The organism is Mycobacterium sp., assembly GCF_052143115.1.
GTDB lineage: Bacteria > Actinomycetota > Actinomycetes > Mycobacteriales > Mycobacteriaceae > Mycobacterium.
In genome coordinates this window covers 1-54,718 of record NZ_JBKQTQ010000066.1, presented here as the reverse complement: position 1 = coordinate 54,718, position 54,718 = coordinate 1, and the positions used below count along the sequence as shown (strand labels likewise).

Genomic DNA, 54,718 nt, shown 5'->3' with positions numbered 1-54,718 from the left:
CGGCAGCGGCAGGTTCGGCGGCAAGACCGCAGACAGGCCGAACGGGAACCCGAAGCTCAGCGGCAGGATATTTACCTGGGCTTTGGTCAGCCCCAGTCGGCGGGCCAGCCAGTTGCCACGGGTAAGGAACAGTTGGGTTTCCTGTCCGCCGATCGACACGATCGGCACAATCGGCACGCCGGCTTCGATGGCGGTCCTGACGTAGCCGGTGCGCCCGTCGAAGTCGACGGTGTTCGCGCCCGACGTGGGCCGGTAGGAGTCGTAGTCACCGCCGGGAAACACCAGTACTACCGCGTCCGAATGCAGTGCGGCGGCGGCGTTTTCGCGGCTTGCCTTGATAACCCCGAGGCGACGCAGCCAGCCGTCCATTGGGCCCAGGAACAGGCCGTAGTGGGCCAGCGTGTATAGGGGGCGGTCGTAACCGAAGGTGTCATAGAAGGCCGGGGAGAAGATCAACACGTCCGGCGTGAACATGCCGCCGGAGTGGTTGGACACCACCAGCGCTCCACCGGCCGGCGGGATGTTCTCCACGTTTCGCACTTCGGCGCGATACCACCGCTTGATCACCGGTCCGACCGCGTTCGCGATCTGTTTGGTGAACGCCGGATCCCATTTGGCGATCTCGTGATTGTCGCCCGTCATGGTTCCCCGCTCGTTGTTTGTGAGTTTGCTGCACCAGCGCGATGTCCGGACTCCCCATCCTGGACACCGCGCCGATATGACATACGCTACTCTCAATTTATGAGAATGTCATATCCGCAGCAGCGAGCAGCGCAGCCGGTCGCGGGGATGAACCGCGCACAGGGGGAAGATGGCCGAGAAGGTTCTTGTCACAGGCGGTTTCGGGCTGGTCGGATCGCAGACCGTGCGCCGCCTGGTCGACGACGGCCACCGCGTGGTGGCCACCGATCTCGGCACTGACGCTCAGCGCAAGGCGGCCGCATTGCTGCCTGCCGGAGCCGAGGCGAGATGGGCGGACCTGACCGACCCGCGTGAGGTGCAGCGGCTGGTCGTCGAGGTGTCACCGACGGTGATCATCCACCTGGCTGCGCTGATCATCCCGGCGATCTATCGCCACCCCGAATTGGGACGGCGCGTCAACGTCGATGCGACGGTGGCACTGCTGCGCGCCGCGGAGTCAAATACCCACCCTCCCCGCTTCGTCCAGGCCTCCAGCAACGCCGTGTATGGCGCTCGCAATCCGCATCGGCACCACGAGCGGGTGCGCGTGGATTCCCCGCTGAAAGCGTCGGACCTCTACGGCGCGCATAAGGTCGAGGCCGAGGCCCATGTCCGCGCTTCCAGTTTGGACTGGGTGATCCTGCGCCTCGGCGGAGTGATCAGCGTCGAGCCGGGTGCCATGCCCTTCACGGTGGACGCGCTGTTCTTCGAAAACGCGCTGCCGACCAATGGGCGCCTGCACACCGTCGACGTCCGCGACGCCGCCGCCGCCTTTGCCGCCGCGGCCACAGCAGACGTGGTGGGTGAAACCCTGCTGATCGCCGGTGACGACTCACACCTGCGACGCCAGATCGACATCGGCCCGGCGCTGGCCGCGGCAAGGGGACTGCCGAACGTCTTACCCGCCGGCCGGCCCGGCGACCCCGACAGCGACGAAAACTGGTTCGTGACCGACTGGATGGACACCGCCCGCGCCCAGCAGATGCTGTCCTTCCAGCACCACTCCTGGCCGGACATGCTCGCCGAGATGCGCGTCGCCGCCGGCTGGCGGCGCTACCCGATGCGGCTGCTGGCCCCGGTCGTCCGGCAGCTGCTCAGACGTCAGTCCGCGTATCGGCACGCACCGGGCCGTTACGCCGACCCGTGGGGTGCCATTCGGGCCGAGCTTGGCGACCCCCGGCCGGACACCAACGGTCACGAATCCCGGTAGGCCTCAAAAAGTCTCAGCCATACTTCGCTGATCGTGGGGAAGCACGGCACGGCGTGCCACAACCGGTCGATGGGCACCCGACCGGCGACGGCGACGGTGGCCGAGTGCAGCAGCTCGGAGACGCCCGGGCCGACGAACGTCACACCGAGCAGATAGCCGTGGTCGACGTCGACCACCATGCGCGCCCGACCGGTGTAGCCGTCCGCGTAAAGCTTGGCTCCCATCACGACGTCGCCGATTTCGACTTCTACCGCGCGCACGCGGTGACCGGCCTGCTCGGCCTGCTCGGCCGACAGTCCGACCGCGGCGGCTTCGGGTTCGGTGAAGAAAACCTGCGGCACCGCATAATGGTCGGCGGTGGCCGCATGCGCGCCCCACGGCGCGGCATCCAACGGATGCCCTGCCGCCCGGGCCGCGATCGCCGCCCCGGCGATCCGGGCCTGGTACTTGCCCTCATGAGTCAGCAGCGCCCGATGATTGGCGTCACCGGCCGCATAGAGCCAGCCGTCATCGACGGCCCGCACACGACAGGTGTCATCGACGTCGAGCCAGCCGCCGGGGGTGAGTCCCACTGTGTGTAAACCGATGTCGTCGGTCAGCGGTGCTCGGCCGGTCGCGAACAGCACCTCGTCGACCACCAGTTCGCTCCCGTCGCTCAATTCCAGCGTGACCGGGCCTTCGGCATCGGGTCGGCGCAGCTTGGTCACCGACACACCCACGCGGACAACAACACCCGACTCCCGAAGCCCGCGCTCGACAAGCTCGCCGACGAACGGCTCCATCCGCGGCAGCAGACCAGATCCACGTGCCAGCAGGGTCACTGCTGCGCCCAAACCACGCCAGGCGGTGGCCATTTCGACGCCGACGCCACCTGCGCCGACGACCGCGAGGCGGTTTGGCACCGAACTGCGATCGGTGGCTTCCCGGTTTGTCCAAGGTCGAGCTTCGGCAATGCCCGGCAAATCCGGAAGCGCTGCGCGGGTTCCCGTACAGATGACGACAGCGTGCCGGGCGGTGAGCGCCGACACCTCGCCGCCGGCCGCGGTGACCGTCACGCGCCGGGGCCCGTCCAATCGTCCATGGCCGCGTACCAGGGTTGCCCCGATGCCGGCTACCCAATCGGCCTGACCGGTGTCGTCCCAATTACTCACGTAGCGGTCCCGGCGACCGAAGACGCCGGCGGCGTTGATCGAACCCTTGACCGCCTCGCGCGCACCGTCGACGCGGTCGGCATCGGCTACCGCGATGACCGGGCGCAGCAGCGCCTTGCTGGGCACGCACGCCCAGTAGGAGCATTCACCGTCGACCAGCTCACGCTCGACCATCGCAACACTGAGCCCCGCCGCCCGGGCGCGTTCAGCGGCATTCTGTCCGACCGGTCCGGCGCCCAGCACGACGACATCGTAAGTATGTTCGGCTGCTGCCATTTCCCCCTTCTTTCGTTATTCCTCCGGTGACGTTAGCGCGCCGCCGCCTGGGCCGCCTCGTCGTTCGTTATCAGCCTCGGACCGCGGTTTGACAGCCTACTGGTACGCGTATTGAATGGGTCATGTAACCCAAAAAATCTCTGGGCAGGAGAGGCGCCCGACATGCCAGAATTGCAAGTGATCGCCCGCCACAGCACTGTCGACGGTATGCGCGATGCCGTACTCGCGTTATTGCCCAAGCTAATTGAGGCTTCCCGAAAGGAACCGGGCAACCTTGCCTTCGAGGCATACCTCAACCTGGATGACCCGAGAAGCTACGTGTTGCTGGAGCGGTACACGTCGCGTGCCGCGTTCGCCGAGCACCGTGAGACCCCGCATTTCAAAGAACTGATGCTGGGGCAGATCCTGCCCAAGCTGGAAAGCAGAGTGATCGAGCAGTATGACGTCGCTGAAAGCGACGAAGGCACGTTGTCATGAGTTTCCGCGACCTGCACTGCACCGACGAGCCATTGTTATTGCCCAATGCGTGGGATGTGTCGTCTGCACTCGCTTTCTATGACGCGGGGTATCGCGCGGTTGGCACCACCAGCTTCGGGGTCGCCGCCAGTGCGGGGCGTCCTGATGGGGGGCGATCGAGCAAGGAGCCGACCAGCAACTTGGTTAGTCAGCTTCGGAATGTGCCGGTCTACGTCTCCGCCGACGTCGAGGACGGTTACGACGATGATCCCGACGTGGTGGCCGGGTATGTAGCTGGCCTTGGTGCGGCGGGCATCAACATCGAGGACAGCACGGTGGAGAAATTGATCAGCCCGCAAGCCCATGCCGCCAAAGTGGTTGCGATCAAGAAGCGTTCACCCGAGGTCTTTGTCAACGCCAGAGTGGACACCTACTGGCTCGATCAGGATGCCAATGTCTCGGCCACATTGAAACGAGCCGAAGCCTACGTCGAAGCGGGCGCCGACGGGATCTTCATCCCGGGCGCGTCGGACCCGTCTGATCTGCGTCAGCTGACGGCCAACATACCGATTCCCGTCAATGTGCTCGTGGTGCCGGGGCTAAGCCTGGCCGAGTTAGCGGATTTGGGCGTGCGTCGAGTCAGCACCGGGTCGCTGCCATATCGTGCGGCCATCCATGCCGCGGTCGAGGTCGCGCGAAACGTGCGGGACGGTGTGCCTCCGCCCGCGGCCGCCGCATACCCGGCGATGCAAGGACGCCTGGTCGAATTTGACGGGCTGAACCAGGCCCGCTGACCGAGCCAGGGTTCAGCGCGCGGCCGGGTCGATCTGGACCGGGTATCCCGCGCGCAGCACCGCGACCGTGGACAGTGGGGTGAGCACCGATGCGGATCCTGCGGCCGGTCGTGGCAGTCGTCGCCGATAGGCGTTGTCGGCCTCGTCCCATACCGAGAGGTGGTCACCGACCACAATCGCCGGGCCGTCGTCCGTAGCGACGAACGCTCCGTCGGGCAGGATCCGCCACGGCAGCGAATTCTGGGACCGGTCGGTTCTCTCGCGGTGCAGTCGGCTGTCCATGTCCTTCGCGTAGGGGGTTGTGCCGCCATGGGTTTCGCACCACGCCCGTCGGTAGGCGTTGTAGGCGCTGCGGCGGCATTCGGCACACGGTCGATGACCCGCGGCAAAGGCGACCGCCTCGTCGAGAAAGAACAACTGGGTGTAATGATTCGGCGCCCACTGCGGTGCTCGACGACCCTTGAACTCCAGTACGCAGGTGATCCAGGCCTTGCTTTGATAGTTGCGCACAACGTCGCGGCTGCCCCGGCCTTCGTGCAGTCGACCGCGATTGCCCATCCACGCGCCGCGACCCGCAACGGCGACGATGTCGCCGCGCGGTGTTACGCGGTTGCGTGCGGGGGCCGATGTCACCTGACACCTTCCAGATCCAGCAGGGTGCGTTTGGCGACCGGCCCATCGCGGTAGCCGCCTAACGTGCCGTCGGCGCGGACGACCCGGTGGCACGGCACCACGACGGGGATGGGATTTGTCGCGCAGGTCGTCCCGACGGCGCGAACGGCCTTGGGAGAACCTGAAAGTCGGGCCAAGGTGCCGTAGCTGGTGGTGGTGCCGTAGTCGATGTCGATCGCCAGGTGGCTCAGCACCACACGCCGAAATCCTTTGGAGAGCTGCCAATCCAGCGGGACGTCGAAGGCGTGACGGCGTCCGGAAAAATACTCCTCCAGTTGGCGCGCGACAGCATCCAGCCGCTTCGGGGCTTGCAGCAACCGGGAGCTAATGCGGTCGGAGAGGTTCTGCAACACCACGTCATGCCCTTCGCTGCTGAAGGCCACTCGCACCAGCCCCACCGGTGTCGCGGCGATCAGCAGTGAGCCGACGGGCGAATCGACCGTCCGATAGGCGACGTCGAGAAGGTCGTCGCGCTCGGCGGTCGCCGCCAGTCGGGCGTGCAGGCGGGTGATGTCGTCGTCATCGACCGGGTAGAGCGCGGCGAGGTCAACTGTACTCATTGGGACTCCGTTTTTTGTGATTCGTCAATATGGTTGTGCGCGTACGTACGTCGTAGCGCAGCGATGCCGTCGGCGGCCGCGCGCCGGGCGGCGGCGGCACTGCTGTCGAGTAGCGTGGCGATCTCGGCGTAGGGCAGGCCGGCCAGGTAGTGGTAGGCCACCGCCTGGCGTTGTTTGGTGGGCAACGCGGCAACCGCCTCGGTCAGGTCACCGTGGCCTTCGTCGGCGTGGTCGGGCGATGGCGTATCCGGTGTGTCCGCGATCGGTATCGCCCGTCGGGCGGTGGCGCGGTGGATGTCGATCGCCTTGCGGTGGGCGATGGTGACCAGCCACGCCTCGAGGTTGGCGTCGGCCGGTAGGTCGGGGTAGGCCCTCATCGCCGCTAAGAAGGTGTCGGACCAGGCGTCGTCAGCATCAGCGTGGCCGAGGACCGCGCGGACCACGCGCAACACGGTGGCACCGTGCTGCGCGACGACCTTCTCGAATGGCGGCTTCATCCCGTTGGTTGATCGCGTGGCCGCTACCACAGCGTTTGCGGTGAGGCCGGTATCGCATTCTCCAGTTCGAGCAAGTATCGCTTGCGGTCTAGGCCGCCGGCGTATCCGGTGAGTTTCCCGGTGGATCCGACCACTCGATGACAGGGGATGAAGATGGACAACGGGTTGGCGCCGACAAAGCCGCCGATGTCGCGAGCGTCGACGCCGCCACCGACATCGTCTGCCAACGCGCCGTAGGTGGTGGTCTGGCCGTAGGGGATCTCGGTGAGTAGCTGCCAGACCTGCCGTGCCGTATCGCTGCCGCGCGGGTTGAGCGGCAGATCGAAATCCCGGCGCTCGCCGGCGAAGTATTCGCTGAGCTGGGTGATGGCCTCATCGAAGCCGTGATCGTCGCTCGCTTCGACTTGCGGCCCGAACGACTCGCGGTCCGGGCGGGTCCAGTGGCCGGGGTAATACAGGCCGGTGAGGCCACTGTCATCACCGTCGTCGCGCACCAGTGTCAACGGTCCGAGGGGTGAATCGACGATGACGTGTCGAGTCGAAATCGTGGCGGCTGCGGTGGACATGAGGGCTCCTGGAAGTCGTCGGTATCGCTATCTACTCGGTAGACGTCTGGTGCGCCGGTTTTGTGAGGTTGGCCGAAGCGTCAGGCTCACGACGCGCAGAGTTGCTGCGCGAGCTCGCGCAGATCACGCGCGACGAGCGTCGGCTGCGGCAGATCGGGGATCGGTAGCGGTGCATTGCCGGGGCGGGTGATCAGCGCGCCGTCGAATCCGACAGATTGCGCGCCGACGGTGTCCCAGACATGGGCGGCGACCATCATGCAGTCTTCCGGGGCCACCGCGAGTTCCTCGCACACGTGGCGGTACACGGTCGGGGCGGGCTTGAACGCGCGGCGCGCCTCGACGCTGAACATTTGCTCGAAAAAGTGCGCCAGCCCGGCGTGTTCCAGCGGGCTCGGCCCTTCCGGGTTGGGTGGCGAATTCGTCAGCGTCACGAGGCGAAAGCCATTGTCGCGCAGCGCTGTCAGCCCATCCTCGACATCCGGGTGCGCCGGCATCGTCAACATGCCGTGCTTCACGCTTTGCACGTCATCATCAGTGATCTGCACGCCGTGGATGTTTGCGAGCATCGGCAGCAGCCCCTGGCCCAGGGTGAAGTAGTCGACGTAGCGGCCCGCCAGCGTCGCGGTCATCGAGTAGGTGACCAGCTGAGCGAACCACTCGCGCATTACCCGCGGATCACCGAAGATTCGTTCGAAAAACGGCGCCATGGCTTCGATGTCGATGAGCGTTTCGTTCACGTCGAACACAAGAACAGCTGGAGCAGCAGTCATCGTTCGATCATCTAATACGACGCGGTTCTCGTGGCTGAGCTCATTCCATGACGACGACCATTTTGCCGCCGGCTTCACCGGCCTCCATGACGCGATGCGCTTCGCGGATCTGGTCGAAGGAGAAGACGCGTTCCGGGGCTGCTTCGAGTCGCCCGGCGGCCACCTGCGCTGCGATGTCTTGAAGGGGTACGTCGGACAGCGGGAACCCTGGGCTGCCAAACACAAAGCTGCCGAAGAAGGACCAGTTCACCCCGCTGGCCATACGCAGCAGCGGGTTGAAATCGCCGATCGGGTCCAGGCCGCCCAGCCATCCCGCCAGGCAGGCGGTGCCGTCGCGACGAAGCATGTCCAGCGAGTCCAAGATCGTACTGTTGCCGACCAAGTCGAGCACCGCATCGATCTGCTTGGCTTCCGCGATGCTGGCAGCCAGTGTTCGCGATTCCAGCTCCACCCGCGCGGCGCCGAGCGCCTCCAGCATGCCGAAACGCTCGCGCCTGCGTGCGGTGGCTATCACGCGTGCATCGGCCGCGACCGCCATCTTGACCGCGGCCTGACCGAACGATGAAGTCGCGCCGCGGATTACGACGGTTTGTCCCGTCGACAGTTTGAGGTTGCGGAACAGGCATGTCCAGGCGGTCGCGTAGGTTTCCGGCAGCGCGGCCAGCTGCGACCAGGGCAGTTCGGAGTCGATGAGGGCAACGTTGGCCGCGCGCACTCGGGTGTATTCGGCGTAGCTGCCATTGATGGTTCGGCCGAGGCCGCCCATCAGCGCGGCCACCTTTGCTCCGACCGGGAACTCTCCGCCCGGACAGGAATCGACGATCCCGACGCATTCGATGCCGCTGACTTCAGCGGCTTCTGCCCATTCGCCGCGGCGCATGTGCAGCTCGGCGTGGTTGATGCCGAAGCCGCGGACTTTGATGACGACCTCGCCGTCCTTGGGTAGCGGTTTGGGGATGTCGGTGTAGACCAGGCTGTCGAGTCCGCCGAACTTCTCTAGCACGATCGCCCGCATGGTTTCTCCGCCCGCCCGTTCGCGTACCACCGCGGGCGCGGCGGGCAGTGCGTCGCCTGACGGTGACTCTGCAACGGACACGATGTGCCTTCCTCCTCGCGCCATACTGGGCCACGCTGCCCACTATTATGGGCTACGCAACCCAAATCTGTCTATGTGGCTCAGTCCGTGGGCTTGCGTCGAGAAGACCGGGCCGGTGACCGGCGGCGCTTCGGCGCCGGTGCAAACGAACGCACGTATTCGACAGCGGAATTCAGCGCTGCGCGCAGCGGTTCCGGGTCGTCCATCGCATAAGTGAGCATGGCGCCGCCCTGATGCGCGGCGACCAGCGAGACCGCGAGATGTCGCGGGTCGGCGTCGGGACGCAGATCGCCGCGACGGCGCATCTCGGCGATTCCGTCACGAAACAGCTCGAGCCAGCGGTCGTACCCGGCGGCGAGATCGTCGTGGACTTCGGAGTCGGCTTCGGTCAACTCTCCGGCAAGCGAACCGTAGATGCAGCCACCTTGTCGGTAGACCGCGTCGACGTCGGCGAAATTGGCGTCCGCCCACGCTTGCAGCGCCTGGAGGCTGTCGAAGCCGCCGAACTTCGGCTGGGTGTGAAACTCCTGGACGTCGGTACAGCGCTCGGCGATCACCTGACGGGTCAGGTCGCGTTTGTCATGGAAATAGTGCGAGATCTGCGACCCGCTGACGTCCGCCGTGTTGCGCACCTCGTCGATGCTGGTGCCGGCAACGCCACGCTGGAACATGAGCTTTGCGGCGACGTCGACGATGCGCGCCCGAGTCGCGCGTCCTTTGCGGGTAAACCGCGATGCGGCGTCGTCGGGCACGTGGCCGCCCCCTTTCGGCTCTGTCAGGCAGGTTGGGCGGCTTTGCGCGGACCGCGGGGACGCCGCGGTCGACGGGGGACCCGTTCGGCGGGGTCGGCGGCGAACATGCGCAAGTAGTTGACCGCAAAACGCACGGCGTCGGCGTGCGGCCACTCCGCGCGATAGGTGAAGCTCAACGTGGCGCCGCCCTGGTGGGCGCTGACGATGACCAAAGCCAACTCTCGCGGGTCGGCGTGTGCGCCCAGAACGCGGTGATCTTTCATGCGTCGGATCGCCTGCTCCAGGAGTTCGATCCACTGCGAGTAGCCCGCCGCCAGCGTCTCGCGTGTTGCGGTGTCGGACTTTCCGAGTTGTCCGGCCAACGCGTGATAGGTGGGTGTGCCGGAGTAGCCGATTCGTCTCAGGTAACGCGTGTTCAGATCGATCCAGCGCTCGAAGTCGTCGAACGTGTCGAGCGCCCGAAGCTTGGGCTGGCGGTGAAAATCGAGCACCACGTTGATCTGGCGCGCGACAACCGCACGGATCAGCGCCCGCTTGTCGGTGAAATAGTGGGCGAGTTGGGAGCCGCTTACCGACGCCGCCTTGCGCAGAGCGTCCATGTTCAACGCCGAGAGGCCGTCACTGAGGATCAGCTCGGCGGCGACCTGCACGATCCGGTCGCGGGTAGCGCGACCCTTGGCGGTCAAGCGCCGGTCGTCGTGCAGATCGGCATGGACCATAGCGTCAGGTTAACGCGCATACACCGCCGATTATGGGACGTTCAACCCATATGATTGCGCCGTGTGTCCTCAGGTGGCGGGGAGCACTTTGGCGAGGAAGAAGCGGATCAGCCCGCTCACCTCGTCCAGCGCCGACTCAAGCAGAAAGTGCCCGCCCTCGAGCAGATGGATTTCGGCATCGGGCAAGTCCTCGGCGAAAGCTTGCGCACCGGCTGGACCAAATATTTCGTCGCCGCGGCCCCACGCCGCCAACAGTGGCACTTTGCTGGCGCGGAAGTAGTCCTGCACGCGTGGGTAGAGCGGCGAGTTGCTCGCGTAATCACGCAACAGTTTGAGTTGCACTTCGTCATTTCCCGGCCGGGATATCAGCGCGTAGTCGTGATACCAGGATTCCGGATTGACCAGCGTCTCGTCCGGCACCCCGGTGACGTATTGCCAGCGGGTGGCGTCCAAGGTGAGGAATTGCCTTACCGCGCCTTCGGTCTCGGCCGTCTGCTCAGTCTGATAGGCAGTGACGACCTTCCAGAAGCTTTCTACAAAGCCCGCGTCGTAAGCGTTACCGTTCTGGCTGATGATCGCCGTAATCGCGGCGGGGTCATGCAGCGCCAGCCGCCACCCGATCGGAGCTCCGTAATCCTGCACGTACATCGCGTACCGGTCGACATTAAGTGCGCGTAGCAGGCCTTGCGTCAACGCGGTGAGCGCATCGAACGTGTACTCGAACTGCTGCACCGATGGTGCGTCAGAAAGGCCGAATCCCAAATGATCCGGCGCGATCACGTGGTAGCGGTCAGCGAGTGCGGGAACCAAGTCGCGGAACATATACGAGCTCGTCGGAAAGCCGTGCAGGAGCACCAGCGCGGGCGCGTGCGGATCGCCGGCTTCCCGGAAGAACAGCTGATGACCGTCGACGGTGAGGTAGCGGTGATGAACAGTCGGCATGGGTGATTCCTCCCATTTTGGGTTATACATCCCATTATGCTCCTGACGCAACTGCGGCACAAGACGTTGACTGCTCGGCACGGTATGCATATTCTGGGTCAAATAACCCATTTCTAGGTGGGAGCGGTGGCAAACCGAGATTTCCGCCGCGTCGCCGACCCGGCAAGCAGGCCAAAGGAGTAGCTGTCGATGGGTAGCGCGTTGCGGGATCAGACAGTGCTGGTGGGTAGGCCGCGGCAGTGGAATTGCGCGTGCGGTGACGCTGCTGGCGCGATCAGAGGGTGCGCGAGTCGTTGTCGCCGGACGAGACAAAACCAAACTGGCTGATGCCTATGCCGACACCGCCGATCCCGGGATCAGCGCCGAGGTCGTGGACATTACCGACGACGCATCGATCGCCGCGCTCGCCGACCGACTGGGCCCCGTCGACCATGTGGTGTCGACCGCGTCGGCACGTGCGCGCGGGAATTTAGCAGACCTGCAGCGCGAGAATCTGCGGATGTCGTTCGACACCAAGGTTATCGGTCCCACCATGCTCGCTAAATACCTTGCGGGACATATCAACCCCGGCGGCTCGTTCGTCTTGTTCTCCGGTGTGCACGCCTTCAAGCTCAACGTCGGCTATCTCGGCGTCGGCATCACGAACGGCGCCGTGGATTTCCTCACCCGATGGCTCGCGGTCGAGCTCGCCCCGATACGGGTCAACGCCATCTCGCCGGGGGTCATCGACACCGGCGCCTGGGATTCGCTTGGCGCAGAAGGAAAGCGTGACTATTTCGAACACATCAGTTCCCGCAATCCGGCGCGGCGTATCGGAACGCCGGACGACATTGCCGGCGCCGTGCTGTTCGCGATGACCAACACTTTCCTGACCGGCGTGACCTTGAAGGTGGACGGCGGTGAACCGCTGACCTAGGTCCCTTCCCACGGCATCCAAATTCGCGGTGTGAGGACTTACCACTCCACGCCGGTGGAGACGCAGAACTCATTCTGCTCGGGGTCCGACATCCTGACCCATCGAGTTCCCCCGAAGCTCTGCACACCTTGGTCGATGCGACGAGCGCCGAGTGCCTGCAGCCGGTGGACCTCGGTCTCGATGTCGTCGACCACAATGTCGACGTGCATGCGGTTCTTGCCCGCTTTGGGTTCGGGCACTCCTTGAAGGAGAAGCGGTGAAGCGATCCCCTCCTTGGGAACGAGCACAGCCAGGTTCGCGCCCATGTAGTACTCGCGATAGTCGAGCGCGTCGCGCCAGAACTTAGCGAGCGTCTGTGGCTCTGCACAGTCGAGCACGAGTTCCACCGTTGCCTTGTATCCCATCGCGTGACTCCCAGACCGGATTCCACTCGATCAGCTACGGGCTCAGCGCGACCGACGCCTCCGCGGTGTAGCACAGGAACGTCAGGGTCTCCTGCAGGTACAACTGCACGGTGTCGGCGTCATGGCTGAGGTATCCGATCGACACGTCGGTGCCTAGCTGCAGGTCGAAGTCGCCGCCGCGGGTGGTCAGCACGAACGCACCGTCGATGGCCGGCGCCCAGATGATGTCGCCGTCAATCAGCCGACGGATATGCTCGCGGATCGGATAGCCGTGTTCGGTGGTCTCGCTGACTTTGGTGTAGGCGTCGGCGGACAGCAGCACCGAATACGGCCCGTCGACACCGGCCAGTCGCAGCCCGGACAACGCTTGCGAGATGACGTCGGGAAAGCCGCGAACGTCCTTGGGCAGTTTGAGCGCTGGGTTGGAGCTACAGCTACGGATGCCGTCGATCGACGCGGCGTCGTAGCCTTCGAAGATGGCCCGGTCTTCGACGAACGCCAGCTTCTTGGCGGCAGCCTTGACCGGATCCCAGTCGGAGTCCTGCGACCCGCGTTCGACGTCGTCGATCTCCCTGCGCGACAGGGTAAATGGAACCCGAAGCCGCACAAGTGGTTTGCTGGCACGCAGGTGCGCGACGACGCCGTCGGTGGGTGCCTTCACGTCGAGCAGACGGCCGGTGCTGATCGCCGCCGTGACCGGCCCTCCCGGCTCGCTGACGTCGACGACCCGGCGTCCGGCGATGTGCCGCTTGAACGTCCGTGTTGCTTCCAATTCGATTTCGGTCCAAGCCTCTTCGGTGATCGGCGCAAGATCGCGATAGAGGTTGTTCATTGCCGGGTTCCTTTCAAACTGCCGATCGCCAACGAGCCATCTGTGCCATCTGTGGGCACGGTAACCACCGCCGGCGCCGTGACCGATGAACTCGGCAGCGGCGGTGGATCGTCGAGGAAGTCGATGGTCGGGGAGAAGAACAATCCGCCGGTGACCGCGACCGAGAAGTCCAGGATGCGATCGGTGTTGCCCGGGGGATCGCCAAGGAACATGTTGCGCAGCATCCGTTCGGTGACCTCGGGCGCGCGCGAATACCCGATGAAATACGTACCGAATTCGCCTTTTCCGAGTTCGCCGAACGGCATGTTGTGCCGCACGATCTTCAGCTCGGTGCCGTCGTCGTCGGCAATGACGTTGAGTGCGATGTGGGCGTTGGCCGGCTTCTCGTCGTCGTCGAACTCGATGTCGTCCAGCTTGGTCCGGCCGATCACCCGCTCCTGCTCGGTGACCGACAGTGACTCCCACGCCGCCATATCGTGCAGGTACTTCTGCACGTGCACATAGCATGAGCCGCCGAAATCCGGATCCTCGTCGCCCACGGCGGTGGCGGAGACCGCCAGCGCACAGCCGGGGTTTTCGGTCCCGTCGACGAAGCCCAGCAGATCGCGGTTGTCGAAGAACCGGAAGCCGTGCACTTCGTCGACAACGGTCACCGCGCCGGCCATCGACTTGAGAACGCGATTGGCCAGCTCGAAACAGACATCCATGGTCTCGGCCCGGATGTGGAACAACAGATCGCCGGGTGTGGCCGGGGCGGCGTGCCGCGGGCCTTCCAACTCGATGAACGGATGCAGCTCGGCAGGCCGCGGGCCGGTGAACAACCGGTCCCAGGCCTCGGAGCCGATCGAGGCGATCACCGACAAGTGTTTGGTGGGATCGCGGAATCCGATTGCCCGCACCAGTCCGGAAATGTCTGACAGCGCATTGTGCGCCGTCTCCTCGCCGCCCTCGTCGATGCTGACCACCAGGAAGATCGCGGCCGGTGTCAGGGGTGCGAGAACCGGTTGCGGCTGCACTGGGGGCACGGGTTCGACCCTAACGTGCCCACGGGCTTCAGATAATCCCGTGGTGAAAAGATGGGGACATGGCGGCCACGGCGCGAGGCTTGTGTGACTTCATCGACGCGTCCCCGTCGCCGTTCCACGTCTGCGCCACGGTGGCGGCCAGGCTGCGCGCCGCCGGCTACACCGAGCTGGCCGAGACAGACGGGTGGCCCTCGACGGGCAAATTCTTCACCGTACGCGCCGGGTCGCTGGTGGCCTGGGACAGCGGGAGCGACACCGGCGGACGGCCGTTTCGGGTCATCGGCGGTCATACCGACAGCCCTAATCTTCGGGTCAAGCAACACCCCGACCGTGCGGTCGCGGGTTGGCAGGTGGTGGCGCTGGAGCCGTACGGCGGTGCCTGGCTGAACTCCTGGCTGGACCGTGATCTGGGCGTCAGCGGGCGACTGTCGGTGCGGGACGGCGCCGGCATCGCGCACCGGCTGGTGCGGATCGACGCTGCGATCCTGCGCGTGCCGCAGTTGGCGATCCACCTGGCGGAGGACCGCAAGTCGCTCACGCTGGATCCGCAGCGCCACGTCAACGCGGTGTGGGGAGCCGACGATCGAACCCGGTCGTTCATCGGCTACGTCGCCGAACAGGCTGGCATCGATCCCGACGACGTCCTGGGCGCCGATCTGATGACCCACGATTTGACCCCGTCGACGCTGTCCGGCCTCGGCGACCAGTTCGTCAGCGCGCCGCGGCTGGACAACCAGGCGTCCTGCTACGCGGGCCTGGAGGCGTTTCTGGACGCCCTAGCCGGCGAATACCTGCCGGTGCTGGCGCTGTTTGACCACGAGGAGGTCGGGTCCACCTCTGATCACGGCGCTGACTCCGAGCTGCTGCTGACCACGCTGGAGCGCATCGTGCTCGCTGGTGGTGGCGGGCGGGAAGACTTTCTGCGGCGGCTTGCCGGATCGATGGTGGCCTCGGCGGACATGGCGCACGCCACCCATCCCAACTACCCGGAGCGGCATGAGCCCGGGCACCTCATCGCGATCAACGGTGGTCCGGTGCTCAAGGTGCACCCGAATCTGCGGTACGCCACCGACGGCCGCACCGCCGCCGCGTTCGCGCTGGCCTGCCAGCAGGCCGGGGTGCCGCTGCAACGTTACGAACACCGCGCCGACCTGCCCTGCGGTTCGACGATCGGTCCGATGACGTCGGCCCGGACCGGTATCCCGACCGTCGACGTCGGCGCCCCCCAGCTGGCCATGCACTCGGCACGGGAACTCATGGGCGCGGGCGACGTCGCGGCTTACGCGGCGGCTCTGCGGGCATTCTTGTCGCCCGGCTGACCTGTTGGGTCAGCGCCGCGTGACCAAGACCGGCTCGTAGCGGATCACGTTCTCCACCACCATGCCGTTGCGGGTGCGGACCCGGTCGAGCCCCCGGATCTCGAAGGGCCCGTCCGGGCCGGTCCCGCGGCCGACGTAGTGCAGGAAGACCAGCTGCTCGCCCTCCGCGGCACCTGGAACCGTCGCACTGTCGACGAGCTCCAGCCGCAGGTCCGGAGCGGCGGCCAGCAGCTCGGCGATCTTTCGGGTGTACGCCTGGACTCCCTGCACCGGCTCGGGATCGCCTGGCCAGTAGCCGACGATGTCGTCGGCCAGGATGTTCATCCCGCGGGACAGATCGGGCGCCGCCCAGAACGCCGCCCACAGCTGCGCGCTGAACATCGGGGCAGCTGAGTCCTGAGTCGTTGCAGGAGAAGCAGATTGGATACCGGTCATGTTCCCTCCACGGGTCGGGCGCTTCGGTGCAGCGCGTCGCCGCAAGCCTGTCTCGGCGCGCCCGGGCCCCGCAATTACCTCGGAGGTCATCACCGTGAGTACGGTCCGTTGTCGGAGTGCGGGCCTAGGGTCGGCGGTATGACACTCACGACGGAGATGGTGACGTTCGACTGCAGTGACCCCGCGAAGCTGGCCGGCTGGTGGGCCGAGCATTTCGACGGCAAGACCCAGGAGCTGATCCCCGGCGAATTCGTCGCGGTCATTCGGCCCGAAGGACCGCGGCTCGGCTTTCAAAAGGTGGCCGATCCCACGCCGGGTAAAAACCGGGTTCACCTGGATTTCGGCGCAGCAGATGTGGATGGCGAAGTGTCGCGACTTGCCGCCGCGGGCGCCACCGAGGTCGAACGGCACAGCATCGGCGACAGCTTTCGCTGGGTGGTGCTGACCGACCCCGACGGCAACGCGTTCTGCATAGCCGGTGGTCAGTAGCCCGTCTGGCCCCGGCTGCTCGTGTCGTCGGTGGTCGCGGGGCCGCCAATCTAGACTGTCCCCGTGACGTCCGGGCTCACTCAAGCGGTCGATACCGTCGAGCAGGCCGCGGCTACCCCTGATCAGCCGCAGCCGTTCCGCGAACTGGGCCTCAAAGACGACGAATATCAGCGGATCCGCGACATCCTGGGCCGCCGCCCGACCGACGCCGAGCTGGCCATGTACTCGGTCATGTGGAGCGAGCACTGTTCCTACAAGTCGTCCAAGGTCCACCTGCGGTACTTCGGTGAGACCACCACCGACGAGATGCGGGCCGGGATGTTGGCCGGCATCGGGGAGAACGCCGGCGTCGTCGACATCGGCGACGGCTGGGCGGTCACCTTCAAGGTGGAGTCGCACAACCACCCGTCCTTCGTCGAGCCCTACCAGGGCGCGGCCACCGGGGTCGGCGGCATCGTCCGCGACATCATGGCGATGGGCGCGCGACCGGTGGCGGTGATGGACCAGCTACGTTTCGGCGCCGCGGACGCCCCGGATACCCGCCGCGTGCTCGACGGCGTCGTGCGGGGCATCGGCGGCTACGGCAACTCATTGGGCTTGCCCAACATCGGCGGCGAGACCGTGTTCGACGCCTGCTACGCCGGCAATCCATTGGTCAACGCGCTGTGCGTGGGTGTGCTCCGGCAGGAGGACCTCCACCTGGCGTTCGCATCCGGCGCAGGCAACAAGATCATCCTGTTCGGTGCGCGCACCGGGCTTGACGGCATCGGCGGTGTGTCGGTGCTGGCGTCGGAGACGTTCGGCGGCGACGAGTCCGGGTCGGGTCGAAAAAAACTGCCGTCGGTTCAAGTCGGTGACCCGTTCATGGAGAAGGTGCTCATCGAGTGCTGCCTGGAGTTGTACGCGGCCGGTCTGGTGATCGGGATCCAGGATCTCGGTGGAGCTGGAATAGCCTGTGCGACTTCGGAGTTAGCCTCTGCCGGGGACGGCGGTATGGTGATCGAGCTGGACACCGTTCCGCTGCGCACCAAGAACATGGTCCCGGCCGAAGTGCTCTGCAGCGAGTCACAGGAACGGATGTGCGCGGTCGTCGCCCCGGAGAATGTGGACGCTTTCCTTGAGGTGTGCCGCAAGTGGGAAGTGTTGGCCACCACGATCGGTGAGGTCACCGATGGTGACCGGTTGCGCATCACCTGGCACGGCGAGACGGTCGTCGACGTGCCGCCACGCACGGTGGCCCACGAAGGCCCGGTGTATCAGCGCCCGGTCGCTCGCCCGGAGTCGCAGGATGCGTTGAACGCCGATCGGGCGAGCAGCCTGCCCCGACCAGTCACCGGTGATGAGCTGCGCGCGACTTTGCTTGCGCTGCTTGGCAGTCCACATCTGTGCAGCCGTGCCTTCATCACTGAGCAGTACGACCGCTACGTGCGCGGGAACACCGTGCTGGCTGAACACGCCGACGGCGGCGTGCTGCGCGTCGACGAGTCCACGGGCCGCGGAATCGCGCTGTCCACCGATGCGTCGGGACGCTACACGCTGCTCGACCCCTACACCGGCGCCCAACTCGCGCTGGCCGAGGCCTTCCGCAACGTCGCCGTCACCGGTGCCACCCCGGTCGCGGTGACCAACTGCCTGAACTTCGGCTCGCCGGAAGACCCCGGGGTGATGTGGCAATTCGCCCAGGCGGTGCGTGGTTTGGCGGACGGCTGTGCGGCACTGGGTATTCCGGTGACCGGCGGCAACGTCAGCTTCTACAACCAAACCGGGTCGACGGCGATCCTGCCCACCCCGGTGGTGGGCGTACTCGGCGTGATCGATGATGTCGCCCGGCGTATCCCGACGGCGATGGGTACCGAGCCGGGCGAGACGCTGATGCTGCTCGGCGACACCCGTGACGAATTCGACGGATCGGTATGGGCACAGGTCACCGCCGACCATCTGGGCGGACTGCCGCCCGCGGTGGACCTGGCTCGCGAGCGACTGTTGGCCGATGTGTTGACCGCGGCCTCCCGCGACGGGCTGGTGTCTGCGGCCCACGATCTGTCCGAAGGCGGCTTGGCGCAGGCCGTGTTGGAATCGGCGCTTGCCGGCGAAACAGGTTGTCGCATTGTGCTTCCCGAGGATGCTGACCCCTTTGTCATGTTGTTCTCCGAGTCCGCGGGCCGGGTGCTGGTAGCCGTGTCGCGGACCGAGGAGAGCCGCTTCCGGTCGATGTGCGAGGCGCGGGGCCTGCCGGTCACGCGCATCGGTGTCGTCGACCAAGGTTCGGACGCGGTGGAGGTGCAGGGTCTGTTCACCGTTTCCCTGGCAGAGTTGCGCAGCACGTCCGAGGGAGTGCTGGCCGCACTGCTTCGTTGAGAGCCGAGTCCGATGAGTGCGCAGTCCGATGTTCAGTCGGTCACCCGGTCGGCCGAACCGCGCAGACGCCATCCGCTGGTGGTGTGGGCGTGGAGCCTGCTGAGGCTGAAGTTCGTCGGGGTGGCGTTCGGCGCGTTGTTCTTCTGCCTGTCCCTGACGCCGTCGCTGCTGCCGCGGGACTGGTTGTTCCAGGGGCTGATCGGCGGCATCAATGGGGCTTTCGGCTACGGCCTGGGCGTAGTGATCGGCAGGACCACCTACCGGGTGATGCTCCGGAATGCGCGCTGGTGGCCGCTCGCGGCACCAGTCCTGTTCTGGATGAAAGCGGCGGTCGTTGCGATCGCGCCGACGGCCTGCGTGCTGATGCTCATCCCGGCCGCCTCCTGGCAACGGCAGGTGTCGACGCTGATGGGCATCGAGGGCCCGACCACCCTGGGCTACCTGCGCACGCTGATCGTCGCGGTCGCTGTCGGCGCGCTGCTGGTGTCCGCGTTCCGGGTGCTCATCGATGCCGTCAAGCTGCTGGCTCGGCAGCTGATCAGGCGATGGCACTTGCACGACGAGGTGGCGCTGTTCATCGGCACGTCTATCGTTGTGGCGCTGCTGATCATGTTGATCAACGGTGTCCTGGTCCGCGGATTCTTCGCGGGGGCCAACGCCCTCTTCCAGCCGCGCGATGCCGCGACCCCCGTTGGTCTGGCGCAACCGCTGCTTTCTGAAAAGTCCGGCAGCCCAGCATCGTTGGCGCCGTGGGAGTCGCTGGGATACCAGGGTCGCGACTTCGTCGCCACCGGTCCGCATGCAGCCGAACTGGCCCGGCTCAACGGCAGGCCCGCCAAGGAGCCCATCCGCGTGTACGCCGGGCTGCATACCGCCCCCGACGACCAAGGCCGGTTGGCCGTGCTCCTCGGAGAACTCGCGCGCACCGGCGCATTTAGCCGCAAAGTACTGGTCATCGCGCCGACCACCGGCACCGGCTGGATCGACCCGGTGGCGGCAAGCTCGCTGGAGATGATGTACAACGGCGACACCGCGATCATCGGTCTGCAGTACTCCTACCTGCCGAGCTGGATCTCGTTTCTGGCCGACCGGCAGAAGTCCATGGATTCCGGCCGAATGCTGATCGACACGGTTCACCACCGCTGGCAACAACTGCCGCCGGACCACCGCCCGAAATTGGTGCTCTACGGCGAGAGCCTGGGTTCGATGGCCGGCCAGGCCGCCTTCGGGTGGCTGCCCGACATCCGCCGGATGGGCTTCGACGCGGTGCTGTGGGTGGGGCCGCCGCAAGCAAGTCCGCTGTGGCATGCGCTGATCGTGCGGCGCGACCCCGGCGCCATGGAGGTGGAGCCGCGTTACGACAACGGGCGAACCGTGCGGTTCTCCGAGGCCAACATCCCCGCGGACATCACCGGGGTGGCGGGGCCGCCGTGGGTGGGCACTCGCGTGCTGTTTCTCCAGCACCCATCGGACCCGGTCGTCTGGTGGACACCCGATCTGCTGTTCGGCAAGCCCGAGTGGCTCATCGAACCCCGCGGCCAGGACCGCACCGCGTTGATGCGCTGGTATCCGGTCGTCACGTTTTGGCAAGTCAGTGCCGACCTGACCAACGCCGAGGGCGTGCCCGGCGGGCACGGCCACAACTACAGCAACGACATCCTGGACGGCTGGGTAGCGGTGGCTCCCCCGGACGGCTGGACAGCAGCCGACACCGAGCGCGTCCGTGCCGCACTGAGCACGTTCAAATGATGCAGCACAATGACTTTCGCCGCGTACAGCCGCTTGGGCTGGCCGCCGCGCTGGTCGGCTGGAGCTTTGTCGCTCCCCGGCTACCCGCCCGGGGCCGGTTGCTGCTGCAGGCCGGTGCTGCCGGAGTGCTGGTTCGAGTGACGAGGGCGCCGCTGTGCCTGCGACCGCCACGGCTGTGGGCTGGTTTGCGGCTGGGGTTGGCCGCCGGATCGGCGGCGGCGACCGCGGTCTTGGCAGCGACATCCGTTCCGGCCGTGCGACTTTCGATGGCCGAACGGGAACTGCCCGCTTCGGCGTCGACCTGGCTGACGTTGCAGATACCGCTGGGTACGGTGTGGGCCGAGGAGGCGGCATTTCGTGCGGCGCTGGCCGCCGTCGCCGGTCGCGTTTACGGCGTCGCCGGTGGTCGGCTGCTGCAGGCCGTTGCGTTCGGTCTCTCCCATATCGGCGATGCGCGCGCCACCGGTGAGCCCGTGCTGCCCACCGTGTTGGCCACCGGCGGCGCGGGCTGGATATTCGGTTGGCTGGCCGAACATTCCGGCAGCCTCACCGCGCCGATGCTGGCGCACTTGGCGATCAACGAGTCGGCCGCGGCGGCGGCGCTGATCATCCAGCGGCGGTCTGGAGCTAGTCGGCCCTAGTCGGCACGTCGCGGCCGTCGGCTACCAACTTGTCGGGCTCGGTCAGGGTGTCCTCAATGCCGAAACTTATGATGCGTCGCGGGGTAATCCGAATGATCGCGGTGTCGATCGTGTCGTTGTTGGGCTGCGTGCGCCTCTCGCCGGACTCGGCCAGTTCGGCGGTCCCCCTGATCTCCAGGCACCGCACGCGCCACGGGTCGCGGGACACGATGTCGTCGATCACCAGTGCGACGGTGTTATTGGATGCCACGTTGCGGAACTTGCGACTTTTCGACATCCGGTAGCCGTAAATGTCCACGGTGCCCAGATCTTCGTTGTAGGTGAAGCCGACCGGATTGTTCTGCAATGTGCCGTCGGGTTGGATGGTGGCCAACCGGGCGAGGTCGGCCGCCTCCATGAATTCAATTTCGTGCGGTTTGAGCGACATAGACCCACGCTAAAGTCTCAACTTCGGTTGAGGTCAAGGCCGCCGATGTCATTAACGGGAATGCTTCTGAGACCCTGAGGTATGGCCGCCCGTCACAGCGCTGATCCGGCAAAGACCCGCGACGCGGTCCGGGCTGTTGAAGACTGGTTACGCGACGACACCCGTCCGATCCCGAGTCGTGCGGATCTGGCGGCCGCGGTTCGGCTCACTGCACGAACTCTGGCCGGGCAAGCGCCGGGTGCCAGCGTCGAGGTCAGAATTCCGCCGTTTGTGGCGGTGCAGTGCATTTCCGGGCCGAGGCATACCCGAGGCACGCCGCCCAATGTGGTCGAGACCGATCCGCGAACGTGGCTGCTACTGGCCACCGGACTGCTAAGGGTAGTGGACGCCGGCGCCACCGGGGCGCTGCGTCTGTCCGGTTCGCGGGCCGCCGAGATCCAGTCGTGGCTACCGTTGGTGCAGTTGAGCTAGGCCAGCGGCGCAAGCCCGGAACGCACCAGATCGACACTGGCAGAGACAATTTCACCGAGGTCGCCGGTGCAGCCGTCGTCACCCCACTTCTGGACCGCCACTACAAGAGCGGCCGCCAGTGTGGCTCCTGCGACCGCGGAGACGAGGTCGAGGTTGGGAGATCCCGCATAGCGGGTCTTGATGAAGTCGGCGAGCACCTCGGCGAACGACGACTGCACCACCCGTAAATGCGCAGCGATGCGTTCAGCAGATATCAACGTCGAACGGGCGACCGCGGCTTGGCGGACCACCTCGACGTCGTGCGGGAAGCTCTCGACGCTGGCCAACACGGCATCGAACAGCGACTCCGAGGAAGGACGCTGCGCCAACGCTTCGGCCAGCCATTCCAGATGGGTGTCGTAATCCTGAAACAACACTGCTTCCTTGGTGGGAAAGTGCCGAAAGAAGGTGCGCTCGGTGACGCCGGCCTCGGCGGCCAGCTGGGTGACCGTCACGTTGGCAAAGCCCTTCCGGGCGAACTGCGCCAGCGCTACCCGACGCAACGCCTCGTGCGTCGATCGCCGGCGCAGCTCATGAAGGTTGGTCGCGTCCGCCATCGCGCCCGATGCTATCCCGAATCGCTACAACATGTCAGTACTGACATCTTCACAATATGTCAGTACTGACATATTGTGCTGTATTGCGTGGCCTGGCCTGGGGAAGGGATCCGAGCGATGACTGACTATGACGCGATCGTTGTCGGAGCCGGGCACAACGGCCTGACGGCCGCCGCCATCCTGGCTGGTGCGGGCCTGCGCACGGTATGTCTGGAGGCCAACACCTACAGCGGTGGAATGGCCGCGACGGTAGAGCTGATCGACGGATTCCGCTACGAGATCGCAGGATCGGTGCAGTTTCCCACCGCCCACCAGATCACCCAGGAGCTTGGCCTGGACGCCCTTCCGACCGTTGACGCGGAGGTGATGTCGGTCAATATCGGCGAGTCGGGTGAGGAGCCGATGGTCTTCTATCGCGATCCGATGCAGCTGATGATGCATCTCGGCGAGAAACACGGCGCCGATGCGATCACGGGCATGGCCGAGTTGATCGCGTGGAGCCAAGGCCCGGCAAAAGCGCTGGGTCGATTCGAGGTGCGCACGCCGCCCAAGACGCTCGATGAGATGTATGCCTGCGCGGCCAATGAAGCCGAACGCCGGGCCATCCATCAGATGCTGTTCGGCTCGGCGATGGATGCCATCGACACCTATCTACCGGATAAAGACAAGCACGCAATCCTGCGCGGGATGCTGGCGTTTCTGGCGGTTAACTCCACGTATCGCGGGCCGTACACGCCCGGCAGCGCGACCTGTCTGGCATTTGCGCTCGCGGTGCCCGACGAAAGCACCGCCATGATGACCAAGCTCGCCGGCGGGATCGGTGCCCTCACCGAACATTTGCATACCGTCTTCACCTCGCACGGCGGCGAGATCCGTTTCCGGGCCAAAGCCGAGAAAATCCTCGTGGAAAACGACCGTGTCACCGGCGTGCAGCTTCGCGACGGGTCCACGATCAGCGCACCCGTGGTGGTGTCCAACCTCGCGCCTGACCTCACTCTCACCGACCTGGTCGGTGCCGAACACCTGCCCGCGGAGTTGATCGCCCGGCTGAGCGGTCGCGACCATCGCGCGGCATTTGTCCAAATACATTTCGCGCTCGACGGCCTACCGCAGTTCGCGCCGCCCTATGAGCTGCTCAACGAGCCCGGCATGCAGCAGTCCATCGGGATCTTCGGCTCACCCGAGGAACAGCAACGTCAATGGGAGATGTGTACCCACGGCTTGTTACCGGACAATCCATCGTTGGGTATGCAGATTCCGTCATGCCTTGACCCAGGCCTGGCGCCGCCGGGCAAGCATGCCGCAAGTGCATTTGCCTATGCTTTCCCCGTCGAAGCCGACCGTGATCAACACGGGCGTTTGAAAAATGAAATGGCACAGCGGGTTATCGACAAGATCACCCGATATGCGCCCAACTTCCGCGACATTGTCATCCGGCATATCACCTTCGCGCCGTATCACATGCAAACCATGTTCGGGGCCCCGTCGGGTGATTTCTGCCACGGGCTGCTGCATCCCGATTTGATGGGGCCAAACCGGCCCGGGCCGAAAGGATTCGTCGACTTGCCGATTCCGATCAGTGGGCTCTACCTGGCAAGCGCCGGCTGTCACGGTGGGCCCGGCATCACGTTCACGCCCGGCTACAACGCCGCTTATCAAGTGCTCGACGACGTTGCCGCCAAACCCGGTCGCGATTAGACGTAAGTGACGGCTGGGATTGGTGTGGCAAAATAAGCTGAGAGCTGAACCGAAAATGCCTGCCGCAGGCCAGATAAGCAGTTCAACACGCTGGTCGGATTCGGTCGCTTGGCCGCGGTCACCGTAGACTGCATTACGTCACCAATCGCCTCCCAGGGAGCCGCCACATCGTGACCGCCCAGCAGCCATTGCCCGAGGAAAACCCGCCCGGCGAAGAATGCGGTGTATTCGGCGTATGGGCCCCCGGCGAACAGGTCGCCAAACTCACCTATTTCGGGCTGTACGCGCTGCAGCACCGCGGGCAGGAGGCCGCCGGTATCGCCGTGGCCGACGGGTCCCAGGTGCTGGTATTCAAGGACCTCGGCCTGGTCAGCCAGGTCTTCGAAGAGCAGACGCTGGCGGCCATGGAGGGCCACGTCGCGATCGGGCACTGCCGATACTCCACCACCGGCCAAACCACATGGGAGAACGCACAACCGGTGTTCCGCAACACCGCTGCCGGCACCGGGGTGGCGTTGGGGCACAACGGCAATCTGGTGAACAGCGCCGAGCTGGTCGCTCGTGCCCGCGAGGCCGGATTGATGAACACCCGGGTTCCCTGCGCGGCCACCACCGACTCCGACATGCTGGGCGCGCTGCTGGCCCACGGTGCCGCCGACTCCACCCTGGAACAGTCGGCGATGGAACTGCTGCCGACAGTGCGTGGCGCGTTCTGCTTGACGTTCATGGACGAGAACACCCTGTATGCCGCGCGCGACCCCTACGGCGTGCGGCCGCTGTCGCTGGGACGGCTGGACCGCGGCTGGGTGGTGGCCTCCGAAACCGCTGCTCTGGACATCGTCGGCGCCTCGTTCGTCCGCGACATCGAGCCGGGCGAGCTCTTGGCCATCGACGCCGATGGCGTCCGGTCCACCCGTTTCGCCAATCCCGAACCCAAGGGCTGCATTTTCGAGTACGTCTACCTGGCACGACCGGACAGCACGATCGCGGGCCGGTCGGTGCACGGCGCCCGGCTCGAGATCGGTCGTCGGCTGGCCCGCGAATGTCCGATCGATGCCGACCTGGTGATCGGCGTTCCGGAATCCGGCACACCTGCCGCAGTCGGCTATGCCCAGGAGGCCGGCATCCCCTACGGGCAAGGCCTGATGAAGAACGCCTACGTCGGGCGGACCTTCATTCAACCGTCGCAGACCATCCGCCAGCTTGGAATCCGGCTGAAGCTAAATCCGCTCAAGGAGGTCATCCGCGGCAAGCGGCTCATCGTCGTCGACGACTCGATCGTGCGGGGCAATACCCAGCGCGCTCTGGTCAGAATGCTGCGCGAGGCCGGAGCCGTGGAGGTGCATGTGCGGATCGCCTCGCCGCCGGTGAAATGGCCGTGCTTCTACGGCATCGACTTTCCCTCGCCGGCTGAGTTGATCGCGAACGCCGTCGAAGACGAAGACGAGATGCTCGAAGCGGTACGGCATGCCATCAACGCCGACACGTTGGGATACATCTCGCTACGGGGTCTGATCGCCGCGACCGAGCAACCCACCTCGCGGCTCTGCGCGGCCTGCTTCGACGGCAAGTATCCGATCGAGCTGCCCAGCGAGACCGCACTGGGCAAAAACGTCATCGAGCACATGCTTGCCAGCACCGCGCGGGGTGTCGTGCAGGCTGACGCCCAAACCAGTCTGGCGGCGCGCGAAATATCCCCGGAAGCGGAGCAGGCCTCCGTGCTGCGCCACCCCTAGCTCAGCGGACAGGTGGCCGATACCCGTGTTCGGCGCTGACCGGTAGCCTTTATCGACGATGGCCGACCTTACAAAAAAGTCCGGAAAAGACCCGGCCGCCCCGGGCGCTACCTATGCATCGGCCGGAGTCGATATCGAAGCCGGGGACCGCGCTGTCGAATTGTTCAAGCCGCTGGCGTCCAAAGCCACCAGGCCCGAGGTCCGCAGCAAGCTTGGTGGATTCGCCGGATTGTTTGCGCTGCGTAGTGATTACCGCGAACCGTTGTTGGCGGCATCCAGCGACGGGGTGGGTACCAAGCTGGCGGTCGCGCAAGCGATGGACAAGCACGACACCGTCGGCCTGGACTTGGTGGCGATGGTGGTCGACGACCTCGTGGTCTGCGGCGCCGAGCCGATGTTCCTGCTGGACTACATCGCCTTGGGCCGTATCGTGCCGGAACGGCTCAACGCGATCGTCGGCGGTATCGCCGAAGGGTGCATCCGCGCGGGTTGCGCGCTGCTCGGCGGCGAAACCGCCGAGCATCCCGGTCTGATCGAACCGGACCACTACGACATTTCCGCTACCGGCGTCGGCGTGGTCGAAGCCGACGACGTTCTTGGGCCGGACCGGGTCAAGCCGGGGGACGTCATCATCGCGATGGGGTCGTCCGGTCTGCACTCCAACGGATACTCGCTGGCCCGAAAGGTTCTGCTGGAGATCGACCGGATGAACCTGGCCGGTTACGTCGAAGAATTCGGCCGCACGCTTGGCGAAGAGTTGCTCGAGCCGACTCTCATCTACGCCAAGGACTGTCTCGCGCTGGCCGCCGAAACCCAAGTCCGGACGTTCTGTCATGTGACCGGCGGCGGGTTGGCGGGCAATCTGGAACGCGTCATCCCTCACGGGCTGGTAGCCGAGGTCGACCGCGGCACATGGACGCCGGCGCCGGTCTTCGCGATGATTGCCCAGCGTGGCCGGGTCTCTCGCGCCGAGATGGAAAAAACCTTCAACATGGGCGTCGGGATGATCGCCGTGGTGGCGCCGGAAGACACCGACCGGGCGCTGGCGATACTGACCGCCCGGCATTTGGACTGCTGGGTGCTCGGCGCAATCAACAAGGGCGGGAAAGAAAGCCCACGAGCGAAGCTCGTCAGGCAACACCCAAGGTTCTAAAACCAACTTCAACCGATAACAACGCGGGCCAGAAATGGCCGCAGGTGGGGCCGGAAAACCCGGCTTTCAGCGGCGCCACTCGCTTTCGTCGCTCCAGGGGTCTTCGCCGTCTGACTGGTCGGCGTCGTCATCGCCCGACCCGGACAGCTCGCGCTGAAGCCGCTCGAAATCGGTCTGCGGTGAGCTGTACTTAAGTTCTCGAGCAACCTTGGTCTGCTTCGCCTTAGCCCGGCCGCGGCCCATGGGGGAACCCCCTCGCGCAATAACGGAGCGGCCCAAGAAGCAGGCGGCTCCGATCTTTTGTCTTTATTGTCCTGCCGACAGCTTACCGTGCCCGATGGTTGCGCGCTGTTGCACCCCGCACCTTGTGCAGCACCCCGTGCAGACGTTCATCGCGCCGTTCCCCTCAATCGCTCGACCGCCACCCGCCCGGCGCCGGGCCCATCGAGTGGCGGCAGCGAGTCGGCGTCGATCGCTGCGGGCACCTCCGCGTCGCCGCCGGTAATGAGGGCGGTATCGGCCGGTACCCCGCGCTTGAGCAGCGCGAGCGCCACCGGGCCGAGGTCGACGTGTTCGACCACGGTTCCAAGCCTGCCCACCGCGCGGCCGCTGGCCAGCACCGCATCGCCGGTAGCCGGCCGGTCCGCCGACCCGTCCAGGTGCAACAACACCAGCATGCGGGGCGGTTTGCCTAGGTTGTGCACCCGCGCGACGGTCTCCTGACCGCGATAGCAGCCTTTGTCGAGGTGGACGGCGCCCAGCCCCGGACCGCCGATCCAACCCACTTCGTGCGGGATCGTCCGTTCGTCGGTGTCGACGCCGAGCCGTGGGCGCACGGCCGCCACCCGGTGGGCTTCGTAGGCCCACGCTCCGGCCGGGCGCAACCCCGCCTGCGTCAAACGACGCTGTAGGTCGGCGGACTCGCGCCAGTCGACCAGCACGTCCAGCTCGACTTGGCCAGCTGGCGCCCCGATCATCCGACGTACGAAGCCAATCCCGGGCATCGGCACCGCGGTCATCTCGGCGGGCAATGCATCCAGTCCGAGCGTCTTCAGCACGGCTGGTTCGGCCAGCTGCGGCCCCAACAGCGACAGCACCGCGAGGTCGGCCGAGACGGGGGTCACATCCGACCAGAACACCATCTTGCGCAGGTAGTCCAACAGCGGCTCGCCGCGCCAAGGCTCGGTGTCGAGATAGGTGATGGCGCCGAGCTCGGTTTGGACCCAGTGATCTTCCACCCGGCCCTGCCCGTCCAGGCTGAGGTTTTGCGTGCTCGCGCCGTCGGGAAGCTCGCTGACGTGCTGCGTCGAGATGCTGTGCAGCCAGGTCTGCCGGTCGGCGCCGGTCAGTGTGAGCACCCGACGGTGCGAGCGATCGACCAGCACGGCGTCGGTTTCGGCTGCACGTTGCTCGCCCAGCGGGTCGCCGTAATGCCAGATCGCGCCGGCGTCGGGCCCGGTATCGGGGGCGGGAACAGCGGACACACACCAACTCTACGGGTCTACGGCGTTAGGCTTCTGGTCCATGACAGGCCAGCCGGGCGTGGTCGTCACGCTCGACGGTGAGATACATCCGCCGGGGACGCCACTGCTGTTCGCCGACGACCTCGCCGCGGTACATGGTGACGGCGTATTCGAGACATTGCTGGTCCGCGCCGGCGGCGCGTGCCTGGCGGAGGCACATCTGGGCCGGCTGAGCCACTCCGCCAAACTGTTGGACCTGCCGGAGCCGGACCTGGCGGGTTGGCGACACGCGATCGACCTGGCGGCGCGGCGGTGGGCGGCGGGCACCGACGACGAGGGTGCGATGCGTTTGGTCTACAGCCGCGGCCGGGAACGCGGTTCGGCGCCCACCGCCTACGTGACCGTCAATCCGATCGCCGACCGGATCACCGCGGCCCGTCGCGACGGGGTTGCCGCGGTGACGTTGCCCCGTGAGCTGCCCGCGACCGGTGTCGAGGCGATGCCGTGGCTGCTGGCCGGCGCCAAGACGCTGTCCTACGCCATCAACATGGCCGCTCTGCGCCATGCCGCCCGGCAGGGCGCCGGCGACGTCATCTTCGTCAGCTCGGACGGCTACGTTCTGGAGGGCCCCCGTTCGACGGTGGTGATCGCCGTCGGTGGCGCAGGGGCCGGCGGCAACGTGTGCCTGCTGACGCCGCCGCCCTGGTATCCGATCCTGCGCGGCACCACGCAGCAGGCGCTGTTCGGCGTCGCCCGGGCCAAGGGCTACGACTGCGACTATCGCGCTCTGCGTGTCGCTGATCTTTTTGCAGCGCAAGGGATTTGGTTGGTATCGAGTATGACGCTGGCGGCGCGCGTCCATACGCTCGACGGCCAGGCATTGCCGAGCGCCCCGTTGGCGACGGAATTCGCCGAACTTGTCGACGCCGCCATTGTCTGCGATCGCTGAAATCGGTTGTCGGCGCAGCCCTGAGCGAGTACGGTCGGCCGTACACAGGGAAGGAGGTGGTCCGCGAAATTGATAGCTGAATGGACTTGTGAGGTGGCTGCACGCTAGCTGCACCGGGCGAGGAATCACCTGCGCGCGCTGGCGAATTCCCCGCAGCCACCCGGCCCCCGAGCCTCCGGTCTGTCCAACCAGGAACTACGGCTCGGGGGCTGCCCATTTCTCAGCGTCCCGGCCTCCAACTGGTGAGAGCCAGTCTCGAACCCCAAACACTCTCTGCGGCAACGGGTATCAGACCGCGATGTGCGAGCGTTAGGGTGTCACCTTAGCGGCCATCTGGTCGGCGACCTGGCCGGCTTCATTGGTGATGCTGGTCCGGCACGCCACGACGTCGATGACCACACGGGACACTGCGCTCAATACCCGCTGGCACACCCGGCCGTTAGGGACTGCCTGCGTGCGCAGCTGCATAATCCTCGGCGGGGCGCCGTTGAGTTCGGAGAACGTCCACGGGGTCGTCTGATGACCTTCGGCCACCGTCACGGTTTGGCCGGCGCACGCCTTCCAGTTGCCCGCGGATGTCCGGACGAACGCGTGGGCGCTTTCGGCGGACGGAAACTCCACCGCGCCTGCAAAAACCCGTTTGGGAGGATCGGCTGAGCGAAGCCCCAGGCTGCGGACCGCGGTGTAGCCGCTGCCCTGATATACCGCAGCCTGGATCGGTTCGAAAGCGCCGAGACATGCCGCGTCCGACGGCTTTCCCGGTGAGATGACCATGTGATTGGTCTTGGTTGCGGGTTGCAGGTTTGTCGCACCCATGATGGTGTTCAGGTCTGCGGGGCTGAGCAGAATCGCGCCCAGGTCTACCTGGGGTGGCCCAGCCGGTGCCGATGACGGCTTGTGGCCGGCCTGCTGGGTGAAGAACACCACCGCCGCCACGATTGCCATGACAACCACCAGCGCTGTACCGCCCGCGATGAGCAGCCGATTGCGCGACGCTGGTGCGGTGTCCGCGCCGCCTGCACCCGACGCGACACTTGGCCGTGCCGACACCCGGGTCGGGGGGCTGGTGGACGGCTGCGGTTGCGCAGTGGCGGCCGGCGCCGACGGCGGCGCAGACGGAGTAGTCCGGGCGACCGGGTGCTCGTGCTGCGGTCGCGACGGCGCGGGCGGGGCCGCGGACTTGGCGTCGACCGACGCCAGCAGGTTGTCGATTTCGGTTCGCGTGCGGTAGGTGACATCGCTTCGGTCACGCAGCATGCGCAACAGCCGGGAGATGTCGTTGCGAGCGGTGGGGTCGTCGCCGTCCTCTTCGAGTCCGGATTTGAGTTCGGTCAGCAAGTGAGTTTGTTGGCGGGGGTCCAGATCCTGTTCGGCCAGGGTGCTGCTGAGCCGCATCAGGTAGGCGAACGGCACCGGCGGCTCGTCGGGCAGCGGCGAGGGCAACGGCCGCGGCTGCCCGGCTAACGCGTGCACCGCGGTGACCAGTTGAATACCGGTGTCAACGCTCGGGTTCTGGTAATCGATAACCTGCAGCGAGGCAAGGGGATTGGCCCGCATGCTGTCGACGGGTCCGATCCGAACGGGAAGGATCGGTCGCTGCAGGGCTTGCGCATAGCGCAATTCGGCCTGACAGGGCTTGGACTCCAGCAAGTGATTGGACAGCGCGACGATGAAAACCTCGCACGAGCGGATCTGCTCGAGGATTTCCTTCCACCAGGCTTCACCGCCGGCGAGCTCATCATCGAACCAAACCTGTTGGCGTGCTCGCCTCAGCGCCGTCGTCAGGGGGTCGATGGCCGACCTGTCTTGACTCGAGTAGCTGACGAATAGCCCCATAGCACTCTCCTCTGGCGCGAGGAACAGGCGAACTGCGATGCGACGATAACGCATCTTCGCCCTGGTCGGGCAGCAATCGGCGCAGCCGCCGGCGCCTATTAGCCGGCGAACCGGGAGAGCCGCGCCGACAGGTGCGGCACCAGCCCGCCGTCGGCGTCCACCCGCTCTTCAACGTAGGCCAGGTCGCCAGCCTCGACGATGCCGTAGAGCCGCTTGGCGCCGCCGACCAACACGCCCGATCGGCTGCGGGCCAGGGCGTCGGTGACCAATTCCCACGACGACTGGTTCAGCGGGCGCCCGTAGAACAGCTCGACGTAACCGGCGGAATGCGCCAACAGCAACTCGATGGCGTGTGACTCGGTGGGGTCGTGGGGGTCGTTCACGAAGCGCCAGTAGCCGGTTTCGCGCAAGTCGGGTCCTTGGTAGTCGCCCGAATCGGTAAGCCGCCAGGACCGGGCTTCCCAATTCAGATAGTCGCCGCCGTCGTGCGAGACCACGATCTGCTGCCCGAACCGGTAGTCGCCGTCAGCCCTGCGACCCTCTCCCTCGCCGCGCCAGATGCCGACCAGGGGAAGCAGAGCCAGCAAGGCGTCGTTGAGGTTGGCGCCTTCACGGAGGTTCGCGGTGTCCGCGGGGATGGGCAGATCGTCGAAGACCGGGATGTTGCGGGCCGCGGTCACCCTGGCGCGTTGGGCGGCGGCGGCCACCGCACGGTCCCCGGAACCGGGCGGACGGGCCGACTCGTCACCGGTGTCAGCAGCGCTCAAGCGCCGCTCCTCCGCATCGCTTCGCTCTGCATCGTCGCCGGCGCGGCTCACGACTCGTCGGTGATCAGCCGATACAACGCATACAGCGCGAACCAGGAGATCGCCACCACCGCCGCGACCAGCATGATCTCGAAGAACAAAACCACGGCCATGAGTCTAGTTCGGCGGCGAAGCGGGTGCTGCGACTGGCCGGGGAGACCGGTCAGGCAATCTTGACGTCGACCTCGTGGATCCCCGCGCCCGACGGGTTCACCACCGCGTCGCCGTTACCTGCCGCTGACAGCGCCCGCAGCGTCCAGGATCCCGGTGCGGCGAAGAACCGGAAGTCGCCGGTGGCTGATGCGACAACCTCGGCGGTGAACTCGTCGGAGGAGTCCAGCAGACGTACGAACGCACCGCCAACGGCCTGGCCGTTACCGTCGACGACCCGACCGGTGATCACCGTCTCCTTCTCCAGGTCGACGCTGGCGGGCAAGGTCTGTCCTTGCTTTGGTGCAGAGCACATATCAGCTTCCCAACTCGATCGGGGCGCCCACCAGGGAGCCGTATTCCGTCCAACTGCCGTCGTAGTTTTTGACGTTTTGGTGCCCGAGCAGCTCGCGCAGCACGAACCAGGTGTGCGACGACCGCTCACCGATCCGGCAGTAGGCGATGGTCTCCTTCGACCCGTCCAAACCGGCGCCGGCGTAGAGCTTGGCCAGGTCGTTGTCGGACTTGAAGGTGCCGTCCTCGTTGGCCGCTTTACTCCACGGCACGTTGATCGCGCCGGGGATGTGGCCGGGCCGCTGGCTTTGTTCCTGCGGCAAGTGCGCCGGCGCCAGGATCTTGCCGGAGAACTCGTCGGGGGAGCGCACGTCGACCAGGTTTTTCACGCTGATCGCGGCGAGCACCTCGTCGCGGAACGCCCGGATGGTGTCGTCGGGCGCCTTGGCCGTGTAGGACGTCGCAGGACGCGTCACCGTGTCCTTCGACAGCGACCGCCCGTCGAGCTCCCACTTCTTGCGGCCACCGTCGAGCAGCTTGACGTCGTCGTGGCCGTACAGCTTGAAGTACCAGTAGGCGTAGGCGGCGAACCAGTTGTTGTTGCCGCCGTAGAGGATCACGGTGTCGTCGTTGGAGATACCGCGGTCACTCAGCAGCTTGGAGAACTGCTGGGCGTCGACGAAGTCACGCCGGACCGGGTCTTGCAGATCGGTACGCCAGTCCAGCTTGACCGCCCCGGCGATGTGGCCGCCGTCGTAGGCGCTGGTGTCCTCATCGACCTCGACGAAGACGACGTGATCGGCATCGAGATTGCTCTGGGCCCAGTCAGCGGAGACCAGGACGTCGGAGCGTGGCATGTTGGGAATCCTTTCGGTCGCTAGGAAGTGCTCGGGGTTGGTTTTAGCCGCACGACGAGCGGGTAGAGCTGGCAGCCCAGGCAGATGCCGAAAGCTGCGTTGAGAAACGCCGCCACCAGTGCTGCGCCGGTGGCGATGACGCCGACCAGGGGCGCGCCGGCGGCGAACCCGGCCGTGCCGACTATCGCGAAGATCAAGCCGACCAGTTGGGCGAACTTCAGCGGAGGCACCGGCTCACGCTCGCGGACCGGTGCCAAGCGTGGTGCCACGACTTTGGCGAACACGAGTCCGTACGGATGACGACGCGGGCCGCCCACGGCGCCGATCGCGAAGATGACGGCTTGCAGGCCCAGAATGACCGCGGCGGCCAGCGGGCTGACCCCCGAGACGAGGAGGGTGATCACCAGCACGACGGTGGTGACCCAGGCCGCGAAACGCGGCCCTCGAACATCGACCTGGTCGGTGGTTTTGGGGCTCGACATCATGCTGCTCCTAAGTGCTCTGTGCACGGGGTATGGGGGACGCACGCCATGGTGTTTGTTCCTGGCTGCTCCGAGCGCGGCGCGAGAAAGCGCGGCTACTCAGCGACTACAACAACAGCAGCAACCCGCGATGCGGCACAGATCCACTGTGCGGCGCTTGGTGAGCAAGAGTTCCAGCCGGGTTGACACGTCGATCAGTTTACCCATCGGCTCGGTGGTCAAGCCAACAGCTCGGACAGCGCTGAGCGTAAGTCGCCAGCTTTGGGCACGCCCGACGCTCGGTATCGCTGGCGCCCGTCCGCATCGAAGATGAACGTGGTGGGTAACGACAGCACCGAAAGCCGCCGCGCGGCATCCGGATTGGCGTCCATATCGATTTCCACATGCGCCACCCCGCCTAGGTCTTCGCTGACCTGGTCGATCACTTGGCGCACCCGGGCGCACGGCCCGCACCACGTCGCGCTGAAGTGCACGAGGGTCGGTCCGGTGCCAGACAAGCCGAGGTCGGTGGTGTCCACTTCGCGAGTCGATTCGGTATCTGATGCCCGGACGGCGCCGGCACGGCGGGTGAGCAGCCACCCGAGGCCGGCGGCCAGTGCGAGCACGCCCAACGCTGCCACGATCGCGGTAATCATGTGCGCCGCTCTCCCCCGCAAGCGGGTGGGGGTACCCCCAGCCGCGCAGCGGCGAGGGGGCGTGCCCCCACCCCATCGCTAATCCTCTGATTGTCGCTGGCGCGGATCATGGCCGGTTAAACCCGTCGAGGGTGATAGTTAATCCCGTGGTGATTCCCTCGATGATCACGTCGGAGCCGCGGGCGCCCTGGCTCGTGGGCGCCACCCCGAACGGAAGTCTTTGATCGGGCAGCTTGCCGGCGAACGCGGCTAGCACTGCGTCGCGCTTGTCGTCGGGAACCTTCTGGTTGGCGGTGTTCGGGCCGGTCAGCACCCCGGTGGGGGTGAACACCAGCGTGGTTTTATCGTCGCCAGCCATCGAGAGGTCGACGGAGACGCTGACCTGTTTGTCGAAGTGGGCCGATTTCGGGGTGCCGCTGAACACCAGACCGTGGTTGCTAGAGATCCCCGATTCGGTAGTTCCGCCGGTCGCGTTGTTGGTCTCCTGGGGCGGCGCCTCGACCATCAGATCGCGGATACCGATGTAGCGGCCCAGATGCAGCGAGCCGATGATGATCCGGCTCTCCAGCTCGCCGACCCGAAGCTTGGCGTCAGGTCGGATCAGCCACGACGCGTCGGTCAGGTCGACCGAGTGCATGGTGGCCTCCAGCGTGGCCTTGCCGATCACCGGACGATCTACTCCGGCGGCCTTGATTTCCACGTCGTCGTAGCGATCCCGCATCGCCTGGGGGATTACCGGAAAGCCGAGAATCGCGACGAATGGGTCGAAACCCAGGTGACCCGTGTCGCGAACGGTGCGGGCCAGCCGATACTCCGCGTAGATGGTGGTTCCAAAATCGACAGCCGCGGCTCCGACGAGCACGATCACGATGGCCAGCACCACCGCCGTCGAGCCGACCAGCACCTTACGCATCCGCATATTCTGGCGTACCGCGTCGTCGTCCCCGCGCGGGATCGGGTCTGCCCGCGTCGCCCTCAGAGCGTTCCGGTCTGCATCGTCCCCGCGCTGAACACTAGGGTTCACGCTATCGTTAAATAACCTGGCCGATAACTTCACATCTCGCCATGAATTTGGGAGACGCCTTTCCCACGACGCTGGAGGGGCTTGTTTGGACTTGCTACTGCTGACCGCGGAGCCGCACCCGGACGTGGTCCTGCCGTCGTTGTCGCTGCTCGCCCACACCGTGCGCACGGCGCCGCCCGACGTTTCTTCCCTGCTGGAAGCAGGTAGCGCGGACGTACTGATCGTCGACGCGCGACTCGACCTGCCTGCAGCGCGCGGCCTGTGCCGGTTGCTGGGTTCGACGGGCCGCTCGATTCCGGCGGTGGTGGTGGTGAACGAGGGCGGCCTGGTGGCCGTCAACGCCGACTGGGGTCTGGACGAGATCCTGCTGCCCAGCACCGGGCCCGCCGAGATCGATGCCCGGCTCCGACTGCTGATCGGCCGGCGCGGCAGCATGCAGGACCAGGAAAGCGTTGGCAAGATCACGCTTGGCGAACTGGTGATCGACGAGAGCACCTATACGGCCCGGTTACGCGGACGTCCGCTTGACCTCACCTACAAGGAATTCGAGCTGCTGAAGTACCTGGCACAGCATGCCGGCCGGGTGTTCACCCGGGCACAGCTGTTGCACGAGGTGTGGGGATACGACTTCTTCGGTGGCACTCGGACGGTCGACGTGCACGTGCGTCGGCTGCGGGCGAAACTGGGGCCGGAGTACGAATCGTTGATCGGCACCGTACGCAACGTGGGCTACAAAGCGGTCCGCCCGACCCGCGGTCGGCTGCCGGGCAGCGAGCCCGCCGCCGAGGACAACGAATTCGATACAGAGAGTCGCCAAGACCCGCTGGTCGATCCGCTGCACAGCCAGTGACGTCACCCGAGTGGCGGGTGGTGCTGGCCGCGGAGGAGCAGCAGCAGATACGTGAACTCGTCAGCGTGGCGGCGGAATTCGATGAAGTGGCACCGGTCGGAGAGCAAGTTCTGCGGGAGTTGGCACATCGGCGCACCGGGCACCTGCTGGCCACCGGCCGTGATCCCAGTGGCGGCGACCGAGTCATCGGTTATCTGAATCTTTCTCCGGGGCAGGAAGATCGGTTCGGCATGGCGGAGTTGGTGGTGCATCCGCAATCCCGCCGACGTGGTATCGGCGCCGGAATGATTCGTGCCGCATTATCTAAAACCGCTGGGCAGAATCATTTTTGGGCGCACGGAACGCTGGAGTCGGCGCGAGCGACCGCCTCAGCATTAGGTCTGGTGCCGGTTCGAGAACTCATTCAGATGCGCCGCTCGCTGGACGGCATCGCAGAACCGGCGATACCCGACGGGGTCCGCATCCGGACCTATGCCGGCACCGCCGACGACGCGGAGCTGCTGCGGGTCAACAATGCCGCGTTCGCCGAGCATCCAGAACAGCGCGGCTGGACGGCAACCGACCTGGCCGAGCGACGCGCCGAGCGGTGGTTCGACCCCGAGGGGCTGTTCCTGGCCGTCGACGAGCAGACGGACGCCCTGCTCGGCTTCCATTGGACGAAAGTGCACCCCGACGAGCCCGGCCTGGGTGAGGTTTATGTCGTTGGCGTCGATCCGTCCGCACAAGGCACCGGTCTGGGTGGACTGCTGACGTCGGTGGGCGTCGCGTTCCTGGCGCGGCAACTGGCCGGAGCGGCCCAACCGACGGTGATGCTTTACGTCGAGTCGGACAACACCGCCGCGCTGCGGACCTATCGGCGCCTGGGATTCACCCAGCACAGCGTCGACACCGCCTATGCGGCGTCCACACCCGGCTCTACCAGCGGCGGCGCCGGCGTCCGCTGAGCTGTTCACTGGGCGTTCACGTGACATGCGAATGCCGTCTACGCCCGGGGCATACTTTCCGGATAGCCGGGCTATGGCTGCTGGGAGACTCAGTCGCGGACAAAGTCATTGAGAAAGTGAGACTGGTGAAGCTTCACCCGCTGGGGAGGGCGTTGGTGGCGGCGGTGTCGACGACTGTGGCCGCGAGCCTGATGTTGACCGGCTGTGGTAGCAACAATAACCTCCACGGTATGTCGGCACCGAAGGGGCCGGTGAACTGCGGCGGTAAGAGCGACCTGACCGCTGAGGGCTCCACAGCTCAGCAAAACGCGATCGCGTTGTTCAACAAGGACTGGGCTCAGCTGTGTCCCGATAAGCAGCTGGCATACAACCCGACCGGGTCGGGCGCCGGACGTGAGCAGTTCATCGCCGCGCATGTGGATTTCGCCGGCTCGGACTCACCGCTGAGCCACGACCAGATCGATCCGGCGGCCAAGCGCTGCAACGGAAACCCGGCCTGGCATCTGCCGATGGTTTTCGGGCCGGTCGCGGTTGCCTACCATCTGGACGGCGTCAAGCAGCTGGTTGTCAACGCTGACGTGCTGGCCCAGATCTTCAGCGGCGGGATCTACAACTGGAACGATCCGGCCATCGTCGCACTCAACCCCGGCGTGGCGCTGCCTGACAGGAAGATCTCGCCGATCTACCGGTCCGACTCCTCAGGTACCACTGACAACTTTCAGAAGTATCTGGCCGCGGCCGCCCCGAAGAGTTGGACCAGGGGCACCGGCAGCGAGTTTCAGGGCGGCGTGGGTGAGGGTGCGCAGAAGTCCGCCGGCGTCATCCAGGCCGTGCAGTCCACGCCCGGCGCCATCGGGTACGTCGAGAAAGGCTTCGCCGATCAAAGCGGCGTGCCGTACGCGCAGATCAACGACGGCAGCGGCGCGGTGGCGCTCAGCGACGACGCGGCGCGCAAGGCCATCGACAGCGCCACCTTCGCCGGCGTGGGCAACGACTTGAAACTGAATCTGAAATCGCTTTACAGCACCAAAGCGGCCGGTGCGTACCCACTGGTGCTGGCCACCTACGAGATCATCTGCTCCAAGGGTTACGACCCGGCCACCACCGCCGCCGTCAAGTCGCTGTTGACGGTGGCCGCCGACAACGCTCAAAGCGGTCTTCCGGCCGCCGGGTACGTTGCGTTGCCGGATCAGTTCAAACATCGCCTGCTCGCCGCGATCAACGCGATCCAGTGATCAAGCCGATTGACCTGTGGCCGAAGGCTTTTGATTGATGGGAGCACAGTGACAACGCCGAACCCAGCCGATGCCGGTTCGGGTGAGGTCGTCGCCGCAGCTTCGCTTGAGCCGACGGCTACCCGCTCCCTGCCGTGGGGCAACGGCAAACGGGGTCGTGGCGACCGGCTCTTTCACGGACTGTCCGAGGGCTCGGGAGTCCTGATCGTCGTTTTGATCGCCGCAATCGGCGTGTTTCTGCTCGTGCGTGCGATCCCCGCCTTGGCGCGCGACAAGGAGAATTTCTTCACCTACGGCGGCAACTGGGTCACCACGAACACCTCGGCGATGCATTTCGGCATCTTCGACCTGCTGCAGGTGACGGTGTTCGCGGCGTTGTTCGCCCTGATCCTGGCGATGCCGGTTGCCTTGGGCATCGCGATTTTCCTGGCCCAGTACTCACCGCGCCGGATCACCGGACCACTGGCCTATCTGGTCGACCTGCTCGCCGCGGTCCCGTCGATCATCTACGGGGTCTGGGGTCTGTACGTACTGGCACCGCGGCTGCGACCGATCGCGACCTGGCTCAATGAACACCTCGGCTGGTTTTTTCTGTTCGCGACGGGCAACGCCTCGGTTTCCGGTGGCGGCACCATCTTCACCGCAGGGATTGTGTTGGCGGTGATGATCCTGCCGATCATCACCGCGGTCACCCGCGAGGTGTTCATCAAAACGCCGCAGAGCCACATCGAGGCGGCGCTCGCGCTCGGCGCCACCCGCTGGGAGGTGGTCAAGACCACCGTGCTGCCGTTCGGACGTTCCGGCTACATCAGCGGCGCCATGTTGGGCCTGGGCCGAGCGCTGGGTGAGACCGTCGCATTGCTGATCATTCTGCGCGGCACCCAGGCGGCGTTCGGCTGGTCGCTGTTCGACGGCGGCTACACCTTCGCGACCAAGATTGCGGCCACCGCCTCCGAGTTCAACAACCAATACAAAGCCGGTGCCTATATCGCCGCCGGGTTGGTGCTTTTCCTGCTCACCTTCGTGGTCAACGCGATGGCGCGCGCCGCCGTCGCCGGCAAGGACACCCGATGACCTCGATCCTGGACCGCCCACTCAAAGCGCGCACATTCACCGCTCTCAGCCTGCGGCGACGGCTGGCCAACGCGATCGCGACGGTGCTGGTGACGCTGTCGGTGGCGGTGGCCCTGATACCGCTGGTCTGGGTGCTCTATTCGGTTGTGGCCAAAGGTCTTAACGCCGTCAGATCAAGCGAGTGGTGGACGCATTCCCAAGCCGACATGACGGCGTTCTTACCCGGTGGCGGCGCTTACCATGCCATCGTCGGCACGGTTATGCAGGGCCTGGTATGCGCGATCATCTCCATACCGGTCGGCATTTTCGTCGCCATCTACCTGGTCGAATACGGCGGCGACACCCCGCTGGGCAAGCTGACCACGTTCGCGGTGGACATCCTCACCGGGGTCCCGTCGATCGTGGCCGCGCTGTTCATCTACGCGCTGTGCATCGCCACGCTCGGCATTCCCCGGTCCGGTTTCGCGGTGTCGCTGGCGCTGGTGCTGCTGATGCTTCCGGTGATCGTGCGTGCGACCGAGGAGATGCTGCGGATCGTCCCGGCGGACCTGCGCGAGGCCAGCTTCGCGCTCGGCGTGCCGAAGTGGAAAACGATCACCAGAATTGTGCTTCCGGCCAGCCTGTCCGGCATCATCACCGGCGTCATGTTGGCGCTGGCCAGGGTAATGGGAGAGACCGCCCCGTTGCTGATCCTGGTGGGCTATTCGCAGGCGATGAACTTCGACATGTTCACCGGCTTCATGGGGTCGTTGCCGGGCATGATGTACGACCAGACCTCGGCAGGCGCAGGTGCCAACCCGATTCCCACCGACCGTCTTTGGGGCGCCGCCCTGACGCTGATTCTGCTGATCGCCGTTATTAATGTGGGGGCCAGGGTGGGCGTGAAAGTCTTTGCGCCGGAGACGCTAGGCAGGAGCTTTAGTGGCTAAGCGGTTAGACCTCAAGGACGTCAACATCTATTACGGCTCGTTCCAGGCGGTCGCAGACGTTTCGCTAACCGTGCTGCCCCGCAGCGTGACGGCATTCATCGGCCCGTCGGGCTGCGGCAAGACGACAGTGCTACGCACGCTGAACCGGATGCACGAAGTTATCCCCGGTGCCCGCATGCAGGGCATGGTGCTGCTCGACGATGATGACATCTACGGCCCGGGGATCGACCCGGTAGGTGTGCGTCGTGCGATCGGAATGGTCTTCCAGCGGCCAAATCCGTTTCCCACCATGTCAATTCGCGATAATGTGGTGGCCGGGCTGAAACTGCAGGGCGTCCGCAACCGAAAACTGCTCGACGACACCGCCGAATACGCGCTGCGCGGCGCAAACCTGTGGGACGAGGTCAAGGACCGGTTGGACAGGCCGGGCGGCGGGTTGTCCGGCGGTCAGCAGCAGCGGCTGTGCATCGCACGGGCCATCGCCGTGCAACCCGATGTGCTGCTGATGGACGAGCCGTGCTCGTCTCTGGACCCGATCTCGACGATGGCGATCGAGGATCTGATCGCAGAGTTGAAACAGGAATACACCATCGTCATCGTCACCCATAACATGCAACAGGCGGCGCGGGTCAGCGACCATACCGCGTTTTTCAACTTGGAGGCTGTCGGAAAGCCGGGCCGCTTAGTGGAGGTCGACGACACCGAGAAGATCTTCTCCAACCCGACTCAGAAGGCCACCGAAGACTACATCTCCGGCCGCTTCGGATAGCCCGACGACGATGCAGGCCGAAACGGCCTGAGGTGGGGGCACGCCCCCTCGCTTGCGGGGGCAAGTCGGGCAATGGGGCTCAGCCGGACTTGGCTACGGCTTCGTCGTCGGGGAAGCGACCTGTCGCCTGGAAGATGACCCGGCGCGCCACCTCGACGGCGTGATCGGCGAACCGCTCGTAGAACCGGCCAAGCAACGTCACGTCCACCGCTGAGGCCACCCCGTGCCTCCACTCCCGATCCATCAATACGGTGAACAGGTGGCGGTGCAGGTCGTCCATCGCGTCGTCTTCTTCGCGAATGCGCGCGGCCTTTTCCGGGTCGCGGGACTGCAGCACTTCTTGCGCGCTGTTACCCAATTCCACAGCCAATCTGCCCATCTCGGCAAAGTACCCGTTGACCTCTTCGGGTAATGCATGCTGCGGATGACGCCGGCGGGCGATCTTGGCGACGTGTAGGGCCAGCGCCCCCATTCGGTCGATGTCGGCGACCATTTGAATTGCGCTCACGATCGACCGAAGGTCGCCGGCGACGGGTGCTTGCAAGGCGAGCAACACGAAAGCGCTCTCCTCGGCGTGGGTGCTCAGCTCTGCGATCTTCTCGTGATCGGAGATGACCTGTTCGGCCAGCACCAGATCGGCCTGTAGCAGCGCCTGAGTTGCACGTTCCATCGCAACACCGGCCAGCCCGCACATCTCGCCGAGTTGTTCGGAGAGTTCAGAGAGCTGTTCGTGGTACGCGGTCCGCATATCGCAAGCCTACGTTCTGAATCCACAGACCGGCATGAACCCGCATGAAGTGGGGCATGAACTCACGGTGAATGCCGGTTTTCGTTCAGTTCCTCGACGGCGGTTGCCGCTATTCGCAGGTGGTGTCGGCGGCGTTGGTCACCGACAAGTCCTCCGGAAGCTCGGTCGGTGGTGTGCTGGTATTGCGGTCGACCTGCACGCTGACCGACGAGCCGGCGGGCGGGGGAGCGCTGACCGAAGAGAAGTCCGGGCCGAGCACCACCTGCACCACTTGCCCAATTCCGGTGACCCGCTTGACCTTTGGGTTCGCCAACGACGCCGCGACGGTGGCGGCGGCCTTTTCGTTGCCGGGCGAGAAGAACACCGTGGTGGATTTCAGCGAGCTCGGGTAGTCGTCGGGCGTCTTGACCTTGAAGCCGTGGTGCTTCAGCTCGGTGCTGGCGATGGCAGCCAGACCCGACTTGGCGGTCGAGTTCGACACCCGCACGGTGATGTCCTGCGGTGCCGCCGTCACGGCCTGGACCTGCTCGGGATGCGGCTCGGCCGACGGGCTCGCGTGGGGTGCCTTGCTGGTCAGCGACTTTGTGGGCGGGTTCGATGTCGCGTTCAGGTCGTTTTCGCCCGGCAGCGGATCGTCGTTGATGATCGCGTCGAAAAGCGCCCGCATGTCGGAGGTGCGCGGTGGTTCGTCGCCGTTCTCGTCGGTGATGCCGGTCGGCACGGTCACGAAGGAGACGTGGCCGGCGGACATGCCCTGCACCGACTGGCCGAGCTGGACGAGGTCTTTGGTCTTGACGTTGTCGACGTAGCTGTTGCCGATGAACATGTTCACGACGTTGTTGAGCTTGCTCAACGAAAAGAAGGTGTCCTTGGAGATCAGCGAGCGCAGCAGCGACGACAGGAACAGCTGCTGGCGCTTGATGCGCCCGTAGTCGCCGTTGTTCTCGGTGGTGACGTTGCGGGCCCGCACGTAATTCAGTGCGGTTTTCGAGTCGATCAGCTGACGTCCGGAGTGCGCCAGCACGGTGCCCAGCTCGTCGTCCTTCAGCGGGGCGGTGCTGCACACCTCCACGCCGCCGATCGCGTCGACCATCTTGGCGAAGCCGGCGAAGTCAACGGCGATGAAGCGATTGATGCTCAGGCCGGACAGCTTCTGGATCTCTTTCACCAGACACTTCGGCCCGCCGAAAGAGAAGGCCGAGTTCAATTTCGTCTCGGTGTAGACGTTTCTCGGGCCCCACTTCTTGGTGTCAGAGTCATAGATGGGGCCGTATTTCCCGGTGTCGGGGTTCCATGCCTCGCATTGCATCGGGGTGATCGCCAGGTCGCGCGGAAACGATACTGCGACAACGCGTTTCCGGTTTGCCGGGATGTTGACCAGCATGACGGTGTCCGACCGGGCGCCGCCGGCGTCCTCGGTGTCGCCGGCGCCCATATCGCCGTTCGCCCCGGCACGGGAGTCGATGCCGACGATCAAAAAGTCCTCGTCGCCGTACTGACCGTTCGGGTCGACGATGTCCCGCGACTGAGGGTCCAGTGCGCTGACCGTGTTGAGCCGGTGGTTCTTTGTCGCGCTCCACTGCCAAGCCCCGCCGGTCAGGGCGAGCGCAGCGGCCGCAATCGCGGCGGCCGTCAAGCGGCCCGCCAGCATTACCCCGTTGCGCCTGCCCTTCGGCTTCCGCTTGAGAATCTCGTCAGCTGCGGGCTCGTCGACGATCCGCGCCGGTCGGGTCGTGACCGGCGTTCTCGGCAGAACGGTGGTCCGCTCGGTGTCGGCACCGCCGGTGCGGGCCTCGAGGTGGCCGGCCTCGAAGTCAGGCAACGGAAAGTCATAGGCCGGGGAGACCGGCACCGCATAGGCGTCGTATCCGTCGTCATGCTCATCGCCGGGCCGAGCTGGGGCCGCTTCTGGCGGTTCGAGGTCAGGTGCCGCGTGATGCCGGCTCGGCCGGGTCGCGGTCGGGCCGCCGATCTTCGCGATCAGGTCGGCGACGGTGAGCCCACCATCGGTATGGCATCCATGTGGCTCGCCGTCTTCGTCGGCGACAGGCTCGGTTGGCGGTGGCGGTCTTAGTGACCCCCGAGCGGCGACGACGACTCCTTGCGAGGGGGCTGCGATTCGTTCCCACGGCGCGGCGCCTCGCGATCCCGGCGCCGTTGCGGTAAGCCCTAGATCGTCACCGTCGACGCCCGAGGCGCGCGGACGACCGGAAGCGGCATCAGGAGTGGCTTTATCGGCGCCAAAGTCGCCGTCACTCATGTCTTACCCGGCCTCCGAATCTGATGAGGTGCCCGACGTACAACAGGGCAGCGCCGGCGCTGGCAATGCTGCAAATCCATGCGACCGGTTTGGTCGCGTCGTGTTTGTCGGTCGTGCCGCGGCGGTGGCCGAGCTCGTTAGGGCTTCGCCACCGGCGTGCGACGCAACAAGTTCCACATCGTATCGAGACATCTGCCGAAACGCGATGTCGGGATCGACCTGGATCGTCCGTTCAGCCGCCCGAGTGCATGATGTCGGCCCCCGCGGGCACCGTGCAGTCATCGCGGTCGGCCAGCCAGCCGTCCGGCAGGGCCACCCGAGCGGGTGACCCCTGGCGCCCGCGCGGCCCGGTCGCCGCGGTCGGGAACGGCACGTCGGCGTCGAGTTTGTCCAGCAGAATGTCGAGTTCGGCGCGTGTTTTGACCAGCGCCAGAGCACGTCGCAATTCGGATCCTGCCGGGAAGCCGTGCAGGTACCAGGCGATGTGCTTTCGAATATCGCGCATCCCCTTGTCCTCGCCGAAATGGGCGGCGAGCAGCTCACCGTGCCGGCGGATGATGTTCGCGACCTCGCCGAGATCGGGCGGGGTAGGCGGCGGGCTGTCGGTGAACGCGGCCGAGAGCTCGGCGAACAGCCAGGGCCGGCCCAGGCAGCCCCGGCCGATGACAACGCCGTCGCACCCGGTTACCGCCATCATGGTCAGCGCATCGCTGGCTTCGAAGATGTCGCCGTTGCCGAGCACCGGGATCGTCCGCACGTGTTGCTTGAGCTGCGCGATCTGCTCCCAATCCGCAGTTCCGGAATAGCGCTGGGCGGCGGTGCGGGCATGCAGCGCGACCGCGGCCGCGCCTTCGGACTCCGCGATCAGGCCCGCGTCGAGATGGGTGTAGTGGGCGTCGTCAATGCCGATCCGGAACTTGACGGTCACCGGGATGTCGGTGTCCTCGGTGGCGCGCACGGCCGCCGCGATGATCTGGCCGAACAGCCGCCGCTTGAACGGCAGCGCCGCCCCGCCGCCACGGCGGGTGACCTTGGGCACGGGGCAGCCGAAATTCATGTCGACATGATCGGCAAGTCCCTCGTCGGCGACCATCTTCACGGCCGCATACGTGGTGGCCGGGTCGACGGTGTAGAGCTGCAGCGACCGCGGCGATTCGTCGTCAGAGAACGACGTCATGTGCATGGTGACCGGATGGCGCTCGACGAGCGCGCGTGCCGTCACCATCTCGCACACATAGAGCCCGCTCACCATTCCGACGCGGGCCTGCTCCAGTTCGCGGCACAAGGTGCGGAACGCGACGTTCGTCACACCCGCCATCGGAGCCAGCACCACCGGGCTGGCCAACGCGATGGGACCAATCCGCATTGCCGGCTACCGTCGGCTCAAGGACAGCTTGCCCTCGGTGTTGTGCAGCTGGCGAGCGGTGAGCCGCAGGTCGCCCCTGCGGGCTTCCCGCTCGAGCTGGCGCTGCTTGGACACCTCAAACTTGTCGCAGGCCACCTCGAGCTGGTTGATCAGCACGGCAAGATCGTCGCGCAACCGGGCGGCCTCGCCGGTGAAGTCATCACGCTCGAAAATGCGCCACTTCTTCAGCACCGGCATCACGACCTCGTCGAGGTGGATACGCGGGTCATAGACGCCGCCGACGGCGATCATCACGGCTTTGCGGCGGAACTCCGGCACCGAGAATCCGGGCATCTTGAAGTTGCGCAGCACGCGGTGCAACGCATGCATCGCCTTGTTCGGCGCGATCTCGAGGCCGGCTTCGGTGACATCGCGGTAGAAGATCATGTGCAGGTTCTCGTCCTGCGAGATCTTGGCCAGCAGTTGATCAGCGAGCGTCTCGTTGCACGCCCTTCCGGTGTTGCGGTGCGAGACGCGGGTGGCCAGTTCCTGGAACGTGACGTACACGACCGAGTCGAACAAGTTCTCGGCTAACAGGTCGCCTTGTTGGTTCTGGCCGGGGCTGAAACCCCTGTTCACCACCTCCATACGCAGCTTCTCCAGCTCGACCGGATCGACGGCGCGGGTCACCACCAGGTAGTCGCGCAGCGCAATCCCGTGCCGGTTCTCCTCGGCGGTCCAACGGTTGATCCATTGACCCCAGGCGCCGTCCATGCCGAAGCTCATCGCGATCTCGCGGTGGTAGGAGGGCAGATTGTCCTCGGTCATCAGGTTCTGGACCATCGCGACCTGCGCGACGTCGGACAGTTGGGACTGCCCGGGCTCCCAGTCCTGTCCGCCGAGTGCGTAGTAGTTCTTGCCGTCCGACCACGGAATGTAGTCGTGCGGGTTCCAGGGCTTGTGCACGCTCAGATGCCGGTTCATGTACTTCTCGACGAGTGGCTCGAGTTCACGCAACAAGTCGAGGTCTTGCGGATCCGGCACGGTGTCTCCCAGTTATCTGTGTCTGTCGGCCTCAGCAATATATCTGTGTATGCCGGTGACATTCAAGTTCCAACCCGGCAGATTATTTCGTGGCGCATGATCGCCCTAGTGGGTCGCGGCCCGGCTGAGCAGCATTTCTACGCAGTAGTCGATGAACTGTTCACGGCTGGCCGCCAGTCGCCCGTCCAGGTAGGCGGTGAACAGCGCGGTCAGGCCGCCGATCAAACTGGTGGCGATCATCTTTTGCCGCACCGGGTCGCCGATTTGGGTCAGCTTGCGCTGTAGCAGGTCGATGAAGCTGGGCATCCACTCTGCACCGGACCGCACCAGCACCGGCTCCACCGCCGGGGCCAGCAACAGCACCCGGCCGCGCACCGGGTCGTCGACCATCAACGCGACGAATCGCTCAACGGCTTCGCGCGGTGTGGTCGCGGACATCAGCGCCGACATGGCGCGTGCGCAAACGTCGTCGTAGACGGCGCGGACGAATTCGTCTCGGTCGGTGAAGCTTTCGTAGAAGTAGCGTTCCGTGAGCCCGGTCTCACGGCATACCGCCCGCACCGTCACCGCCGGGCCGCCTTCCCCACCGAGCAGTTGCACACCCGCCGCGATGAGTTCGTCTCGCCGCAGGACCTGGCGATCCTCCAAGGGAACGCCGGACCAGCGGCCCCGTCGTTGACCGGACGGCACATCACTCCTAAGGTCTATAATGACAACGCATGTAGTCAGGTTGGCTGATACCGACAGGAAACTTCGCCAGTGACTCAAGATACGTCTGAGGCGTACCCGCTGACCAGCACACGCGCTGCCGACGAGGTGGCGAGCGGAGCGGTTGCGACCGGTTGCCCGGTGTCGCCGCTGGGGTATGACGCCCCGCCGCAGCCGCTGGGCCCGGACTCGCTGACCTGGCGGTACTTCGGTGACTGGCGCGGCATGCTGCAGGGCCCGTGGGCCGGGTCGATGCAGAACATGCATCCGCAACTGGGTGCGGCCGTCAAAGAGCACTCGACGTTCTTCCGCGAACGCTGGCCGCGGTTGCTGCGGTCGCTGTACCCGATCGGCGGCGTCGTTTTCGACGGCGACCGCGCGCCGACGACCGGCGCCGAGGTGCGCGACTATCACGTGGACATCAAGGGCACCGACAGTCTGGGCCGGCGCTATCACGCGCTGAACCCCGACGTCTTCTACTGGGCGCACTCCACGTTCTTCGTCGGCACGTTAATTGTGGCGGAACGGTTCTGCGGCGGCATCACCGAAGCCCAGAAGCGCCAGCTGTTCGACGAGCACGTGCAGTGGTACCGCATGTACGGCATGAGCATGCGGCCGGTGCCGAAGACCTGGGAAGACTTCCAGGTCTATTGGGACCACATGTGTCGTGAGGTGCTAGAGAACAACTTCGCGGCGCGCGCGGTGCTCGACCTAACCGAGCTGCCCAAACCGCCCTTGCGCAATGGCTTCCAGACCGGCTCTGGGTCATACAGCGCAAGCTGTTGGCGCCGTTCTTCGTCTGGCTGACGGTCGGCCTCTACGACCCCGCGGTGCGGGAGCTGATGGGCTACAGCTGGTCGCGTCGCGACGAGTGGCTACACCGCCGGCTCGGCGACGTCGTGCGTCTGGTTTTCGCCTTCGTGCCGCCGCGCTATCGCAAGCACCCGCGGGCCCGCGGCGGGTTGGACCGCGTCAGCGGCCGCATCCCGGCCGACGCGCCGCTGGTACAGACTCCCGCACGCAACTTGCCGCCTCTTGACGAGCGCGACAGCCCAAAGCACTACTGCCCCAACGTCTAACCGCGACGACCGGGCCCGTCAGCGCGGCCGTGGTCAGCTGTGTGCGTGGTTGTGAGGTTCCTCGAGGCCGGACTGATGCACGTGTCCGTGGCTGTGCTCGGTTCCGTCGTCGTGGGTGTGGGTGTGCTCGTGCTCGACGTGCTCGTGGTCGTGCGCGGTGTGGGCGTGCGTGTGAGCGACCCCGCCGTGCTCGTGTTCGTGCGAGTGCGGCCCTTCATGGTTGTGCTGCTCACTCATTTGTGATCATCTCCTTTGTGTGAAACACATTGTGTTGCTTGGTTGTAACGCCTAGGTAGCTGACAGCTCAGCTACCCTTCTGCTGCCGGTCCACCACCCGCAGCCCGTCGTCGACGCGGTGATGCCGCGGCACCCCGGGACCGGCGTGCTCGGCGTTGAAGACGGCGTCGACGACGAGTTGTCGAACGTGATTGTTTTCCAGGCTGTAGAAGATCGTCGTGCCCTCGCGGCGCGTCCGCACCAGCCGTGCCATCCGCAACTTGGCGAGGTGCTGGGACACCGACGGCGCCGGTTTGCCCACATGCTCGGCGAGTTCATTGACCGACATCTCGCGGTCGGCGAGCGACCACAGCACCTGCACACGAGTGGCGTCGGCCAGCATCCGGAACACCTCGACCACCAGGCTGACCTGGTCGTCCGGCAACCGGGCCTCCTCGTTATCTGCATGCATACGCAGATAGTAGCGCAGTCGTCGACGCTGTCAAGGGCGCCGTTCGCCGGCAATAACTAGGTGATCTATATTGTTTGGGAAACGCCGAGATGGGAGCCGGAATGTCCTTGCGAAGCGATAGCGACAGCTGGGATCTGGCGACCAGCGTGGGTGCGACGGCGACGATGGTTGCCGCCCAACGGGCGCTGGCCTCAGCTGCTGGGCTGATCGACGATCCGTTTGCCGCGCCGTTGGTCCGCGCGGTGGGCATCGACGTCTACACCCGCCTGGTGAACGGCGAAATACCGGTCACCGACGACACCGAATTCGATCCGGACCGGATGGGGCGGGGGATGGCGGTCCGTACTCGGTTCTACGACCAATACTTCGTCGACGCGACGCACAACGGCATCCGCCAGGCGGTCATCCTGGCGGCCGGTCTGGATGCGCGTGCCTACCGCCTGCCCTGGCCGAAAGGCACCGTCGTCTACGAGGTCGACATGCCGGAGGTCATCGATTTCAAGACCTCCAAGCTGAGCAACCTCGGCGCCGAACCGACCGCCGACCGTCGAACCGTTGCTGTTGATTTGCGCGAGGATTGGCCTGCGGCCCTGCAGGCCGCGGGCTTCGACACGCAGGCCCCCGCGGCGTGGAGCGCCGAGGGGTTGGTGGTCTATCTACCGCCCGAGGCGCAGGACGCCTTGTTCGACAACGTCACCGCGTTGAGCGCCGTCGGCAGCCAACTGGCCTCCGAGTTCGTCCCTGACACGACGATTTTCACGGATAAGCGCTGGCGTGCCCATCACGAACGGATGAGCGAGCTCGGGTTCGACCTCGACTTCAACGACCTCGTCTACCACTTCGAGCGCAGCCACATCATCAAATTCCTGACCCAGCGTGGCTGGCAGGTTTCGCACCGCACGGTCGCGCAGATGCATGCCGCCAACGGCTTCGTCTACCCCGACGACGAAGTCGCGGCCGCCTTCGCCGACGTGACCTACCTCAAGGCCGTGCTGCGCTGACCCGCCACTAGTGCAGCCGCGGCAAGACCGCGGTGCGGTAGAAGTCGATCGCGGCCAGCGGATTCCGCTGTGCAAAGCGCATGAACGGCGTCGCGCCGGCGTCCAGAACCGCCTGCACCGCGGTGATGTGGGTGGCGGCGTCGGTGCCGGTGGTCCAGCCGTGGATGACCTTGTCCAAGGGGTTGGCTTCCGCTGCGCGTTGGATGTCGACGGGATTGGGCTGGTCGACGGCGCCGCCGGTGAACCGCCACAGTTCTGCGGCGCTGGTGATTTCGTTCTGGTCGCCGACGACGGCGAACATTTCGGCTCGCTTGCCCAGGGTGGTGGGATCGCGGCCGGAGTCGTGTGCACCCTGGTTGAAGGCGGCCACCAGCTTTTGGTCTTTGACACCGCTGGCTTCGGTGATCCAACCGTCTCCGTACTGCCCGGCCAGGTGTGCGCTTTTGGGTCCGCCCGCGGCCACGAAGATCGGCGGCGGCGCCGGCGGCACGTCGTAGAGCTTGAGTTGGTTGGTCTGAAAGTATCGTCCTTGGAACGAGATTCGCTGTCCGCTCCATAGCTGCCGGATGAGTTGGATGGCTTCGATCAACCGGTCGTGGCGCTCCAGGTACGGTCCGAACTGGGTGGTGGCCGCTTGCTCGTTGAGCCGCTCGCCCGTTCCGACGCCAAGGAAGACCCGGCCAGGGTAGAGCAGCGCCAGCGAGGAGAACGCCTGGGCGACTGTCGTCGGGTTGTAGCGGTAGATGGGGCATGTCACACCGGTGCCGAACGGGATGTGGGTGGTGTGCTGGCCCACCAACGCCAACGTGATCCAGGGGAACATCGAATGTCCCTCGTTGTCCTGCCAAGGCTGGAGGTGGTCGCTGACCCACAGGTAGCGGAAGCCGGCTTGCTCGGCCGCTTGGGCCTGGTCGACGAGCTGTGCTGTGGTGAATTGCTCGTGTCCGAGCACTAAGCCCACACCCGGTCCCGACGGCGGCGGCGGAGCGGCCGGTGTGGATGGCGAGCCGGCGGGCTGCCTGGAGCCGCTGCAGGCAGCTGCCAGTCCGGCGGCGCCCACCACGCTTGCTCCCGCCGCGAGTTGCCCGAACGAGCGCCGTGATATTCCTCTCATGCGCCCGGGATTACCCGGAATCCGGCATGGCGTCAACGGCGGCGGTCGTTCGAGCGTCATTAACCAGCCGAGGTCATGCTCGGACACCGGTGCCCCCACTAGGACTCGAACCTAGGACCTGCGGATTAAAAGTCCGTAGCTCTACCAACTGAGCTATAGGGGCGCGAGGCATAAGGATACTGGGTGCTCGGCGGCGTGCGTTTGAGGATTCGGTCCATGGTGACCTAAGCTGACGTGGCTCGAACGTAACCTTGTTGTGAGTACCCCGGAGAGATTCGGTTCTGGCCCCCTTCGTCTAGCGGCCTAGGACGCCGCCCTTTCAAGGCGGTAGCGCGGGTTCGAATCCCGTAGGGGGTACGCGACGCGGCGACGCGGAGCAAGCAGTACAAGCGAGGCCCTGTGGCGCAGTTGGTTAGCGCGCCGCCCTGTCACGGCGGAGGTCGCGGGTTCGAGTCCCGTCAGGGTCGCCGTCGAGGCACACGATGCCTTCCGGCCAGGTAGCTCAGTCGGTATGAGCGTCCGCCTGAAAAGCGGAAGGTCGCCGGTTCGATCCCGGCCCTGGCCACCAAGATTAGTGCAGTTCAACTGCTATTTTTGCTCCGTCGTCGAACCGCGCATCTTCGAATCGGCCTTGGCGATGGGGCCAATATGGGGCCAAAACGAGGCGCCGCCATTGGCCCGTCTTCTCATGTGCTCTGACTTAGGTCGTCGAGGGAGTCGAGTGCGGCCGCGATGTTGTCGAGCTCGTCATCGAAGAGATCTGCGTATGTGTGGGCAGTGACCGTAATGGACGCGTGCCCCATAGCTTTCTGCAACAGCCGAAGGTCGGCGCCGGCCCGGCGGGATAGCGAGGCGTAGGTGTGGCGGAGATCGTGCACCCGCATCTTGTCGCGGCCGATTTTCGTGATCGCCGCTTTCCAGTTGACCGACCGCTTCCAGTTCTCTAAACCCAACCGCGACCCTCGCGGGGAGGTAATGGCCGGAGCGCCCGGCGTGCGGTTGTCGAGTCGTGCCTTCAGCGCAGGAACCAGACGTTCCGGAATCGGCACCGAGCGCCGACCCGCGTCAGATTTCGGATTACCCTCGACGAGTCTGCCTCCGACTTGGGTGATAGAGCGGCGAACCCGAATGCGCCTGGCCTCGACCTCGACATCTTCTACGTTCAGTCCGGTCAGCTCGCCGAACCTCAAGCCGGAGTAGGCGAGGATCAGCACGACGTCGCCTTGAGTCCCACAGGCGTCCGCTAGATCGGCGACTTCTCTTGCGGTTAGGTAGGTATGCGTGGTTCGCCGCATCGGCGGGAACTTGGTTCGTGTTGCCGGGTTCTTCGCTATGAGCCGGCCGTCGTCGATGGCGTAGTCGAGCGACATCTTGAGAACCGTATGTGTCCATCGGACAGTCCGCGGGCTGAGCCCTGACGCCGACATCTCATTTACCCACCGCTGAATGGACTCGTGGTCGATCTTTGCGATCGGCCAGTTGCCAAAGCGCGGCTGGATACGCAGTCTCCAGTTGTCTTCGTATCCGCGGCGGACTTTAGCGCTGAGGTCGGGGCGCGAAGTTAACCAGGATCGGTATACCGTTTCCAGCTCGGTCCTGCCGCCTCGTGGGTCGAGGGACTCGCCGGTGGCGCTGCTGGTGACCAGCTTGGCTTCGAATTGCTTGGCAGCTCGCTCGTTGCTGAACGTCTTCTTGCGCTTTGAACGGTCTGGCAGCCGCCATTGCACGTCATAGCGGACGCCGGCTTTGGTCTCTCGTCGCCGAATCGACATGGTCGCCTCCCCAGATCAGCTTATTTCCGGCGCGCAAGGTCATACCGGTTCTGCCGCAGCACGTTTAGCTCTGATAGGAGGCTAAGCCCACGGTCCGACAGAACCGCATCAGATTCGGGCCGATTCAATCCATTGGTCGACATCATTCCGGGCCCACCGCCGATGCCTGTTGCTGAGCCGGATGTGGTGTGGCCCCGGAGCCGGCATTCCGCGTTCTCGCTTGGCTGCCCAGTCGTGGAGCGTAGAGACGGGCACACCAGTGATGTCATGGACTTCTTCGGCCGTAAGCATCTCGCGACCGTCGGACAGGGATTTCGTCATGGCAGACTCACTGAGGTTGGAGGGTGATGAGGCCGAAGCCTCCGCTCTTCGTTGGGCGGTATCACACAACTGTAAGTAGATATCCACACCCTCTCGTGCACAATTTTCGGCCATACCTCCACCAGCCAGTCGACCTGGAGACGTGCGGCTTGTTGACGATGTCCGCCGTGATGAGCCAAAGCCGCTGTCCCACAAAGTCGCCCAGTTTGTCCAGCTGTTCCATCCGGTGTATCTGTTCGCGACGGCGCACCTGGTCCACACACCGCTGTCGACAGCACACACCTCGACCAACACCCTCATGCCCACCCCGCTACGCAACCCATCACCTCAATCCCGTAACCCCCTAAAATCACTGCATCCGTTGCACTTACACGACACCGTCCCACAACGTGTCACCTCTCATCCGCACCCAAATTTCTGCACGGCACATTTGCACAGCGTGCGAGAATGGTTGTGGCACAGCAGGTGCCACAACCTCGGTCACCGGAACCGGTGCGCCACAGTCACCGTGGGTGGGTGGATCAGGTGTTGACGATCTCCAAGCTCAAGCGGTGGTCGATCAACTACTACATCGACACCGCCGCGGCCGCCCAGACCGCCAGCCGTGATGTGGCGCGTGCGGGTGGCGGGTTGGGGGAGTACTACTGCGAGCACGAAACCCGCACGCCGACATGGTTGCTGGCCGGCGACACCCACACCGTCGCGAGGTTGGTGGGTCTGGCTGATGTTCAGCGCGCCGGGGGAGAGGCCGACGCCGAGCTGGTGGCCCGCTGGCTCGACGACGGCGTGACACCCAACGGTGCACACGGGCGCGCGTTCGGGCCGAGCAGTGTGCACGGCTTCGATCTGACGTTCTGCGCACCCAAGAGCGTGTCGCTTGTCCGGGCGCTTCGCGGCGATGACGTGCTCGCCAAGGCGATCGCCGACGCCCACACCACCGCGATGACCGA

Annotated in this window: 59 protein-coding genes, 4 tRNA genes and 1 pseudogene (1 of these 64 cut by a window edge); 26 read left to right on the top strand and 38 right to left on the bottom strand. The window is 65.4% G+C overall.

Going from position 1 to position 54,718, the window contains the following annotated elements; all coding sequences use genetic code 11:
- Positions 1–642 carry the 5' portion of a lysophospholipid acyltransferase family protein gene (locus ACLQI9_RS07455; protein ID WP_442384001.1) on the bottom strand. Its footprint begins 156 nt before the window's first position, so only the first 642 of its 798 coding nucleotides appear in the window; its start codon is at positions 640–642; its stop codon lies off the left edge, out of view.
- A 169-nt stretch (positions 643–811) separates the two neighbouring features.
- On the opposite strand from ACLQI9_RS07455, the gene ACLQI9_RS07450 reads away from it, so the two are divergent.
- The gene (locus ACLQI9_RS07450; RefSeq protein WP_442384003.1) at positions 812–1,891 is read left to right on the top strand and encodes an NAD-dependent epimerase/dehydratase family protein; all 1,080 of its coding nucleotides are present in this window, start codon (positions 812–814) and stop codon (positions 1,889–1,891) included.
- On the opposite strand, the gene ACLQI9_RS07445 is transcribed toward ACLQI9_RS07450, so the two are convergent.
- Complete coding sequence (locus ACLQI9_RS07445; protein WP_442384005.1) at positions 1,876–3,318, bottom strand: dihydrolipoyl dehydrogenase family protein; 1,443 nt, start codon at positions 3,316–3,318, stop codon at positions 1,876–1,878. The two genes, ACLQI9_RS07450 and ACLQI9_RS07445, sit on opposite strands and share 16 nt — an antisense overlap.
- 162 nt (positions 3,319–3,480) lie before the next feature.
- Here ACLQI9_RS07445 and ACLQI9_RS07440 point away from each other — a divergent pair, with 162 nt between their 5' ends.
- Both ACLQI9_RS07440 and ACLQI9_RS07435 read left to right on the top strand, forming a co-directional pair.
- Positions 3,481–3,795 carry a putative quinol monooxygenase gene (locus ACLQI9_RS07440; protein ID WP_442384008.1) on the top strand — a complete coding sequence of 105 codons (315 nt, stop codon included), beginning with the start codon at positions 3,481–3,483 and terminating at the stop codon, positions 3,793–3,795.
- The gene (locus ACLQI9_RS07435) at positions 3,792–4,568 is read left to right on the top strand and encodes an isocitrate lyase/PEP mutase family protein (RefSeq protein WP_442384010.1); all 777 of its coding nucleotides are present in this window, start codon (positions 3,792–3,794) and stop codon (positions 4,566–4,568) included. The genes ACLQI9_RS07440 and ACLQI9_RS07435 overlap by 4 nt, the downstream gene beginning before the upstream one ends.
- 12 nt (positions 4,569–4,580) lie before the next feature.
- Here the strand turns inward: ACLQI9_RS07435 and ACLQI9_RS07430 are convergent, their stop codons facing one another.
- The 9 genes from ACLQI9_RS07430 to ACLQI9_RS07390 form a co-directional block, all read right to left on the bottom strand.
- Positions 4,581–5,201, bottom strand: a complete 621-nt coding sequence (locus ACLQI9_RS07430) for a hypothetical protein (RefSeq protein ID WP_442384012.1) — start codon at positions 5,199–5,201, stop codon at positions 4,581–4,583.
- The gene (locus ACLQI9_RS07425) at positions 5,198–5,800 is read right to left on the bottom strand and encodes a methylated-DNA--[protein]-cysteine S-methyltransferase (protein ID WP_442384014.1); all 603 of its coding nucleotides are present in this window, start codon (positions 5,798–5,800) and stop codon (positions 5,198–5,200) included. The genes ACLQI9_RS07430 and ACLQI9_RS07425 overlap by 4 nt, the downstream gene beginning before the upstream one ends.
- Positions 5,797–6,297, bottom strand: a complete 501-nt coding sequence (locus ACLQI9_RS07420; protein ID WP_442384016.1) for an RNA polymerase sigma factor — start codon at positions 6,295–6,297, stop codon at positions 5,797–5,799. Before ACLQI9_RS07420 ends, ACLQI9_RS07425 begins: the two co-directional genes overlap by 4 nt.
- A gap of 23 nt (positions 6,298–6,320) precedes the next feature.
- Entirely contained in the window at positions 6,321–6,863 is a 543-nt protein-coding gene (locus tag ACLQI9_RS07415) for a methylated-DNA--[protein]-cysteine S-methyltransferase (RefSeq protein WP_442384018.1), read from the bottom strand.
- An 86-nt stretch (positions 6,864–6,949) separates the two neighbouring features.
- Entirely contained in the window at positions 6,950–7,633 is a 684-nt protein-coding gene (locus ACLQI9_RS07410) for a haloacid dehalogenase type II (protein ID WP_442384020.1), read from the bottom strand.
- Positions 7,634–7,673: 40 nt separating this feature from the next.
- Positions 7,674–8,729: a zinc-binding alcohol dehydrogenase family protein gene (locus ACLQI9_RS07405; protein WP_442384022.1), complete on the bottom strand. Its 1,056-nt coding sequence runs from the start codon at positions 8,727–8,729 to the stop codon at positions 7,674–7,676.
- A gap of 80 nt (positions 8,730–8,809) precedes the next feature.
- A complete protein-coding gene (locus tag ACLQI9_RS07400; RefSeq protein ID WP_442384024.1) occupies positions 8,810–9,481 on the bottom strand; it encodes a TetR/AcrR family transcriptional regulator in 672 nt (223 codons plus the stop codon).
- A 23-nt stretch (positions 9,482–9,504) separates the two neighbouring features.
- Positions 9,505–10,200 carry a TetR/AcrR family transcriptional regulator gene (locus ACLQI9_RS07395; protein WP_442384026.1) on the bottom strand — a complete coding sequence of 232 codons (696 nt, stop codon included), beginning with the start codon at positions 10,198–10,200 and terminating at the stop codon, positions 9,505–9,507.
- Between the two features lie 69 nt (positions 10,201–10,269).
- A complete protein-coding gene (locus ACLQI9_RS07390) occupies positions 10,270–11,142 on the bottom strand; it encodes an alpha/beta fold hydrolase (RefSeq protein WP_442384028.1) in 873 nt (290 codons plus the stop codon).
- 256 nt (positions 11,143–11,398) lie between these two features.
- Here ACLQI9_RS07390 and ACLQI9_RS07385 point away from each other — a divergent pair, with 256 nt between their 5' ends.
- Positions 11,399–12,058 carry an SDR family oxidoreductase gene (locus tag ACLQI9_RS07385; RefSeq protein WP_442384030.1) on the top strand — a complete coding sequence of 220 codons (660 nt, stop codon included), beginning with the start codon at positions 11,399–11,401 and terminating at the stop codon, positions 12,056–12,058.
- 38 nt (positions 12,059–12,096) lie between these two features.
- On the opposite strand, the gene ACLQI9_RS07380 is transcribed toward ACLQI9_RS07385, so the two are convergent.
- Genes ACLQI9_RS07380 through ACLQI9_RS07370 form a run of 3 tightly spaced genes read right to left on the bottom strand, consistent with a single transcriptional unit; the run spans position 12,097 to position 14,319 of the window.
- On the bottom strand, positions 12,097–12,462 hold the full coding sequence (locus ACLQI9_RS07380) for a VOC family protein (RefSeq protein WP_442384033.1): 366 nt from the start codon (positions 12,460–12,462) through the stop codon (positions 12,097–12,099).
- Between the two features lie 34 nt (positions 12,463–12,496).
- Positions 12,497–13,294, bottom strand: a complete 798-nt coding sequence (locus ACLQI9_RS07375; protein WP_442384035.1) for a family 1 encapsulin nanocompartment shell protein — start codon at positions 13,292–13,294, stop codon at positions 12,497–12,499.
- Positions 13,291–14,319 carry a Dyp-type peroxidase gene (locus tag ACLQI9_RS07370; protein WP_442391409.1) on the bottom strand — a complete coding sequence of 343 codons (1,029 nt, stop codon included), beginning with the start codon at positions 14,317–14,319 and terminating at the stop codon, positions 13,291–13,293. Before ACLQI9_RS07370 ends, ACLQI9_RS07375 begins: the two co-directional genes overlap by 4 nt.
- A gap of 59 nt (positions 14,320–14,378) precedes the next feature.
- Between ACLQI9_RS07370 and ACLQI9_RS07365 the strand changes: the two genes are divergently transcribed.
- Entirely contained in the window at positions 14,379–15,638 is a 1,260-nt protein-coding gene (locus ACLQI9_RS07365) for a M18 family aminopeptidase (RefSeq protein WP_442384039.1), read from the top strand.
- A gap of 9 nt (positions 15,639–15,647) precedes the next feature.
- Here ACLQI9_RS07365 and ACLQI9_RS07360 read toward each other — a convergent pair whose 3' ends face one another.
- Positions 15,648–16,073, bottom strand: a complete 426-nt coding sequence (locus ACLQI9_RS07360; protein WP_442391407.1) for a nuclear transport factor 2 family protein — start codon at positions 16,071–16,073, stop codon at positions 15,648–15,650.
- A 138-nt stretch (positions 16,074–16,211) separates the two neighbouring features.
- Between ACLQI9_RS07360 and ACLQI9_RS07355 the strand changes: the two genes are divergently transcribed.
- The 4 genes from ACLQI9_RS07355 (at position 16,212) to ACLQI9_RS07340 (ending at position 21,310) form a co-directional block, all read left to right on the top strand.
- Entirely contained in the window at positions 16,212–16,562 is a 351-nt protein-coding gene (locus ACLQI9_RS07355; RefSeq protein ID WP_442384043.1) for a VOC family protein, read from the top strand.
- 63 nt (positions 16,563–16,625) lie between these two features.
- On the top strand, positions 16,626–18,920 hold the full coding sequence (gene purL / locus ACLQI9_RS07350; RefSeq protein WP_442384045.1) for a phosphoribosylformylglycinamidine synthase subunit PurL: 2,295 nt from the start codon (positions 16,626–16,628) through the stop codon (positions 18,918–18,920).
- Between the two features lie 12 nt (positions 18,921–18,932).
- On the top strand, positions 18,933–20,669 hold the full coding sequence (locus ACLQI9_RS07345; protein ID WP_442384047.1) for an alpha/beta hydrolase: 1,737 nt from the start codon (positions 18,933–18,935) through the stop codon (positions 20,667–20,669).
- Positions 20,669–21,310 carry an Rv0804 family intramembrane glutamic endopeptidase gene (locus ACLQI9_RS07340; RefSeq protein ID WP_442384049.1) on the top strand — a complete coding sequence of 214 codons (642 nt, stop codon included), beginning with the start codon at positions 20,669–20,671 and terminating at the stop codon, positions 21,308–21,310. The genes ACLQI9_RS07345 and ACLQI9_RS07340 overlap by 1 nt, the downstream gene beginning before the upstream one ends.
- Here ACLQI9_RS07340 and ACLQI9_RS07335 read toward each other — a convergent pair.
- Positions 21,297–21,737 (bottom strand): PPOX class F420-dependent oxidoreductase, encoded by a 441-nt coding sequence (locus tag ACLQI9_RS07335; protein ID WP_442384051.1) that lies wholly within the window; start codon positions 21,735–21,737, stop codon positions 21,297–21,299. The two genes, ACLQI9_RS07340 and ACLQI9_RS07335, sit on opposite strands and share 14 nt — an antisense overlap.
- A gap of 81 nt (positions 21,738–21,818) precedes the next feature.
- Between ACLQI9_RS07335 and ACLQI9_RS07330 the strand changes: the two genes are divergently transcribed.
- Positions 21,819–22,208, top strand: coding sequence for a sterol carrier family protein (locus tag ACLQI9_RS07330; protein WP_442384053.1), 390 nt, complete (start codon positions 21,819–21,821; stop codon positions 22,206–22,208).
- Here the strand turns inward: ACLQI9_RS07330 and ACLQI9_RS07325 are convergent.
- On the bottom strand, positions 22,205–22,804 hold the full coding sequence (locus ACLQI9_RS07325; protein WP_442384055.1) for a TetR/AcrR family transcriptional regulator: 600 nt from the start codon (positions 22,802–22,804) through the stop codon (positions 22,205–22,207). The genes ACLQI9_RS07330 and ACLQI9_RS07325 overlap by 4 nt on opposite strands.
- A 117-nt stretch (positions 22,805–22,921) precedes the next feature.
- Here ACLQI9_RS07325 and ACLQI9_RS07320 point away from each other — a divergent pair, with 117 nt between their 5' ends.
- From ACLQI9_RS07320 to purM, 3 genes are all read left to right on the top strand, one after another.
- Positions 22,922–24,502, top strand: a complete 1,581-nt coding sequence (locus ACLQI9_RS07320; RefSeq protein WP_442391406.1) for a phytoene desaturase family protein — start codon at positions 22,922–22,924, stop codon at positions 24,500–24,502.
- A 170-nt stretch (positions 24,503–24,672) separates the two neighbouring features.
- Positions 24,673–26,238 carry an amidophosphoribosyltransferase gene (gene purF / locus ACLQI9_RS07315; RefSeq protein WP_442384059.1) on the top strand — a complete coding sequence of 522 codons (1,566 nt, stop codon included), beginning with the start codon at positions 24,673–24,675 and terminating at the stop codon, positions 26,236–26,238.
- A gap of 58 nt (positions 26,239–26,296) precedes the next feature.
- Complete coding sequence (gene purM / locus ACLQI9_RS07310) at positions 26,297–27,391, top strand: phosphoribosylformylglycinamidine cyclo-ligase (RefSeq protein ID WP_442384061.1); 1,095 nt, start codon at positions 26,297–26,299, stop codon at positions 27,389–27,391.
- Positions 27,392–27,457: 66 nt separating this feature from the next.
- Here the strand turns inward: purM and ACLQI9_RS07305 are convergent, their stop codons facing one another.
- Both ACLQI9_RS07305 and ygfZ read right to left on the bottom strand, forming a co-directional pair.
- Positions 27,458–27,634 carry a DUF3073 domain-containing protein gene (locus ACLQI9_RS07305; protein ID WP_442384063.1) on the bottom strand — a complete coding sequence of 59 codons (177 nt, stop codon included), beginning with the start codon at positions 27,632–27,634 and terminating at the stop codon, positions 27,458–27,460.
- Between the two features lie 146 nt (positions 27,635–27,780).
- Positions 27,781–28,875: a CAF17-like 4Fe-4S cluster assembly/insertion protein YgfZ gene (ygfZ, locus tag ACLQI9_RS07300; RefSeq protein ID WP_442384065.1), complete on the bottom strand. Its 1,095-nt coding sequence runs from the start codon at positions 28,873–28,875 to the stop codon at positions 27,781–27,783.
- Between the two features lie 58 nt (positions 28,876–28,933).
- On the opposite strand from ygfZ, the gene ACLQI9_RS07295 reads away from it, so the two are divergent.
- On the top strand, positions 28,934–29,803 hold the full coding sequence (locus ACLQI9_RS07295) for an aminodeoxychorismate lyase (protein ID WP_442384071.1): 870 nt from the start codon (positions 28,934–28,936) through the stop codon (positions 29,801–29,803).
- Between the two features lie 309 nt (positions 29,804–30,112).
- Here ACLQI9_RS07295 and ACLQI9_RS07290 read toward each other — a convergent pair whose 3' ends face one another.
- The 8 genes from ACLQI9_RS07290 to lmeA form a co-directional block, all read right to left on the bottom strand.
- Positions 30,113–31,639 carry a sensor domain-containing protein gene (locus ACLQI9_RS07290; protein WP_442384067.1) on the bottom strand — a complete coding sequence of 509 codons (1,527 nt, stop codon included), beginning with the start codon at positions 31,637–31,639 and terminating at the stop codon, positions 30,113–30,115.
- Positions 31,640–31,737: 98 nt separating this feature from the next.
- The gene (locus ACLQI9_RS07285) at positions 31,738–32,406 is read right to left on the bottom strand and encodes an FABP family protein (RefSeq protein WP_442391404.1); all 669 of its coding nucleotides are present in this window, start codon (positions 32,404–32,406) and stop codon (positions 31,738–31,740) included.
- A gap of 202 nt (positions 32,407–32,608) precedes the next feature.
- Entirely contained in the window at positions 32,609–32,911 is a 303-nt protein-coding gene (locus tag ACLQI9_RS07280; RefSeq protein WP_442382874.1) for a DUF1416 domain-containing protein, read from the bottom strand.
- A 1-nt stretch (position 32,912) separates the two neighbouring features.
- Positions 32,913–33,746 carry a sulfurtransferase gene (locus tag ACLQI9_RS07275; RefSeq protein ID WP_442382873.1) on the bottom strand — a complete coding sequence of 278 codons (834 nt, stop codon included), beginning with the start codon at positions 33,744–33,746 and terminating at the stop codon, positions 32,913–32,915.
- A gap of 20 nt (positions 33,747–33,766) precedes the next feature.
- Complete coding sequence (locus tag ACLQI9_RS07270; protein WP_442382872.1) at positions 33,767–34,231, bottom strand: DUF4395 domain-containing protein; 465 nt, start codon at positions 34,229–34,231, stop codon at positions 33,767–33,769.
- Positions 34,232–34,327: 96 nt separating this feature from the next.
- A complete protein-coding gene (locus tag ACLQI9_RS07265) occupies positions 34,328–34,435 on the bottom strand; it encodes an Ms5788A family Cys-rich leader peptide (protein ID WP_442382878.1) in 108 nt (35 codons plus the stop codon).
- An 11-nt stretch (positions 34,436–34,446) separates the two neighbouring features.
- A complete protein-coding gene (locus tag ACLQI9_RS07260; RefSeq protein ID WP_442391422.1) occupies positions 34,447–34,860 on the bottom strand; it encodes a TlpA family protein disulfide reductase in 414 nt (137 codons plus the stop codon).
- A gap of 109 nt (positions 34,861–34,969) precedes the next feature.
- Positions 34,970–35,782: a mannan chain length control protein LmeA gene (gene lmeA, locus ACLQI9_RS07255; RefSeq protein WP_442382871.1), complete on the bottom strand. Its 813-nt coding sequence runs from the start codon at positions 35,780–35,782 to the stop codon at positions 34,970–34,972.
- A 190-nt stretch (positions 35,783–35,972) separates the two neighbouring features.
- Between lmeA and ACLQI9_RS07250 the strand changes: the two genes are divergently transcribed.
- From ACLQI9_RS07250 to pstB, 6 genes are all read left to right on the top strand, one after another.
- Positions 35,973–36,737 (top strand): winged helix-turn-helix transcriptional regulator, encoded by a 765-nt coding sequence (locus tag ACLQI9_RS07250; protein WP_442382870.1) that lies wholly within the window; start codon positions 35,973–35,975, stop codon positions 36,735–36,737.
- On the top strand, positions 36,734–37,681 hold the full coding sequence (gene mshD / locus ACLQI9_RS07245) for a mycothiol synthase (RefSeq protein WP_442382869.1): 948 nt from the start codon (positions 36,734–36,736) through the stop codon (positions 37,679–37,681). Before ACLQI9_RS07250 ends, mshD begins: the two co-directional genes overlap by 4 nt.
- Before the next feature lie 125 nt (positions 37,682–37,806).
- On the top strand, positions 37,807–38,916 hold the full coding sequence (gene pstS / locus ACLQI9_RS07240; protein WP_442382868.1) for a phosphate ABC transporter substrate-binding protein PstS: 1,110 nt from the start codon (positions 37,807–37,809) through the stop codon (positions 38,914–38,916).
- A 48-nt stretch (positions 38,917–38,964) separates the two neighbouring features.
- Positions 38,965–39,990, top strand: a complete 1,026-nt coding sequence (pstC, locus tag ACLQI9_RS07235; protein ID WP_442382867.1) for a phosphate ABC transporter permease subunit PstC — start codon at positions 38,965–38,967, stop codon at positions 39,988–39,990.
- Positions 39,987–40,919 (top strand): phosphate ABC transporter permease PstA, encoded by a 933-nt coding sequence (gene pstA / locus ACLQI9_RS07230; RefSeq protein WP_442382866.1) that lies wholly within the window; start codon positions 39,987–39,989, stop codon positions 40,917–40,919. The genes pstC and pstA overlap by 4 nt, the downstream gene beginning before the upstream one ends.
- Positions 40,912–41,688 carry a phosphate ABC transporter ATP-binding protein PstB gene (pstB, locus tag ACLQI9_RS07225; RefSeq protein WP_442382865.1) on the top strand — a complete coding sequence of 259 codons (777 nt, stop codon included), beginning with the start codon at positions 40,912–40,914 and terminating at the stop codon, positions 41,686–41,688. Before pstA ends, pstB begins: the two co-directional genes overlap by 8 nt.
- Positions 41,689–41,767: 79 nt before the next feature.
- Here pstB and phoU read toward each other — a convergent pair whose 3' ends face one another.
- The 5 genes from phoU to ACLQI9_RS07200 form a co-directional block, all read right to left on the bottom strand.
- Complete coding sequence (gene phoU, locus ACLQI9_RS07220) at positions 41,768–42,436, bottom strand: phosphate signaling complex protein PhoU (protein WP_442382864.1); 669 nt, start codon at positions 42,434–42,436, stop codon at positions 41,768–41,770.
- A 109-nt stretch (positions 42,437–42,545) separates the two neighbouring features.
- Positions 42,546–44,696, bottom strand: coding sequence for an LCP family glycopolymer transferase (locus tag ACLQI9_RS07215; RefSeq protein ID WP_442382863.1), 2,151 nt, complete (start codon positions 44,694–44,696; stop codon positions 42,546–42,548).
- Positions 44,697–44,928: 232 nt separating this feature from the next.
- A complete protein-coding gene (gene dusB / locus ACLQI9_RS07210; RefSeq protein WP_442382862.1) occupies positions 44,929–46,062 on the bottom strand; it encodes a tRNA dihydrouridine synthase DusB in 1,134 nt (377 codons plus the stop codon).
- A 6-nt stretch (positions 46,063–46,068) separates the two neighbouring features.
- Complete coding sequence (locus ACLQI9_RS07205) at positions 46,069–47,085, bottom strand: acyl-ACP desaturase (RefSeq protein ID WP_442391402.1); 1,017 nt, start codon at positions 47,083–47,085, stop codon at positions 46,069–46,071.
- Between the two features lie 105 nt (positions 47,086–47,190).
- The gene (locus ACLQI9_RS07200) at positions 47,191–47,775 is read right to left on the bottom strand and encodes a TetR/AcrR family transcriptional regulator (protein ID WP_442382860.1); all 585 of its coding nucleotides are present in this window, start codon (positions 47,773–47,775) and stop codon (positions 47,191–47,193) included.
- A 69-nt stretch (positions 47,776–47,844) separates the two neighbouring features.
- Between ACLQI9_RS07200 and ACLQI9_RS07195 the strand changes: the two are divergent.
- A pseudogene (locus tag ACLQI9_RS07195) lies at positions 47,845–48,872 on the top strand (oxygenase MpaB family protein).
- A 33-nt stretch (positions 48,873–48,905) separates the two neighbouring features.
- On the opposite strand, the gene ACLQI9_RS07190 reads toward ACLQI9_RS07195, so the two are convergent.
- Together ACLQI9_RS07190 and ACLQI9_RS07185 are read right to left on the bottom strand one after the other, a co-directional pair.
- Entirely contained in the window at positions 48,906–49,109 is a 204-nt protein-coding gene (locus tag ACLQI9_RS07190) for a zinc transporter Slc39a7 (RefSeq protein ID WP_442382859.1), read from the bottom strand.
- 67 nt (positions 49,110–49,176) lie between these two features.
- Positions 49,177–49,560: an ArsR/SmtB family transcription factor gene (locus ACLQI9_RS07185; RefSeq protein WP_442382858.1), complete on the bottom strand. Its 384-nt coding sequence runs from the start codon at positions 49,558–49,560 to the stop codon at positions 49,177–49,179.
- Between the two features lie 101 nt (positions 49,561–49,661).
- On the opposite strand from ACLQI9_RS07185, the gene ACLQI9_RS07180 reads away from it, so the two are divergent.
- Positions 49,662–50,561: an SAM-dependent methyltransferase gene (locus ACLQI9_RS07180; RefSeq protein WP_442382857.1), complete on the top strand. Its 900-nt coding sequence runs from the start codon at positions 49,662–49,664 to the stop codon at positions 50,559–50,561.
- Positions 50,562–50,568: 7 nt separating this feature from the next.
- On the opposite strand, the gene ACLQI9_RS07175 is transcribed toward ACLQI9_RS07180, so the two are convergent.
- Positions 50,569–51,675, bottom strand: a complete 1,107-nt coding sequence (locus ACLQI9_RS07175; RefSeq protein WP_442382876.1) for a F420-dependent hydroxymycolic acid dehydrogenase — start codon at positions 51,673–51,675, stop codon at positions 50,569–50,571.
- Positions 51,676–51,765: 90 nt separating this feature from the next.
- A tRNA-Lys gene (locus ACLQI9_RS07170) sits at positions 51,766–51,838 on the bottom strand.
- A gap of 121 nt (positions 51,839–51,959) precedes the next feature.
- Here ACLQI9_RS07170 and ACLQI9_RS07165 point away from each other — a divergent pair.
- From ACLQI9_RS07165 to ACLQI9_RS07155, 3 genes are all read left to right on the top strand, one after another.
- Positions 51,960–52,032: transfer RNA gene (locus tag ACLQI9_RS07165), tRNA-Glu, on the top strand.
- A gap of 36 nt (positions 52,033–52,068) precedes the next feature.
- A tRNA-Asp gene (locus tag ACLQI9_RS07160) sits at positions 52,069–52,142 on the top strand.
- Between the two features lie 24 nt (positions 52,143–52,166).
- A tRNA-Phe gene (locus ACLQI9_RS07155) sits at positions 52,167–52,243 on the top strand.
- A 118-nt stretch (positions 52,244–52,361) separates the two neighbouring features.
- Here the strand turns inward: ACLQI9_RS07155 and ACLQI9_RS07150 are convergent.
- Together ACLQI9_RS07150 and ACLQI9_RS07145 are read right to left on the bottom strand one after the other, a co-directional pair.
- Positions 52,362–53,447, bottom strand: a complete 1,086-nt coding sequence (locus ACLQI9_RS07150) for a tyrosine-type recombinase/integrase (RefSeq protein WP_442377834.1) — start codon at positions 53,445–53,447, stop codon at positions 52,362–52,364.
- 108 nt (positions 53,448–53,555) lie between these two features.
- Positions 53,556–53,738 carry a helix-turn-helix transcriptional regulator gene (locus tag ACLQI9_RS07145; RefSeq protein ID WP_442391420.1) on the bottom strand — a complete coding sequence of 61 codons (183 nt, stop codon included), beginning with the start codon at positions 53,736–53,738 and terminating at the stop codon, positions 53,556–53,558.
- 555 nt (positions 53,739–54,293) lie between these two features.
- Here ACLQI9_RS07145 and ACLQI9_RS07140 point away from each other — a divergent pair.
- The coding region (locus ACLQI9_RS07140) for a relaxase domain-containing protein (protein ID WP_442391418.1) at positions 54,294–54,718 on the top strand (425 nt) is incomplete at its 3' end.

Coding starts and splice junctions, on each gene's coding strand:
- phoU (WP_442382864.1), bottom strand. CDS start 42,436: ATGCGGACCGCGTACCACGAACAGCTCTCTGAACTCTCCGAACAACTC.
- lmeA (WP_442382871.1), bottom strand. CDS start 35,782: ATGCGGATGCGTAAGGTGCTGGTCGGCTCGACGGCGGTGGTGCTGGCC.
- ACLQI9_RS07265 (WP_442382878.1), bottom strand. CDS start 34,435: ATGGGTAAACTGATCGACGTGTCAACCCGGCTGGAACTCTTGCTCACC.
- ACLQI9_RS07325 (WP_442384055.1), bottom strand. CDS start 22,804: ATGGCGGACGCGACCAACCTTCATGAGCTGCGCCGGCGATCGACGCAC.
- ACLQI9_RS07360 (WP_442391407.1), bottom strand. CDS start 16,073: ATGACCGGTATCCAATCTGCTTCTCCTGCAACGACTCAGGACTCAGCT.
- ACLQI9_RS07330 (WP_442384053.1), top strand. CDS start 21,819: ATGGCCGCCCGTCACAGCGCTGATCCGGCAAAGACCCGCGACGCGGTC.
- ACLQI9_RS07395 (WP_442384026.1), bottom strand. CDS start 10,200: ATGGTCCATGCCGATCTGCACGACGACCGGCGCTTGACCGCCAAGGGT.
- ACLQI9_RS07345 (WP_442384047.1), top strand. CDS start 18,933: ATGAGTGCGCAGTCCGATGTTCAGTCGGTCACCCGGTCGGCCGAACCG.
- pstA (WP_442382866.1), top strand. CDS start 39,987: ATGACCTCGATCCTGGACCGCCCACTCAAAGCGCGCACATTCACCGCT.
- ACLQI9_RS07365 (WP_442384039.1), top strand. CDS start 14,379: ATGGCGGCCACGGCGCGAGGCTTGTGTGACTTCATCGACGCGTCCCCG.
- ACLQI9_RS07445 (WP_442384005.1), bottom strand. CDS start 3,318: ATGGCAGCAGCCGAACATACTTACGATGTCGTCGTGCTGGGCGCCGGA.
- ACLQI9_RS07280 (WP_442382874.1), bottom strand. CDS start 32,911: ATGTGCTCTGCACCAAAGCAAGGACAGACCTTGCCCGCCAGCGTCGAC.
- ACLQI9_RS07150 (WP_442377834.1), bottom strand. CDS start 53,447: ATGTCGATTCGGCGACGAGAGACCAAAGCCGGCGTCCGCTATGACGTG.
- ACLQI9_RS07375 (WP_442384035.1), bottom strand. CDS start 13,294: ATGAACAACCTCTATCGCGATCTTGCGCCGATCACCGAAGAGGCTTGG.
- ACLQI9_RS07420 (WP_442384016.1), bottom strand. CDS start 6,297: ATGAAGCCGCCATTCGAGAAGGTCGTCGCGCAGCACGGTGCCACCGTG.
- ACLQI9_RS07180 (WP_442382857.1), top strand. CDS start 49,662: ATGTCCTTGCGAAGCGATAGCGACAGCTGGGATCTGGCGACCAGCGTG.
- ACLQI9_RS07390 (WP_442384028.1), bottom strand. CDS start 11,142: ATGCCGACTGTTCATCACCGCTACCTCACCGTCGACGGTCATCAGCTG.
- ACLQI9_RS07440 (WP_442384008.1), top strand. CDS start 3,481: ATGCCAGAATTGCAAGTGATCGCCCGCCACAGCACTGTCGACGGTATG.
- ACLQI9_RS07410 (WP_442384020.1), bottom strand. CDS start 7,633: ATGACTGCTGCTCCAGCTGTTCTTGTGTTCGACGTGAACGAAACGCTC.
- ACLQI9_RS07450 (WP_442384003.1), top strand. CDS start 812: ATGGCCGAGAAGGTTCTTGTCACAGGCGGTTTCGGGCTGGTCGGATCG.
- dusB (WP_442382862.1), bottom strand. CDS start 46,062: ATGCGGATTGGTCCCATCGCGTTGGCCAGCCCGGTGGTGCTGGCTCCG.
- ACLQI9_RS07185 (WP_442382858.1), bottom strand. CDS start 49,560: ATGCATGCAGATAACGAGGAGGCCCGGTTGCCGGACGACCAGGTCAGC.
- ACLQI9_RS07190 (WP_442382859.1), bottom strand. CDS start 49,109: ATGAGTGAGCAGCACAACCATGAAGGGCCGCACTCGCACGAACACGAG.
- ACLQI9_RS07340 (WP_442384049.1), top strand. CDS start 20,669: ATGCAGCACAATGACTTTCGCCGCGTACAGCCGCTTGGGCTGGCCGCC.
- ACLQI9_RS07145 (WP_442391420.1), bottom strand. CDS start 53,738: ATGCTTACGGCCGAAGAAGTCCATGACATCACTGGTGTGCCCGTCTCT.
- ACLQI9_RS07270 (WP_442382872.1), bottom strand. CDS start 34,231: ATGATGTCGAGCCCCAAAACCACCGACCAGGTCGATGTTCGAGGGCCG.
- ACLQI9_RS07290 (WP_442384067.1), bottom strand. CDS start 31,639: ATGGGGCTATTCGTCAGCTACTCGAGTCAAGACAGGTCGGCCATCGAC.
- ACLQI9_RS07380 (WP_442384033.1), bottom strand. CDS start 12,462: ATGGGATACAAGGCAACGGTGGAACTCGTGCTCGACTGTGCAGAGCCA.
- ACLQI9_RS07425 (WP_442384014.1), bottom strand. CDS start 5,800: ATGAGTACAGTTGACCTCGCCGCGCTCTACCCGGTCGATGACGACGAC.
- ACLQI9_RS07175 (WP_442382876.1), bottom strand. CDS start 51,675: ATGAGAGGAATATCACGGCGCTCGTTCGGGCAACTCGCGGCGGGAGCA.
- ACLQI9_RS07215 (WP_442382863.1), bottom strand. CDS start 44,696: ATGAGTGACGGCGACTTTGGCGCCGATAAAGCCACTCCTGATGCCGCT.
- ACLQI9_RS07305 (WP_442384063.1), bottom strand. CDS start 27,634: ATGGGCCGCGGCCGGGCTAAGGCGAAGCAGACCAAGGTTGCTCGAGAA.
- ACLQI9_RS07435 (WP_442384010.1), top strand. CDS start 3,792: ATGAGTTTCCGCGACCTGCACTGCACCGACGAGCCATTGTTATTGCCC.
- ACLQI9_RS07320 (WP_442391406.1), top strand. CDS start 22,922: ATGACTGACTATGACGCGATCGTTGTCGGAGCCGGGCACAACGGCCTG.
- ACLQI9_RS07335 (WP_442384051.1), bottom strand. CDS start 21,737: ATGTCGCTCAAACCGCACGAAATTGAATTCATGGAGGCGGCCGACCTC.
- ACLQI9_RS07415 (WP_442384018.1), bottom strand. CDS start 6,863: ATGTCCACCGCAGCCGCCACGATTTCGACTCGACACGTCATCGTCGAT.
- ACLQI9_RS07355 (WP_442384043.1), top strand. CDS start 16,212: ATGACACTCACGACGGAGATGGTGACGTTCGACTGCAGTGACCCCGCG.
- purM (WP_442384061.1), top strand. CDS start 26,297: ATGGCCGACCTTACAAAAAAGTCCGGAAAAGACCCGGCCGCCCCGGGC.
- ACLQI9_RS07275 (WP_442382873.1), bottom strand. CDS start 33,746: ATGCCACGCTCCGACGTCCTGGTCTCCGCTGACTGGGCCCAGAGCAAT.